At 56.5% G+C, this 57,671-nt stretch carries 45 protein-coding genes and 2 tRNA genes (1 of these 47 only partly in view); 18 read left to right on the plus strand and 29 right to left on the minus strand.

What is annotated here, in order from left to right; genetic code table 11:
• Positions 1 to 111: 111 nt before the first annotated feature.
• The 15 genes from rpoC to tig form a co-directional block, all read right to left on the minus strand.
• The gene (rpoC, locus tag B3075_RS10025) at positions 112 to 4,308 is read right to left on the minus strand and encodes a DNA-directed RNA polymerase subunit beta' (protein ID WP_290492090.1); all 4,197 of its coding nucleotides are present in this window, start codon (positions 4,306 to 4,308) and stop codon (positions 112 to 114) included.
• 72 nt (positions 4,309 to 4,380) lie between these two features.
• On the minus strand, positions 4,381 to 8,319 hold the full coding sequence (gene rpoB, locus B3075_RS10030; protein ID WP_012420082.1) for a DNA-directed RNA polymerase subunit beta: 3,939 nt from the start codon (positions 8,317 to 8,319) through the stop codon (positions 4,381 to 4,383).
• Positions 8,320 to 8,520: 201 nt separating this feature from the next.
• Complete coding sequence (rplL, locus tag B3075_RS10035) at positions 8,521 to 8,895, minus strand: 50S ribosomal protein L7/L12 (protein WP_012420083.1); 375 nt, start codon at positions 8,893 to 8,895, stop codon at positions 8,521 to 8,523.
• Positions 8,896 to 9,053: 158 nt separating this feature from the next.
• A complete protein-coding gene (gene rplJ / locus B3075_RS10040) occupies positions 9,054 to 9,557 on the minus strand; it encodes a 50S ribosomal protein L10 (protein ID WP_012420084.1) in 504 nt (167 codons plus the stop codon).
• 21 nt (positions 9,558 to 9,578) lie between these two features.
• Positions 9,579 to 10,280 carry a 50S ribosomal protein L1 gene (rplA, locus tag B3075_RS10045; protein ID WP_094137313.1) on the minus strand — a complete coding sequence of 234 codons (702 nt, stop codon included), beginning with the start codon at positions 10,278 to 10,280 and terminating at the stop codon, positions 9,579 to 9,581.
• Between the two features lie 51 nt (positions 10,281 to 10,331).
• The gene (gene rplK, locus B3075_RS10050; RefSeq protein ID WP_022197881.1) at positions 10,332 to 10,760 is read right to left on the minus strand and encodes a 50S ribosomal protein L11; all 429 of its coding nucleotides are present in this window, start codon (positions 10,758 to 10,760) and stop codon (positions 10,332 to 10,334) included.
• A 65-nt stretch (positions 10,761 to 10,825) separates the two neighbouring features.
• Positions 10,826 to 11,395, minus strand: coding sequence for a transcription termination/antitermination protein NusG (nusG, locus tag B3075_RS10055; RefSeq protein ID WP_012420087.1), 570 nt, complete (start codon positions 11,393 to 11,395; stop codon positions 10,826 to 10,828).
• Positions 11,396 to 11,424: 29 nt separating this feature from the next.
• On the minus strand, positions 11,425 to 11,652 hold the full coding sequence (locus B3075_RS10060; RefSeq protein WP_012420088.1) for a preprotein translocase subunit SecE: 228 nt from the start codon (positions 11,650 to 11,652) through the stop codon (positions 11,425 to 11,427).
• A gap of 33 nt (positions 11,653 to 11,685) precedes the next feature.
• Positions 11,686 to 11,761, minus strand: a tRNA-Trp gene (locus tag B3075_RS10065).
• Between the two features lie 93 nt (positions 11,762 to 11,854).
• A complete protein-coding gene (tuf, locus tag B3075_RS10070; RefSeq protein WP_012420089.1) occupies positions 11,855 to 13,039 on the minus strand; it encodes an elongation factor Tu in 1,185 nt (394 codons plus the stop codon).
• 44 nt (positions 13,040 to 13,083) lie between these two features.
• Positions 13,084 to 13,158: transfer RNA gene (locus tag B3075_RS10075), tRNA-Thr, on the minus strand.
• Positions 13,159 to 13,364: 206 nt separating this feature from the next.
• The gene (tsaD, locus tag B3075_RS10080; protein WP_290488807.1) at positions 13,365 to 14,447 is read right to left on the minus strand and encodes a tRNA (adenosine(37)-N6)-threonylcarbamoyltransferase complex transferase subunit TsaD; all 1,083 of its coding nucleotides are present in this window, start codon (positions 14,445 to 14,447) and stop codon (positions 13,365 to 13,367) included.
• A gap of 18 nt (positions 14,448 to 14,465) precedes the next feature.
• Positions 14,466 to 15,836: an ATP-dependent Clp protease ATP-binding subunit ClpX gene (gene clpX, locus B3075_RS10085; protein ID WP_290488809.1), complete on the minus strand. Its 1,371-nt coding sequence runs from the start codon at positions 15,834 to 15,836 to the stop codon at positions 14,466 to 14,468.
• 36 nt (positions 15,837 to 15,872) lie between these two features.
• Positions 15,873 to 16,529, minus strand: coding sequence for an ATP-dependent Clp protease proteolytic subunit (locus B3075_RS10090; protein WP_290488811.1), 657 nt, complete (start codon positions 16,527 to 16,529; stop codon positions 15,873 to 15,875).
• Between the two features lie 122 nt (positions 16,530 to 16,651).
• Complete coding sequence (tig, locus tag B3075_RS10095; protein WP_290488812.1) at positions 16,652 to 17,962, minus strand: trigger factor; 1,311 nt, start codon at positions 17,960 to 17,962, stop codon at positions 16,652 to 16,654.
• 385 nt (positions 17,963 to 18,347) lie between these two features.
• On the opposite strand from tig, the gene bamA reads away from it, so the two are divergent.
• The 5 genes from bamA to B3075_RS10120 all read left to right on the plus strand — a co-directional run bounded on the left by bamA (position 18,348) and on the right by B3075_RS10120 (position 23,779).
• Positions 18,348 to 20,714: an outer membrane protein assembly factor BamA gene (gene bamA / locus B3075_RS10100; protein ID WP_290488813.1), complete on the plus strand. Its 2,367-nt coding sequence runs from the start codon at positions 18,348 to 18,350 to the stop codon at positions 20,712 to 20,714.
• A 33-nt stretch (positions 20,715 to 20,747) separates the two neighbouring features.
• On the plus strand, positions 20,748 to 21,488 hold the full coding sequence (locus B3075_RS10105) for a hypothetical protein (protein WP_094137319.1): 741 nt from the start codon (positions 20,748 to 20,750) through the stop codon (positions 21,486 to 21,488).
• A gap of 38 nt (positions 21,489 to 21,526) precedes the next feature.
• Entirely contained in the window at positions 21,527 to 22,462 is a 936-nt protein-coding gene (gene metF / locus B3075_RS10110) for a methylenetetrahydrofolate reductase [NAD(P)H] (protein ID WP_290488815.1), read from the plus strand.
• A 52-nt stretch (positions 22,463 to 22,514) separates the two neighbouring features.
• Positions 22,515 to 23,252 carry a tetratricopeptide repeat protein gene (locus tag B3075_RS10115; protein ID WP_290488817.1) on the plus strand — a complete coding sequence of 246 codons (738 nt, stop codon included), beginning with the start codon at positions 22,515 to 22,517 and terminating at the stop codon, positions 23,250 to 23,252.
• A 254-nt stretch (positions 23,253 to 23,506) separates the two neighbouring features.
• Positions 23,507 to 23,779: a hypothetical protein gene (locus B3075_RS10120; RefSeq protein ID WP_094137322.1), complete on the plus strand. Its 273-nt coding sequence runs from the start codon at positions 23,507 to 23,509 to the stop codon at positions 23,777 to 23,779.
• Positions 23,780 to 23,873: 94 nt separating this feature from the next.
• Here B3075_RS10120 and B3075_RS10125 read toward each other — a convergent pair whose 3' ends face one another.
• The 8 genes from B3075_RS10125 to B3075_RS10160 all read right to left on the minus strand — a co-directional run bounded on the left by B3075_RS10125 (position 23,874) and on the right by B3075_RS10160 (position 34,561).
• The gene (locus B3075_RS10125) at positions 23,874 to 24,500 is read right to left on the minus strand and encodes a TetR/AcrR family transcriptional regulator (RefSeq protein WP_290488819.1); all 627 of its coding nucleotides are present in this window, start codon (positions 24,498 to 24,500) and stop codon (positions 23,874 to 23,876) included.
• 132 nt (positions 24,501 to 24,632) lie between these two features.
• Positions 24,633 to 27,791, minus strand: a complete 3,159-nt coding sequence (locus B3075_RS10130; RefSeq protein ID WP_290488821.1) for an efflux RND transporter permease subunit — start codon at positions 27,789 to 27,791, stop codon at positions 24,633 to 24,635.
• Positions 27,792 to 27,880: 89 nt separating this feature from the next.
• Entirely contained in the window at positions 27,881 to 29,296 is a 1,416-nt protein-coding gene (locus B3075_RS10135) for an efflux RND transporter periplasmic adaptor subunit (RefSeq protein WP_290488823.1), read from the minus strand.
• Positions 29,297 to 29,328: 32 nt separating this feature from the next.
• Entirely contained in the window at positions 29,329 to 30,609 is a 1,281-nt protein-coding gene (locus B3075_RS10140) for a TolC family protein (RefSeq protein WP_290488825.1), read from the minus strand.
• Positions 30,610 to 30,754: 145 nt separating this feature from the next.
• Positions 30,755 to 31,183 carry a hypothetical protein gene (locus B3075_RS10145; RefSeq protein WP_290488827.1) on the minus strand — a complete coding sequence of 143 codons (429 nt, stop codon included), beginning with the start codon at positions 31,181 to 31,183 and terminating at the stop codon, positions 30,755 to 30,757.
• An 82-nt stretch (positions 31,184 to 31,265) separates the two neighbouring features.
• Entirely contained in the window at positions 31,266 to 32,291 is a 1,026-nt protein-coding gene (locus B3075_RS10150) for an ankyrin repeat domain-containing protein (RefSeq protein ID WP_290488829.1), read from the minus strand.
• A 12-nt stretch (positions 32,292 to 32,303) separates the two neighbouring features.
• Positions 32,304 to 33,785, minus strand: coding sequence for an MFS transporter (locus B3075_RS10155; RefSeq protein ID WP_290488831.1), 1,482 nt, complete (start codon positions 33,783 to 33,785; stop codon positions 32,304 to 32,306).
• A 131-nt stretch (positions 33,786 to 33,916) separates the two neighbouring features.
• A complete protein-coding gene (locus tag B3075_RS10160; RefSeq protein ID WP_290488832.1) occupies positions 33,917 to 34,561 on the minus strand; it encodes a hypothetical protein in 645 nt (214 codons plus the stop codon).
• A 325-nt stretch (positions 34,562 to 34,886) separates the two neighbouring features.
• Between B3075_RS10160 and B3075_RS10165 the strand changes: the two genes are divergently transcribed.
• Complete coding sequence (locus tag B3075_RS10165; protein WP_290488834.1) at positions 34,887 to 35,474, plus strand: hypothetical protein; 588 nt, start codon at positions 34,887 to 34,889, stop codon at positions 35,472 to 35,474.
• 111 nt (positions 35,475 to 35,585) lie between these two features.
• Here B3075_RS10165 and B3075_RS10170 read toward each other — a convergent pair whose 3' ends face one another.
• Positions 35,586 to 36,503, minus strand: coding sequence for an ArsR/SmtB family transcription factor (locus B3075_RS10170; RefSeq protein ID WP_290488836.1), 918 nt, complete (start codon positions 36,501 to 36,503; stop codon positions 35,586 to 35,588).
• A 37-nt stretch (positions 36,504 to 36,540) separates the two neighbouring features.
• On the opposite strand from B3075_RS10170, the gene metK reads away from it, so the two are divergent.
• From metK to B3075_RS10195, 5 genes are all read left to right on the plus strand, one after another.
• Positions 36,541 to 37,725: a methionine adenosyltransferase gene (gene metK / locus B3075_RS10175; RefSeq protein ID WP_290488838.1), complete on the plus strand. Its 1,185-nt coding sequence runs from the start codon at positions 36,541 to 36,543 to the stop codon at positions 37,723 to 37,725.
• 22 nt (positions 37,726 to 37,747) lie between these two features.
• A complete protein-coding gene (gene ahcY, locus B3075_RS10180) occupies positions 37,748 to 39,163 on the plus strand; it encodes an adenosylhomocysteinase (protein WP_094137334.1) in 1,416 nt (471 codons plus the stop codon).
• Between the two features lie 863 nt (positions 39,164 to 40,026).
• A complete protein-coding gene (locus B3075_RS10185; protein WP_290488840.1) occupies positions 40,027 to 41,010 on the plus strand; it encodes a hypothetical protein in 984 nt (327 codons plus the stop codon).
• A 29-nt stretch (positions 41,011 to 41,039) separates the two neighbouring features.
• A complete protein-coding gene (locus B3075_RS10190; RefSeq protein WP_290488842.1) occupies positions 41,040 to 42,305 on the plus strand; it encodes a protoporphyrinogen/coproporphyrinogen oxidase in 1,266 nt (421 codons plus the stop codon).
• A gap of 286 nt (positions 42,306 to 42,591) precedes the next feature.
• Positions 42,592 to 43,482, plus strand: a complete 891-nt coding sequence (locus B3075_RS10195; RefSeq protein ID WP_290488844.1) for a hypothetical protein — start codon at positions 42,592 to 42,594, stop codon at positions 43,480 to 43,482.
• A 131-nt stretch (positions 43,483 to 43,613) separates the two neighbouring features.
• Here the strand turns inward: B3075_RS10195 and B3075_RS10200 are convergent, their stop codons facing one another.
• Entirely contained in the window at positions 43,614 to 45,272 is a 1,659-nt protein-coding gene (locus B3075_RS10200; protein WP_290488846.1) for a sulfatase family protein, read from the minus strand.
• A gap of 87 nt (positions 45,273 to 45,359) precedes the next feature.
• Between B3075_RS10200 and B3075_RS10205 the strand changes: the two genes are divergently transcribed.
• A complete protein-coding gene (locus B3075_RS10205) occupies positions 45,360 to 47,258 on the plus strand; it encodes a RecQ family ATP-dependent DNA helicase (RefSeq protein WP_290488848.1) in 1,899 nt (632 codons plus the stop codon).
• Here the strand turns inward: B3075_RS10205 and B3075_RS10210 are convergent.
• Genes B3075_RS10210 through nadB form a run of 4 tightly spaced genes read right to left on the minus strand, consistent with a single transcriptional unit; the run spans position 47,255 to position 52,299 of the window.
• A complete protein-coding gene (locus B3075_RS10210) occupies positions 47,255 to 48,451 on the minus strand; it encodes a glycosyltransferase (protein WP_290488850.1) in 1,197 nt (398 codons plus the stop codon). The two genes, B3075_RS10205 and B3075_RS10210, sit on opposite strands and share 4 nt — an antisense overlap.
• Positions 48,448 to 49,656, minus strand: a complete 1,209-nt coding sequence (locus B3075_RS10215) for a glycosyltransferase family 4 protein (RefSeq protein ID WP_290488852.1) — start codon at positions 49,654 to 49,656, stop codon at positions 48,448 to 48,450. The genes B3075_RS10210 and B3075_RS10215 overlap by 4 nt, the downstream gene beginning before the upstream one ends.
• 19 nt (positions 49,657 to 49,675) lie before the next feature.
• Entirely contained in the window at positions 49,676 to 50,701 is a 1,026-nt protein-coding gene (locus tag B3075_RS10220) for a hypothetical protein (RefSeq protein ID WP_290488854.1), read from the minus strand.
• Entirely contained in the window at positions 50,695 to 52,299 is a 1,605-nt protein-coding gene (gene nadB / locus B3075_RS10225) for an L-aspartate oxidase (protein ID WP_094137343.1), read from the minus strand. Before nadB ends, B3075_RS10220 begins: the two co-directional genes overlap by 7 nt.
• Positions 52,300 to 52,405: 106 nt before the next feature.
• Here nadB and rlmB point away from each other — a divergent pair, with 106 nt between their 5' ends.
• The 6 genes from rlmB to B3075_RS10255 form a co-directional block, all read left to right on the plus strand.
• Positions 52,406 to 52,987 carry a 23S rRNA (guanosine(2251)-2'-O)-methyltransferase RlmB gene (rlmB, locus tag B3075_RS10230; RefSeq protein ID WP_094137344.1) on the plus strand — a complete coding sequence of 194 codons (582 nt, stop codon included), beginning with the start codon at positions 52,406 to 52,408 and terminating at the stop codon, positions 52,985 to 52,987.
• A 33-nt stretch (positions 52,988 to 53,020) separates the two neighbouring features.
• Positions 53,021 to 53,842, plus strand: coding sequence for a metallophosphoesterase (locus tag B3075_RS10235; protein WP_290488857.1), 822 nt, complete (start codon positions 53,021 to 53,023; stop codon positions 53,840 to 53,842).
• Between the two features lie 92 nt (positions 53,843 to 53,934).
• Positions 53,935 to 54,153 carry a hypothetical protein gene (locus B3075_RS10240; RefSeq protein ID WP_290492091.1) on the plus strand — a complete coding sequence of 73 codons (219 nt, stop codon included), beginning with the start codon at positions 53,935 to 53,937 and terminating at the stop codon, positions 54,151 to 54,153.
• 122 nt (positions 54,154 to 54,275) lie between these two features.
• Positions 54,276 to 54,683: a metal-dependent transcriptional regulator gene (locus B3075_RS10245; protein ID WP_290488858.1), complete on the plus strand. Its 408-nt coding sequence runs from the start codon at positions 54,276 to 54,278 to the stop codon at positions 54,681 to 54,683.
• A 1,040-nt stretch (positions 54,684 to 55,723) separates the two neighbouring features.
• The gene (locus B3075_RS10250; RefSeq protein ID WP_290488860.1) at positions 55,724 to 56,899 is read left to right on the plus strand and encodes a carbohydrate porin; all 1,176 of its coding nucleotides are present in this window, start codon (positions 55,724 to 55,726) and stop codon (positions 56,897 to 56,899) included.
• Positions 56,900 to 57,360: 461 nt separating this feature from the next.
• Positions 57,361 to 57,671, plus strand: partial view of a hypothetical protein gene (locus B3075_RS10255; RefSeq protein WP_094137351.1) — the 5' portion only. 97 nt of this gene lie beyond the right edge of the window; the window shows 311 of its 408 coding nt (coding positions 1-311); its start codon is at positions 57,361 to 57,363; the stop codon falls past the right edge of the window.

The following is a 57,671-nucleotide window of genomic DNA, read 5'->3' on the forward strand; positions in this document are numbered from 1 at the left end:
CGAATTTCCAATCCGCTTTTCCTCTTTCCATGAAATAACGCGGAGAGACCATAAAAAAGGCCGCCCCCCAGAAACGGGAAGCGGCCTTTGAATGTGGATGGAGTGAAGGGCTTAGCGTTCGTTGTCGAAGTTGATGGTGTCGTTCAACATGTCTTCGGCAAGTTCCGCCGCTTCCTCTTCGTCGCTGGCCAGCGCGATTTCTTCCGCGCCCTCTGCGGGTTCCACTTCAATCTTGCTGTAACGGGAGAATCCGGTGCCGGCGGGAATGAGGTGACCCATGATGACGTTTTCCTTGAAGCCTTCCAGCGTGTCAGTCTTGCCGAGGGTGGATGCTTCCGTCAGAACGCGCGTAGTATCCTGGAAGGATGCTGCGGAGATGAAGGATTCCGTTTCCAGAGAGGCCTTCGTGATGCCAAGCAGGACGGGCTTGGCTGCGGCCGGCTGGCCGCCCTGGGCTACGGTTTGTTCATTAATGCGATCAAACGTAGTCTTGTCCACTTGGTCTCCCCACAGGAATTCGGTATTGCCGGGTTCCGTGATGACTACCTTGCGAAGCATCTGGCGAACGATGATTTCCACATGCTTGTCGTTGATTTCCACACCCTGGAGGCGGTACACTTCCTGAACTTCGTTGACGAGGTGTTCCTGGAGGCGTTCCTTGCCGCAGACATCCAGAATTTCTTCCGGAGAGACGGGGCCTTCCGTAAGCTGGTCGCCCAGATGCACATGGTCGTCTTCGTGAACGATAACGTGCTTGTTCATCGGCACCAAATGGTCCACCAGTTCGCCCGTGGGCGTTTCAATGGTAATGACCTTCTTGCCGCGGGAGGTATTCTTGCTGCTGAGGCGCACAATGCCCTCCACGCGTGCAATGGTGCAGGCGTCCTTGGGCTTGCGGGCTTCGAACAATTCCGCCACGCGGGGCAGACCGCCGGTAATGTCCTTCGTCTTGGCTACCTTGCGGGGCGTCTTGGCCACCATCGTGCCGGCGGAAATGGTTTCCCCGTCCTTCACGGTGAGGTTGGCGCCTGCGGGAATGGCGTGATGGGCCAGAACTTCGCGGGTCTTGGCGTCGCGGATGACTACCTGCGGGTGAAGTTCCTGCTTGTGTTCCATGACGACAAGGGAGGAGGCTCCGGTTTCCCGGTCCGTTTCCTTGGAAACGGTGATGCCCACGATCATATCCTTGAATTCGACGATGCCGCCCTTTTCTGCGATTACGGGCACGTTATACGGGTCCCAGGTGGCGAGAGTGTCATCCTTCTTGATGGCGCCGCCGTTGGGCACATACAGGATGGTACCGATGACGGGCTGGTAGGATTCCAATTCTCGGCCCTGTTCATTTTCAATGCGAACGGAGCAGTTTTTATTCAGAACGACAAAGTTGCCGTCTGCGTTTTCCACCGTGCGGAGATCTTCCGTGTAGATGACGCGGCCGTCGTTCTTTGCTTTCACAATGGGCTGCTTGAACGCCGTGGTGGCCGTTCCGCCCACGTGGAACGTACGCATGGTGAGCTGCGTGCCGGGTTCGCCGATGGACTGAGCGGCAATAATGCCGACCGCTTCCCCGATCTTCACTTCCTGTCCGGTGGCCAGGTTCAGGCCGTAGCACTTGGCGCAGCAGCCTTTCTTGAGTTCGCAGGTGAGCACGGAACGGATTTTCAGCCGTTCAATGCCGATTTTTTCCAGTTGTTCCGCCTGCTTTTCGTTAATGAGGTCGTTGACGTCCACGATAACCTCGCCGCTGACGGGGTCAACGATGCGTTCGCAGGAAGTACGGCCGTAAATACGGGAGGAGAGGGACGCCACTTCTTCATCGCCGTCGTAGATGGCGTGAACAGTGATGCCGTTGCTGGTGCCGCAGTCTTCCGCGTGGACGATGACGTCTTGGGCCACGTCCACGAGTTTGCGGGTCATGTAGCCGGAGTCCGCCGTCTTCAGGGCGGTATCCGCCAGACCCTTGCGGGCGCCGTGGGTGGAGATGAAGTATTCCAGCACGGAAAGACCTTCACGGAAGTTGGCTGTGATGGGGCGTTCGATAATTTCGCCGCTGGGTTTCGCCATCAAACCGCGCATACCGGAGAGCTGCTTGATCTGCGCCTTGTTGCCTCGGGCACCGGAGTCCACCATCATGAAGAGCGGGCTGGCCATCTTGGAACCTTCGTTGTGTTCCAGTTTGCGGTACAGAGCCGCCTGGATGACATCCGTAGTCTGAGTCCAGATGTCCACCACCTTCTGATAGCGTTCTCCATCCGTGATGATGCCGTTCTTATACTGGCGGGTCACCTTGTCCAGTTCTGCATAGGCTTTTTCAATTTCCGTCTTTTTCTGGGAGGGAACCACCATGTCCACGATGCCGATGGAGCAGCCGGAACGGGTTGCTTCCTTGAAGCCCAGGTTTTTCAGGGCGTCCAGGGTCTGCACGGTACGTTCCTTGCCGACGGTCTGGTAGCAGCGCCAGATAATGTCGCCCATCTGTTTCTTGCCTACGTTACGGTTAATGTAACCGAGTTCCCGGGGCCAGATTTCATTGAAACGCACGCGTCCGGCAGTAGTGACGATAACCTTCTTGGTGACATCCCCGTACACTACTTCGGAAGGCTTCTTGCCGTAGTCCGGGTTGTGCAGGCGGATCCAGTCATGGTAGCCGATCTTGCGGGCGGCAATGGCGTATTCCACCTCGTCAATGGATTCGAAGAGGGGAAGATGGTGATGATTATCCTGGTTGTTCTGCACTTCCGCAGCACGGGTGTGCGTCAGGAAGTACGCGCCCAGAATGATGTCCTGCGTGGGGGTGGCAATGGGTTTGCCGGAAGCAGGGGAGAAAATATTGTTGGGCGCCAGCATGAGCTGACGGGCTTCCATCTGCGCTTCCACGGACAGAGGCACGTGCACAGCCATCTGGTCGCCGTCGAAGTCCGCGTTGTACGCATTACAGACGAGCGGGTGCAGACGGATGGCGGAGCCTTCAATCAAAACCGGTTCAAAAGCCTGGATGGAGAGTCGGTGCAGGGTGGGGGCTCGGTTGAGCATGACCGGGTGCCCCTTGGTCACTTCTTCCAGAATGTCCCACACTTCCGGCGTCTTGCGATCAATGAGCTTCTTGGCGGAGCGCACGGTGTGCACGTAGCCCAGCTCTTTCAGGCGGTGGATAATGAAGGGCTCAAACAGAATAAGCGCCATCTTCTTGGGAAGACCGCACTGGTTGAGTTTCAGTTCCGGGCCGATGACGATAACGGAGCGGCCGGAGTAGTCCACGCGCTTGCCGAGCAGGTTCTGGCGGAAACGGCCTCCCTTGCCCTTCAGCATGTCGGAGAGGGATTTGAGGGGGCGGTTGCCGGCGCCGGTGACGGCGCGGCCGTGGCGTCCGTTGTCAAACAGGGCGTCCACGGCTTCCTGAAGCATGCGCTTTTCATTACGGATGATGACTTCCGGGGTTTTGAGGCTCAGGAGGGTTTTCAGGCGGTTGTTGCGGTTGATGACGCGGCGGTACAGGTCATTCAGGTCAGACGTGGCGAAACGGCCGCCTTCCAGGGGAACCAGCGGGCGCAGATCCGGAGGAATGACGGGAAGAACATTCAAAATCATCCATTCCGGGCGCGTGTTGGACTGAAGGAACCCCTGGGCCAGTTTCAGGCGCTTGGCAATCTTGCGCTTGTTCTGCTTGGAGTTGGTATTGTCCAGCTGTTCCTGAAGATCCGCGACGAGGGTAGGCAGATCGATGGCCGCCAGCATTTTCTGGATGGCTTCTGCGCCCATGCCGGCTTCAAAGCTGTCATAGCCGTATTCGTCTTCCGCGTTGCGGAATTCCTCTTCCGTCAGGATGGCACCCTTTTCCAGAGGGGTGCTGCCGGGATCTACCACGATGTAGTCTTCATAGTAAATCACGCGTTCCAAATGGCGGGCAGTCATGTCCAGCATAAGGCCGATGCGGCTGGGCATGCATTTGTAAAACCAGATGTGGGAGACCGGAACGGCCAGTTCAATGTGGCCCATTCGTTCGCGGCGCACGCGTGCGTTGGTTACTTCCACGCCGCAGCGGTCGCAGGTGATGCCCTTATGCTTGATGCGCTTGTACTTGCCGCAGGCGCATTCCATGTCTCGGGTGGGCCCGAAGATACGTTCGCAGAACAGGCCGCCTTTTTCTGGCTTGAACGTGCGGTAGTTGATGGTTTCCGGGTTGACGACTTCACCGAATGACCAGCTGCGGATGGTATCCGGATCCGCCACGGTGATGGCAACCTGGTCAAAGGTCCGGGGCTTGTCGCTCAGGCCGTGCATTTCCCTGATGGTGGGGGTGTCAGACATATATTGAAAGTTTAAAGAAGGTTTGGTGTCCGCCCCCGCGTTTTGCGGCGCGGGGGCGGAATGCGGTGGATATTAGAATTTGAGGTCGGAGAAGTCGACGTCCGCCAGGCCGGCCATGTCGTCGCTGTCAAAGCCTTCCGTCATGCCGTCCACAGGAGTGAGATCCGTGCCGCCGAGTTGCAGGGAGGGTTGTTCATCCTTGCTGCCGGGGCGTACGTTCAGCCCCAGGGACTGCATTTCCTTCATCAGAACGTTGAAGGATTCCGGAGTTCCGGCTTCCAGGGTATTATCCCCCTTCACGATGGATTCGTAAATGCGGGTACGGCCCTGAACGTCGTCGGATTTGACGGTGAGAAGCTCCTGGAGGGTATAGGCGGCGCCATAGGCTTCCAGCGCCCACACTTCCATTTCCCCGAAACGCTGGCCGCCGTATTGGGCCTTGCCGCCCAGGGGCTGCTGCGTGACCAGGCTGTACGGACCCACGGCACGGGCGTGAATCTTGTCCGCCACCAGGTGGTTCAACTTGAGCATGTAGGTCTGGCCTACCACCACCGGGTTGTGGAAAGGTTCGCCGGTCAGGCCGTCATAAAGGGTGCTCTTCCCGCCTACGGTTCCGTCCTTGCCGTCGCCGATCCAGGTGAAACCGTCCACCTTCTTGGCTTCGGACATGTAATTCCAGATGGTTTCTTCACTGATGCCGTCGAACACCGGAGTGGCCACTTTGAAGCCGAGGGCTCTGGCAGCGATGCCGAGGTGAGCTTCAAGCACCTGTCCCACATTCATTCGGGAAGGCACGCCCAAGGGGTTCAGCACGATGTCCACCGGAGTGCCGTCCGCGAGGAAGGGCATATCCTGTTCCGGAACGATTTTGGCGACAACGCCCTTGTTGCCGTGGCGGCCGGCCATCTTGTCACCCACGCCGAGCTTGCGCTTGGCGGCGATGTATACTTTGACTTCTTTCAGTCCGCCGGGTTCGGATTCGTCTCCGGATTCCATCTGATCCAGTCGGTGTTCCCGTTCGTCATCCAGTTCCGTGAAGCGGCCTTCAAAGGAGGTGATGATTTCCAGAATCTTGTTGCGGATCGGGCTGGGCTCGATTTCGATGTGGTCGTGAACCAGAGCCAGCTTGCGCAGCAGGGTCTTGGTGATTTTCCGGTTGGCCGGGATGATGATTTCACCGGTCTGTTCGTTGACGACGTCCAACGGGATTTTTTCGCCCAGAAGAATGTCGGAGAGCTTCTTGGTCAACTGATCAATAAGCTGTTCTTTCTTCTTCTTGTGTTCGTCGTTGATTTTCTTGAACTGTTTTTTCTTCTCCGCGCTGTCCACGACGAGGTCGCCGCGGTGGTGGCCGGAGCCTGTGGAAGAAATGCGCACGTCCATCACAATGCCGGTGCAGCCGGAGGGAACGCGGAGGGATGTATCTTTCACTTCCGCGGCCTTTTCACCGAAGATGGCGCGAAGGAGACGTTCTTCCGGGGCCAGTTCCGTTTCCGATTTAGGAGTGATTTTGCCGACGAGAATGTCGCCGGGTTTCACTTCCGCGCCGATGCGGATGACGCCGTCATGGTCCAGGTTTTTCAGGGCTTCATCACCGGCGTTCGGGATATCACGGGTGATTTCTTCCGGGCCCAGCTTGGTATCACGGGCCTGCACTTCAAACTCGGAGATGTGGATGGAGGTGAAGGTGTCTTCCTTCACGGTTTTTTCGGAGATGACAATAGCGTCTTCGAAGTTGTAGCCGTTCCACGGCATGTAGGCCACCAGAACGTTGCGGCCGAGGGCCAGTTCGCCCTGGTCCGTGTTCGGACCGTCCGCCAGCACGTCGCCGGTTTTGATTTTGTCGCCGCGGCGCACGATCGGACGCTGGTTGATGCAGGTGCCGGCATTGGAACGCATGAACTTGCGCAGGGGATAGACGTAAACGCCATTGTCGCGGTCCGTGCGCACACTGTCGGGATCGGACAGGAACACTTCCGGGCGCACGGGCAGTTCTCCGTCTTTCGTAGTGATGATGACTTCAGCCGTGGCGGAGGCCACGATGCCGTCCGCTTCCGCCAGAACGACGGAACGGGAGTCCCTGGCGCACTTGCCTTCAATGCCGGTTCCCACGTACGGGGATTCCGCCACCATCAGAGGCACGCCCTGGCGCTGCATGTTGGAGCCCATCAGGGCGCGGTTGGCGTCGTCATGTTCCAGGAAGGGGATAAGACCTGCGGCGATGGAGACGAGCTGCTTGGGAGATACGTCCATGTAATGCACGTCCGCCGGATCCACTTCGATGAATTCGCCCTTTTCGCGGGCGGTTACGCGGGAGGTCGTGAAGTTGCCCTGTTCGTCCAGCGGGTTGTTGGCCTGGGCGATGAGATAGCCTTCTTCCTGATCGGCGGTGACGTATTCAATGGTATTGGTGACCCGGCCGTTTTCCACCTTGCGGTAAGGCGTTTCAATGAACCCGAATTCATTGATGCGGGCGTAGGTGCACATGGAGTTGATCAGGCCGATGTTGGGGCCTTCCGGCGTTTCAATGGGGCAAATGCGCCCGTAGTGGGAAGGATGCACGTCCCGGACTTCGAACCCGGCACGGTCACGGTTCAGACCGCCGGGCCCCAGGGCGGAAAGGCGGCGCTTGTGCGTCAATTCCGCAAGGGGGTTGATCTGGTCCATGAATTGGGAGAGCTGGGAACGGCCGAAGAAATCGCGCACGACGGCGCTGAGGGCCTTCGGATTGATGAGTTTGCTGGGCGTGACGCCTTCAATGTTCTGGTCAATGAGGGTCATGCGTTCCTTGACCAGGCGTTCGGTGCGGGCGAGACCTACGCGGCACTGGTTGGCCATAAGTTCGCCTACGGCGCGTACGCGGCGGCTGCCCAGGTGGTCGATGTCGTCCACCATGCCTTCACCCTTCTTGAGACGCAGGAGGTATTTGAGGGCGGCCAGGAAATCTTCCGCCGTCATCAGGCGCTGGTCCAGGCTGGTGTCCAGACCGAGTTTCTGGTTGATTTTATAGCGTCCCACGCGGGTGAGGTCATATTTCTTGGGATCGTCAAAAAGCCTCTTGAGCAGGGTGCGCGCCTGAGCCGCCGTAGCGGGGTCTCCGGGCCGCAGCCGTTTGTAGATTTCCTTGAGGGCGGATTCTTCGTCGTGAGCGGGATCCTTTTTCAGGGTTTTGATCAGCACGTCGTCCTCGCTCTGGTCAATGACGTCGATTTTCTTGATGCCGAACTGGAGGAGCTGGCGAACCACACCCATGTTGAGCTGTTCGAAAGCCTTGGCAAGAACCAGATCCTTATCCTTGATCGTGTCTACAGCCACGAGGTTGTGCAGATCTTCTTCCGTCATGTCTTCGCTCAGGGGAAGCGTGCGGATGTTGTAGAACTGGCTGACGATGTCACGGTCCGTTTTGAAACCCAGGTAACGCATAAACGTCGTCGCAAGGAACTTGCGGCGGCGGCGGCGGCGGTCAAGGTAAACGTAGAGCAGGTCATTGGTGTCAAACTGAACCTCCAGCCAGGAGCCCCGGTCCGGGATGATGCGGAAGGAGTGAAGCAGTTTCCCGTTCAGGTGCTGGGCGCTTTCAAAGCAAATGCCCGGGGAACGGTGAAGCTGGGACACGATGACGCGTTCGGCGCCGTTGATGACAAAGGTGCCGCGGTTGGTCATCATGGGGAGTTCCCCCATATAAACCGTTTCTTCCTTGGACTCGTTGTCGGATTTGAGCTTGAAGGTGACCTGAAGGGCGGCGCTGTAGGTTTCCCCCGCGCGGATGGCCTCGTAATCGCTCATCTTCGGCTGTTCAATGTCGTAGGAGACGAAGTCGAGCTCAATGTTTTCGTCATAGCTCTTGATAGGAAAGATTTCCTTCAGAACGCCTTGTAACCCGATGTTTTTCCTGGCCGCGGCCGGCGTGTCCTGTTGTAGAAAATCGAAGTATGATTGAAGTTGGATCTCAATAAGGTTCGGAGGTTCGATGACTTCCTTGATATTCCCGAAGTAGAGTCGCTTTGACATGGGCTGCTGTGGCGGAGATGTTATGGTTTGCATCCTGAAGAACCCGGATGCTGGGCTGGGCGGTCCTTTCCCTGAAGGGCGGAACCGACTGGAAGCGTTTTACGGGATAAAAAGCCTCTAGTCGATCACGCGGGATGTGAAGACGAGGAAGCGCAACAGGAGAAAAACGGCTTTTCTCCTGTTGCGCGGGAAGTAAAAAGCTTACTTGACGTCCACCTTGGCGCCGGCTTCTTCCAGCTTGGCCTTGGCAGCGTTGGCTTCGTCCTTGGAGACGGCTTCCAGGATGACGGCGGGAGTGCCTTCAACCAGTTTCTTGGCGTCCACCAGGCCGAGACCGGCCTTCACTTCGCGGACGGCCTTAATGACGGCGATCTTGTTGGCGCCGGCTTCCGTCAGGACGACGTTGAATTCGGTCTTTTCTTCTTCAGCTTCGGCAGGAGCGGCGGCAGCGCCGGCGGCGGCTACGGGAGCAGCGGCGGAAACGCCCCACTTTTCTTCCAGGAGCTTGACGAGGTCGGCAGCTTCCAAGATGGTAAGGGTGCCGAGTTCTTCAGCGATTTTGTTAATATCAGCCATTGTATTATTTTCTAGTTTGGTTTCGAGTCGCGCCAAGAGCCAACTTGGCATTTCAGTTCTCCGGCCGGAGTTCCGACAAGGAACCTGTAGGAGAGTCGGGTCCGGTTTTCACACATTTGGCTAGAGTGCAACCGGACCGTCCGGTCAAGGGGTTGGTATTAGGCGGCGGGTTCTTCGCTGCCGCCGTTTTCTTTGTCCACATATGCCTGAATAACTCGGGCAAGAGCGGAACCGGCCGCGTTGATGGTGCCAAGGAGTTTGGCAAGCAGCTGGTCGCGGGGAGGCAGTTCGCCGATGGCGCGGATTTCGTCCGCGGAAAGAATGGCTCCGTCCAGGATCGCCACCTTGTATTCGGCTTTTTTGGAAGCCTTGGCGAAGGTGTTGATGGCCTTGGCGGCGCCTGCTACGTCGGATGCGCCGGTCACGAAAGCGGTCTGGCCGACGAGATGTTCCCCGATGTCGGGAAGGCCGGCATCCGTCAGAGCCGTGCGCATGAAGTTGTTCTTGGCTACGTGGCACTGGGCGCCGCAGGCGGCCAGGGCGGAACGCAGGTTGGTGAACTCAGGCACGGTGATCGAGGTGTAGTCCACGACGATCAGGAACGGGGAGGCGTTGACGCGAGCGGTCAGGTCGTCAATGATGATACGCTTGTCAGGATTCATGGTGTGCTAAATCGGTTCGGGTTACAGTTTGGCGATGGAAGCGGTGTCAACCGGCAGACCGGGGCACATGGCGCATGAAACGGTGACGGATTCAATGTAGGCGCCCTTGGCGGAAGCCGGGCGGGCCTTGACGACGGAATCAATCAGGGCAGCGATGTTTTCGGCGATGCTTTCGTTGGAGAAAGACAGCTTGCCTACAGCGGCGGAGATATTGGCGTTCTTGTCAACCTTGTAGTCAACGCGGCCGGCCTTCACTTCCTTCACAGCTTTGGCCGTATCATCCGTGACGGTACCGGTTTTCGGGTTGGGCATCAGGCCGCGCGGACCCAGCACACGGGCAACCTTGCGTACCTCCGTCATGGCGTCGGGGGTGGCAATGGCCGTATCAAAGTCAACGAATCCTTCCTGGACTTTTTTGATGAGGTCTTCAAACCCCACGAATTCGGCTCCGGCTTCCTGAGCGGCCTTGGCGGCATCGCCCTGGGCAAAGACGAGGACGCGAACGTTTTTACCCGTGCCGTTAGGCAGGGAAACGCTGCCGCGAACCATCTGGTCGGATTTGCGGGGGTCCACAGTCAGGTGGAAAGAGACGGTGACAGTCGGGTCGAATTTCGGCGCCGGGAAGGATTTCATGGTTTCCACGGCTTCCGTGATGCTGTAGTTCTTGTTAGGAGTAACAAGCTTGGCTGCTTCTTGATATCGCTTGCTGCGTTTGGTAGACATGTGTGTATTTGGCAGTGCGTTCGGATTGGTTTAATCCTCCTGCGGTGAGTGTTACATACCTTCAACTTCAATGCCCATCTGACGAGCCTGGCCAGCAAGAATGCGGGCGGCGCGTTCGGGGTCTTTCGTGTTGAGGTCAGGGAGTTTGGTGTTGACGACTTCCATCAGCTTGGCCTTGGAAAGAGTGGCGACTTTCTTTTTATTCGGTTCGCCGGAGCCGGAGGCGATGCCTGCGGCTTTCTTGAGAAGCACGCTGCCCGGGGGCTGCTTGGTGATGAAAGAAAATGATTTGTCCTTGTAAACCGTGATGACGGTCGGCAGGAGATCGCCGGCCTGCTTTTGCGTGGCGGCGTTGAACTCCTTGCAGAATGCCATGATGTTTACACCGGCCTGACCAAGTGCCGGACCCACGGGCGGGGAGGGGTTAGCGGCTCCGGCATTGATCTGGAGCTTGATGATTTTGGTTATTTCTTTTGCCATGGTTTTGCTTTGTTAGCGGAGAAAATAAACGGGAAGAGAACTGATGAGAGGGGGGAGAAAAAGACTCAGGCTTTTTCCACCTGCCAGTATTCCAGATCCACAGGCGTGGCGCGGCCAAAAATAGAAACGCTGACGCGCAATTTGCCTTTTTCCGGGTCGATTTCTTCGATGGTGCCTTCCTGGCTCTGGAACGGTCCTTCGCATACGCGCACAGGGTCGCCGACGGCGAATTCCACCTTGGGACGGGCGGCGACGGCTTCCGCATCCAGCAGGGGCAGAAGATCTTCCACCTCGCGCTTGCGCATGGGGAGGGGGGCGTTGCGGGAACCGGCGATGCTGATGACGCCGTCAATTTGCTGGATGAAGTACCAAAGATCCTTGTTCAGGGTGCCGTCCGCTTCCAGCAAGTACATGTTGGCATAAACGTACCCGGGAAAGAGTTTGCTGTGGCGTTCTGTTTTTTTGCCGTTCCGCACTTCGGAAATGAGTTCCGTGGGGACTTCCACCCGGTAAATGAAGTCGGAAAGTTCGGCGTCCTTCGCCTTGCGGATAATGCGGTCACGAACACTGTTTTCCTGCCCGGAGAGGACATGAAGGACATACCATTGTTCGTGGGGCTCTGGGGTACTGGGCATGATCGGAGAAAAAGTGGGGGAGAGTAAAACTAGATTGCCAACTGGATGAGGTAGTTGACCACGCTGTGAAGGAAGATGTCGAACGATGCAACAAACGCGCCAAGGAAGACCATGGCAATCAGTACGACGAGAGTGGAACCCCAGAGTTCGCGGAATTTTTTGAAACCTTTCACCTTGGGGTCGCTTTCCCAGGGCCAGGTCGTCTTCTTAAGTTCGCCTTTAACTTCGGCGATGAATTGAGAAATCTTGCGAAACATGCTTCAAGGTGGGGTGGTGTATTTGGAAAGAAGTGGCAGGTCAGGAGGGACTCGAACCCCCAACTTTTGGTTTTGGAGACCAACGCTCTACCAATTGAACTACTGACCTGTTGAAGTCTCTTCTTTCGTGGGAAATGAGGGGGCCTGCGGGGAGGCCCCCTCATTAAACCTGATGTAGATTCCTCTACAGTTCCTGAGGAACTTAGTCAAGGATTTCGCTGATACGACCAGCACCCACGGTGCGGCCGCCTTCGCGGATAGCGAATCGCATGGCCTTTTCCATAGCGATCGGAGTGATGAGCTGGACTTCCAGGTTGACGTTGTCGCCGGGCATCACCATTTCCACGCCTTCGGGAAGGGTGCAGCAACCGGTCACGTCCGTCGTGCGGAAGTAGAACTGCGGGCGGTAGTTGTTGAAGAACGGAGTGTGACGGCCGCCTTCTTCCTTGGTCAGGACGTAAACTTCAGCCTTGAAGTTCTTGTGGGGCTTCACGGTGCCGGGCTTGATGATTACCTGGCCGCGTTCGATGTCTTCCTTCTTCAAACCGCGGAGAAGCAGGCCAACGTTGTCACCGGCCTGACCTTCGTCAAGCAGCTTGCGGAACATTTCGATGTCCGTAACGGCGGTCTTCTGGGTGTCCTTGATGCCGATGATTTCCACTTCTTCCATCTTCTTGATGACGCCGCGTTCGATACGGCCGGTAGCCACGGTGCCGCGGCCGGAGATGGAGAATACGTCTTCCACAGGCATGAGGAAGGGCTGGTCCACGGGGCGTTCGGGCTGGGGGATGTAGGAGTCAACGGCAGCCATAAGTTCCATGATGGAGTCTTCGGCGGCGGCGTCGCCTTCCAGAGCCTTAACGGCGGAACCCTTGATGATGGGGGTGTCGTCGCCCGGGAATTCGTATTCGTTGAGAAGTTCGCGGATTTCCATTTCCACGAGTTCGAGCAGGTCGGGATCGTCAACCAGGTCGCACTTGTTCATGTAAACGACAATGGCGGGAACGCCCACCTGGCGGGCAAGAAGGATGTGTTCACGGGTCTGCGGCATCGGGCCGTCGGAGGCGGCAACCACGAGGATAGCACCGTCCATCTGAGCGGCGCCGGTGATCATGTTTTTCACATAGTCGGCGTGTCCGGGGCAGTCAACGTGGGCATAGTGACGGTTTTCCGTTTCATATTCAACGTGAGCCGTGGAGATGGTAATGCCGCGTTCGCGTTCTTCGGGGGCGGCATCAATCTGGTCATAGCCGCGTGCTTCGGCGAAACCCTTCTTAGCGAGCACTGAAGTAATGGCGGCGGTAAGGGAGGTTTTGCCGTGGTCAACGTGACCGATGGTGCCCACGTTCACGTGGGGCTTGTTGCGCTGGAATTGCTCTTTAGCCATAATATTATGTTTAGGTTTGGGCTGCTATGGGTCTAGCTTGAAGATGGAGCTTCTGGCGGGAATTGAACCCGCGACCTCATCCTTACCAAGGATGCGCTCTACCCCTGAGCTACAGAAGCATAGACTTCTTCCGCTTTTCGCTGCTCCTAGAGAAGTCGTAAATCCGCCCAAACCTGCGGTTCTAGCGGATAAATAGCATCCTCCCGTGTTGCCTGACGAAAAGCGGACGCTATGTTACGTTTTTAGATGCGGGATGTCAATGAAAACATGAACATTTTTTCAGTTTAATGCTGCGAATGCAGGGCGCCCATGTATAATGTATTTATCAGGAATGCGTTGAATATTTGGATCTGTTTAGATCTTCCGTCAATTTAAGATTGGGGTCAACGTCTTCATCCAGAGAGTGGAACAATCCCCTGCGGGCTTTGAGACAGGTGACATAAGCGATCATGGCGGCATTATCCGTCGTCAAGTCGAAGTCCGGGAGGACCAGTTCCACTTTTTCGCGGTCGCAGGCGGTTTTCAGGCGGGAACGCAGCTCCCTGTTGCAGGAGACGCCCCCGGAGACGGCAAGGGTGCGGTGACCGGAGGCGCGCAGAGCTTTCAGAGCCTTGTGAATCAGGACGTCCGTCACGGCCCGCTGGAAGGAAGCGCAGAGGTCGTGCAGAGTTTGCCGGGGCAGGTCGTGAGGATCGCCGGTTTTCGTAATTTTGGGCAATGTGTAGAGAACGGCCGTTTTCAGGCCTGAGAAAGATACGTTGACTGTATGTTCTTTCATCAGGGCCCGGGGGAAAGAAAAGGCTTCCGGATCGCCTTCCGCCGCCAGGCGGTCGATTTCCGGCCCTCCGGGATAGGGAAGGCCGAGCATTTTGCCTACCTTGTCAAAGGCTTCCCCTGCTGCGTCGTCTAAAGAACGGCCCAGCAGACGGTAGTTCCCTACGCCGCGCACGTCCACAAAGAGGGTGTGGCCGCCGGAAACGACCATGCCCAGATGGGGAACGGGACCGCCGGGGCGTTTGAGGAAGGGGGAGAGCAGATGGCCTTCCAGATGATTGACGGAGACGAAGGGCTTGCCTGCCGCCAGAGCAAGAGCCTTGGCCGTGCTGTTGCCTACCAGGAGCGCAGCTACCAGGCCGGGGCCACCCGTGGCGCCGAAAACGTCAATGTCCGCAGGAGCTGTTCCGGCTTCGCGGCACGCGGTACGGATGATTCCGGGAAGGTCCGCTGAATGGTTGCGGGAAGCCAGTTCCGGGACTACGCCGCCGTGCTGGCGGTGAATGGCAATTTGGGAGGAGATGACGGAAGAGAGTATTTCCGGCGCTTTTTCCTCTCCGGCAGAGCGCAGGATGGCGACCGCCGTTTCATCACAGGAGGATTCTATTCCCAGAACGGTAAGGGATTCCGGCATGAAGGAAGAGCAGGGGGGTTAGGAGGCCTGGTGGATTTGAGCCGGTTTGCTGCCGGTAACCGTTTCCCGGGTGATGGTGACGGAATCCGCATTTTTCATGCTGGGCACCTTGTACATGACGTCCAGCATAAGAGTTTCAAAGATGGAACGCAGAGCGCGGGCACCCGTGCCGCGTTCCATGGCTTCGGCAGCCATGGCTTTCAGGGCGTCCGGCTGCACGTCCAGTTTGGCGCCGTACATGGCGAGCAGTTTGGAATATTGCTTGACCAGGGCGTTTTTGGGTTCCGTAAGCAGGCGGACGAGCTGGCTTTCATCCAGTTTGGAGAGCGGGCAGAAGATGGGCAGACGGCCTACGAATTCCGGAATCATGCCGAAGGAGAAGAGATCTTCCGGCATGGCCTGCGCCAGTATTTCCTCTTCCGAGTATTCCTTGCGGTCGCGTTGTTCCGTGATGGCTCCGAATCCCATTTGGGTGGCGCCGAGACGTTTGCGGATGATGTCTTCCAGACCGACGAAAGCGCCGCCGACAATGAAGAGGATTTTTTCCGTGTTGACGCGGATGTATTCCTGTTGCGGGTGCTTGCGGCCTCCGGTGGGCGGAACGTTGCAAACAGTGCCTTCAATGATTTTCAGCAAAGCCTGCTGCACGCCTTCCCCGGAGACGTCTCTCGTAACGGAGACATTCTGGGTTTTACGGCCGATTTTGTCGATTTCATCCACATAGATGATGCCCTGTTCCGCTTTCGCTACGTCAAAGTTGGCAGCCTGGAGCAGGCGCAGGATGATGTTTTCCACATCTTCCCCCACGTAACCGGCTTCCGTCAGCGTGGTGGCGTCCACAATGCAGAACGGGACGTTGAGCATTTTCGCCAGCGTTTTCGCCAGCAGGGTTTTCCCGGAGCCGGTGGGGCCGGCCAGCAGGATGTTGGATTTTTCAATCTCCACATCGTCCAGGGATTTGTCTTCCAGCATGACGGCACTTTGGCGCAGGCGCATGTAGTGGTTGTACACGGCTACGGAAAGCACTTTCTTGGCATAGTCCTGCCCGATGACATACTGGTTGAGCGTGGCGCACATTTCTTCCGGCGTAGGCAGCGGGCCTTCGTAGGCGGCCGGTCCGGCCGCCGTTTCCCTGAGCATGTCTGCAGCTGCCTCCTTGCGGGCTTCCGCCTGGCACATGGCATAGGCGGAGGGCTCCATATTCAGGATGCCGCGGATGAAGCGGGCTGCCATAGGAAGGCCTGTGTCCTTCACAATCATGTTGACGCAAATTTCAACGCAATTGTTGCAGATGTAAAAGTCTTCCGCAATCTGAATGAGCTTGTCCACCTTGTTCCCGGGCTTGCCGCAGCAGGAACAGGCAGGAAGATGATGAGTGGAACCGGACATGGTTGTTCAGGTAGAGAGAAATGGCGGAGGGAGGGATCAGGCCTTGGCTTTTTTCTTGTCGTCCTGGTCGTTGGAATGGTGCGTCAGAACTTTATCCACCAGGCCGTAGGCCACGGCTTCCTCAGCAGTCATGTAGTTGTCGCGGTCGGCATCCTTTTCAATCTGTTTTTCGGTTTTGCCGGTGTGTTTGGCCAGAATGCCGTTGAGACGTTTTTTGAGGTTGAACATGAAGCCGATGGTGCGTTCCACATCTGAAGCGGTGCCCTGGGCGCCGCCGGAAACCTGGTGAATCATTACGTGGGAGTTCGGCAGGCAGAAGCGTTTGCCGGGAGCTCCCGCGGCCAGAAGCACGGAGCCCATGGAGGCTGCTATGCCCAGGCAATACGTGTTTACGTCGCAAGAGACGAATTGCATCGTGTCGTAAATCGCGAGACCCGCCGTGACGGACCCTCCGGGGGAGTTGATGTAAACGTGGATGTCCTTTTTCGGATCAGCCATCTGAAGGAACAGGAGCTGGGCAATGACGGAATTCGCCACATCGTCGTCAATAGCGGAGCCGATGAAGATAACGCGGTCTTTCAGGAGGCGGGAGTAAATGTCAAAAGCGCGTTCGCCGCGGCCGTCCTGCTCCACCACCATGGGCACATAGTAGGAGTTTGCGGGACTTGATTTGGAAGATTGGTCTTGAAACATGTTGATGGAAGATAGGATATTGTTTTTTCAATGTACGTTACCCGTCTGCAGGACGCAAAACGGGGGAGTCGGGCATGTGCGCGCCAACTCCCCCTGATAAGGTGTTTTGTGCAGAGGAGGGGTTACTGCTCGTCTACCGTTACTTTGGCCTCTTTTGTCAGGAAGTCCAGAACCTTGGCTGTCAGCAGGCTCATTCTGATGCCATGCACGCGGCCTTCGCGCTGAAGTTCGCGGATGTAGGATTTGAGATTCTTTTTCTGCTGGCGGGCCTGGCGGGCCACTTCGTTGTAAAGCTCCATTTCCGTGACGGCAATTTTTTCCACCTGGGCCACTTCCTGAAGCATGAAGAAGACCTTGAGGTTGCGCTTGGCCTCCTGTCTGGCTTCTTCCCGGGCTTCCTCAACAAATTTATCCATGTCCGCCGGGGCGTTTCCGCTGTACATGGCCTGCTGCATTTTCTGCTGGAGGATGCCGTACACTTCGCGTTCTACGACGGCTTCCGGAAGATTGAAGTCAAGCATGTCCGCCAGCTTTTCCGTGATCTGATCGGCTTTGGCTTCATCAATTTGCATGGCTTTGCGCTGGGCCAGGTTTTCCTTCAGGGCGGTTTTCAATTCTTCCAGGTTTTTGCCGGGAAGCACTTTTTCCGCAAAGGCGTCATCCATGACCGGAAGCTGTTTTTCACGTACTTCTTTCACCGTGGCATGGAAGACGAGTTCCTTGCCGCGCAGTTCCGTAATTGGGAAGGTATCCGGAATGGTGACGGTGATATCCTTGCTGTCACCGGCATTCAGGCCTTCCAGGGCAGAGGCGAAGCCGGGCAGGAATTGATCGTCTTCCACCTTCATCCACTGGCCGTCACGGCCTTCCAGGAAGCCTACGGGTTTGCCTACGGCTTCCGCTACGGGCTTGCCGTCCAACGTGGTTTTGAAGTCGATGATCGCTACGTCGTCTTTTTTGGCGGCGCGGTGCACGGGGGTGAATTCCGCGATTTGTTCAGCCAGGGAGTTCAGCGCTTCCTCTACGTCTGCTTCCGTTACTTCGGAAGAGGGGACCTTGACTTCGATGCCTTTGTATTCCGGCAATTCAAATTCGGGAACCACGGTCATCGTGCTGGTAGCGGCGTAGTTGCCCTGGTCGTCCAGGGAATGTTCCGGCTTTCCAAAGTTGAGCACTTTCAATTTGGGGTTTTCTTCCAGAGCGGCGGAGCAGGCCGTTTCAAAAAGGGTATCCAGCAGTTCTTCTTCAATTTCTTTCTTGAAGCGCTTTTCAATGATGGACTTGGGGGTTTTGCCGGGGCGGAAGCCGGGAAGCTTGGCTTTGGCGGCGTAGGAATCCACAATGGAGGCGCGGCGCGCAGACGTGGTTTCTGCGGGGATGGAAGCTTTCAGCGTGGCTGTGCAGTCCGGTTGAATATCAACGTTGATTTCCATAAATAATACGGTCAGTGTTAATAGAAAATGGTTCTGTTTCGGCTCCGGGATGGCGGCAGCGGTCAAAACACGAGCGGCAATGACTTTAATGAGAGCGTATCTGGAGTGCAAGCTATTGCACGGGAATGACACAATTGCCCCCTTAAGCGCGCACGCGCATGCGGCGTAAAGAGCATGGACCTCCGCAAATGCGAAGGCTGCTTCGTCCTTAAGCGCGCACGCGCATGCGGCGTAAAGAGGCGCGCTACAACTGTGTTCTACGCGGAATCACGTCTTGACTATGCAAGAGGAAAAGTCCTTTATATCCCAAGCATTAAGTTCAGCTCTCATGATTCGTCCCGTTTTTTTGTGTGTTTCCTTTCCCTTGATAGCATGTTCGGCTGTTTTGGCCCAGGATGAAACTTCCCTTAACAGAGGCGGCTATGGTTCCGTGATGACTCCGGAACAGGTAATGCGGGAACTGGGGCCGGGCACGGGGCTTCTTCCCGGCGACCAGGCGTATGAGGGGCGGCCTGTGAAAAGCGTTTCCGTGCGGTACAGAAGCACCGGCAAGACCGTGTCCGAAGACCGTCTGAAAAATTTGCTGGCTACGCAGCCGGGCACCAGTTATTCCCCGGAAGTGGTTAACAAGGACTTGGAACGGCTGTTGGAAAGCGGTCTGGTAGGCGGCAATACAACGGTGGCCGTGGAGCCTTCCGGCGACGGCGTGTCGGTGGTGTTTGAAATGGCTGCCCAGAATCTGCTGGGCGGCGTGGGGTTCCGCGGCAATACCGCGTTTGACAACAGGGACCTCTCCGAGGAATGCGGGCTGAAGGGGGGGGAAGCTCTCAGCGATAAGGCCCTGAGCAGCGCTATTGCCAAGCTGCGCACTTACTATCAGGAAGCCCGGTATCCGGATGTACGCGTTTCCTATTTTTACCAGAAAACGGAACGGCCCGGCTTTGTGGATGTGGTCTTCGATATCAACGAAGGGAAAAAGGCCAATATTATCAAGATTGACTTTGTGGGCAATGAACACATCAGCGCCAAGGATCTTCGACAGGTGATGAAAACCAAGGAGAAGGGCTGGCTGACCTGGATTACCAAGTCCGGACGCATTGACCGTGAGCAGGTAGAGGACGATCTGGCGGAATTGGTGACTTATTACCGCAATAAAGGTTACTTGCGCGTCAAGCTGGACAAGGTGGAATATTTCGACGCCGGCAAGGGCAATGAGCAAAAGCTGATCATGAAAATTACCCTTACCGAGGGGCGCCGCTACAAGGTTAACCAGGTTGCCTTCGGTCCCACCAAGGTGTTTACGGCCCAGGAACTGATTCCCGGCCTGAGCATGTATAACGGAGATACCTATTCCGCCCAGAAAGTGGCCGACGACGTGACGATGATCCGCCGTTATTACGGTTCCCGGGGGTATGCGGACGCCTCCGTGCGTCCGGACATTCAGGAAGTGGGCGTTGATCCCAAAACAGGGTACGGTCAGATCAACATCGTGTACCATGTGACGGAAGGCAATCCCTACCGCGTAGGCAACATCCGCCTGACCGGGAATAACCGCACAAAGGATTACGTTATCCGCCAGGAACTTCCCCTCCAGTCCAATGACCCCATGAACGCCGTGGATCTGGATACCGCCCAGAAGCGTCTCCAGAACCTGAACTATTTTGACATGGTGGACGTGGCCCAGGTGGGGTCCACGCGGCCCGGCTACCGTGATATCAATATCGAGGTGGCGGAAAAACGTACGGGGTCCCTGAATATCGGCGTGGCATTTTCCTCTATTGAAAGCGTTTATCTGTTCGCTGGCATCACCCAGTCCAACTTTGACATGTATGACTGGTCCTCTTTCGTGGGCGGCGGCCAGCGTTTCGCGATTAACGCCCGCGTCGGTTTTGAAACGCAGGATGCCAGCATCTCCTGGGTGGATCCGTGGTTCCTGCACCGCAAGCTGGCCTTCGGGACGGAAATTTTTTACAGCAATTCCTCATATTTTTCCGATTATTACGACCAGCAGAACTATGGCTTTGCCATTTCCCTCCGCAAACCGATCGGGGAGTTGGATTACGTGAAGCTGGAATACCGTCTGGAACAGTACCGTATTGACGCCGAGGGGAACGCCCCTATCTTCTTCTGGCAACAGGACGGAGATTACCTGCGCAGCCATGTGGAGCTTTCCTACACCATTGATACCCGAGACGCGCAGATTTTCCCCCGCAAGGGAGGCAAATTTGAAGTACTGGCCGGTTATTCCGGCCTGGGCGGCGATGTGCATACATACAACTTCGGCGTGAATGGCTCCTATTACTGGAATTTGCGCGGAGACACCATTTTCAGCATCAATGCCGGTGCGGCTACCGTGGATTCCTATGGCAGCCACGATGTACCCATTTTTGAGCGCCTCTACCTCGGCGGGCCGTACAACATGCGTGGTTTCCGTTTCCGGGACGTGGCGCCGTACGATCCCGCCCTGAGCGGTGATGAAACGATGGGCGGCCGTTCCTCCTTCTTCTGCCAGTTTGAATATTCCATTCCCGTGATTGAAGAAGTGCGCGTCGCGGTGTTTTATGACATCGGCTTTGTCAACGGGGACTCCTTTGACTTCAGCACGTCCAAAATAGTTTCCGACTACGGGATCGGCCTGCGCTTGAACCTGCCCATCGGCCCGCTGGCAGTGGACTATGCCATTCCGATTCAGAAGAACAACGCCATTGACCGCGGGGGCCAATTCCAGTTCTATCTTAATTATTCCTATTAACGATATTTAATAATTTCTCTACCGTTTGACGACATGAGCAATTTCCGCATTCTTATCCTGGCGTTTCTGGTGGTGGTGCTGGCTGTTCTAGGAATGATTTATGTGAATATTTCTTCAAGGATGGATGTGATTCAGCAACAGCAGCAGATGGCCTCCGCTCCGGCGCCGGCCAATCCCTCCCCTTATCTTCCGATGCCCACGCAGGCTCCTGCCTCCGCCGTTCAGCCGGTGGTGGTGGCGGACCCCGTGGTGAGTGAGGAGCTGGCTCATGTCTCGGCGGAGCTGGAACGGATGAAGAAGGAGAATGAAGAACTGAAGAAGCGCCATGCCCTGGCGGAGGAAGAACGCGATTTGTTGGAACGCCAGAGCATGGAGAAGGGAGATCCCCGGCTGCAATGGCTTAATGAAATCAAGGATGCGGAGCAGGTGGGCCGTGTGACGGAATACTACCGTGACGCTAACCTGGTTCTGTTCCAGTCCATCGGCCAGCCCGACCTGAAAGTGGGGCAGGAACTGGGCATCCGCAGGCGCGGAAGCATTTTCGTCTCCCTGATTATCGACGGGGTTGACCCGGACGGGAAGGTGTTCCAGTCCTACGTGAAGCGTAATACGCTTTTTGATCATAATGACAAGGAACCCATCAAGCCGGGGGATGAAGTCATTGTTCCGCCTGCAAGCTGGCAGGAAAACATGACGGAAGAAAACAAGTCCGCGTCCCCTTCCCCCGTTCCCGTGGAAGCTCCCAAACCGGTGATGATTCCCATGGAGCCGTGATGCGGCCCCATATCCAGTCAAGCCAAGCATAAAGAGAAGTGCACCTGAGAGAAAGATTGCAATCGGGAGCCGGTCCCAGCCTGTCCTTTGAATTTTTCCCGCCCAAAAACGAGCAGGCTGCGTCGGCCTTGTACCAGACCATTCGTGAACTGGAGCCTTACCGCCCCAGCTTCGTCAGCGTGACGTACGGCGCAGGAGGCTCCACCCGCGAGCTTACCCGCGAGGTGGTGCTGCGCATCCAGCATGAATCCCGTATTCCTACGGTACCCCACCTCACCTGCGTAGGCCATAGCCGGGAGGAGGTATGGAATATTCTGGATCAATACGCCCGGGCAGGAGTGCGGGCCGTTCTTGCACTCCGGGGAGACCCTCCCCGGGGAGCGGAGGATTACAACCGTGATGCGGATGCTTTCCGCCATGCGGCGGATCTGGTGGCTTTCATCCGTGGGTATAATGAATCCGGCCGCCATCCGGATCCGGAGGGATTCGCCATAGGCGTGGCCGGTTTCCCGGAAGGTCATCCGGCTACTCCTAACCGCTTGCGCGAGATGGATTTCCTGAAAGCCAAAGTGGATGCCGGCGCGGATTATATCTGTACCCAGCTGTTTTTTGACAATCATTCTTTTCTGGATTACCGGGAACGCTGTCTGCTGGCCGGCATCAAGGTGCCCATCCTGGCGGGAATCATGCCTGTGACCAGCCTGTCCGGCATGAACCGCATGGCAGAGCTTTCCGGAGGCACCTGTTTCCCGGCCAGACTGCTCAAGGCGCTGAAGCGTGCGGGTTCCAATCCGGACGCTATTCAGGAGGTAGGCATTCAGTATGCCTCCAGCCAGTGCGCCGAGCTGCTGGATTCCGACGTGGACGGCATTCATTTTTATACGCTTAACCAGAGCCGGGCTACGCGGGAAATCTACAGGAATCTGGGCCTGAAGGATTCCCTCCAGCTTCTGGAACATGGCGAAGATAAGTAAAAAGCTGATTGATTTGGCTGGGACAACACGGTAGAAACCTCTTCAACATATTATGGATATCAAGGATATTAAACGGGCCATGGACAATATGCCGATGGGCGACGGAAGCGCGTTTGCGGAGATTTCCGTCGGTCCGTCCAGGCACGAACAGTTTTTGGATGAACATTACGGCAAGGTTGCGCTGGTTGTATTGCTATGCGTCCTTGGAGCCGCCGGATGGATTATTTATAATGGCGTACAGGACTCCATGGAAAGAAAGGCTGGCGCCGCTCTGGTGGCCGCTATGCCGGAATCCCCGGCAACCGGGGAAATTTCCTTGAACGAACAGGGGCTTCAGCAGGTGGTAGCTGATTTTGACAGTTCCCGCGCCGCCGTCACCGCCTCTTATCTTCAGGCCGTTGCCCTGTGGAACGCTGGCAAGGAGGATGAAGGCGTGGCCAAAATGAAAGCTTTTATTGATTCCGCTCCCACGGAGGAATGGAAAGCCCAGGCGTCCGTTACCCTGGCATGCCGCCTGATGAACCGGGGGAAAGCGAATGAGGCGGAAGGGCTGTTCCGTTCCGTGGTGGATGCTGGAGATCCCACTTTCTCCGGTTTTGCCACCATGTGCCTGGGGGACATTGCCCGGGCTAAGAAAGACAATGCCGCCGCAGGCGCTTTTTACCGTGAACTGGCGGAAAAATTCCCGTCCAGTGCATTTGCCCTGCAAAGCGGAGGCTACCTGTTGCGCAAGAGCCTGTTTGATATTCAGAGCCCCGTTCGTATTGAGCCTGTGGTAGAACAGAAATAAGCCTACGGACGTTTCCGAAGTTTTCTGGAAGATGAACGTTTTTCTCATCCGCATGTCTGTTTTTTTGCAGTGCATGCGGATTTCCGTATTCAGGAACGCCGGAACAGAGGGTAATGAAAAGTCCGCTGTGCGCTTAACTGTTGTGGTTCCGGAAATTCCGTTCCGGACCGTGACATATTTAAACAAATGATAAGGGGATTCCACGCTTACCGGATGTAACCGGGTCACCGGTATTAACCAGTATTTTTCATTCCATGAACAAGCATATCAAATCATTCTGGCTTCTTCCACTGGCGGGAATGGCGCTTTCTTTCATGCCGTCCTGCACGACGGACAGCTATGGGAACAGCTCCGTAACGCCCGGCGGAGCCGCCGCTATCGGTGTGGGGGCGCTGGCTGCCGGCGCCGCCATTGGAGCGGCTGTCCAGCATGACCGCGACAAGGACAGGTACCGCAATGACTGGCGCCGCCATAATCCCCCGCCTCCGCCTCCCCGTCCGCATCATCGCCCCCACTGGCGGAGATAAGAAGGGGGTATGCGTGTAAAGGCTGCGGTATTTCTGTCCGGCAGGGAGAGTCTGGGGAGTGATGCGGTTTTCCGATCTTCCCTTGCACGAATTCTCAAACCAGCCGGACGCCACGGAGCGCCCAGGTCATGCGTTGCCTGGCGCTTTCCGGGTCATTGAGGAGAGACCCCAGCAAATCGAGAATGGGCCGTGCCGCTTTCGGGTCGTGCACTTGGAGTTGTCCGGAAAGAATAAAGGGGGCTCCTCCGCAGCAGGCAAGGTAAACGAGGATGTTCATGGGGTCTCCCATGAGTACGGATCCCTCCTGCTGGGCTTCCCGTATGGTTTCCAGCAGCACGAGGGGATGGCGCGTATGGATTCCTGAAATGAAACGGATGGCTGCCCGTTCCCCAGCCAGGGCATCCAGCACCAGCTGGGCGATGAACTGGCCGTGACGCAACAGGAATTCCATGACGTCACCCAAGATGGCTTCCAATTTTTCAAAGGCCGGAAGATGAATGTTGGCGTGGGTTCTGATTCCGGTGAACAGAGGTTCGTACCAGCGTTCCAGAAGCTCGGTCAGAAAAGCTTCCCGGTTGCCGAAGTGATAGACAAAGCTTCCTGTATTGGTGCCGGCCCGCAGGGACAGACCGCGCACGGTGAGGGCGCGCAGCCCGGATTCCGCGACGATCATGGCGCCCGTATTGAGCAGGTGCTCTCTGGTGGATTTCCGTTTGGGCATGAAGGTGAAGCTTGAACCTCCATGTGTGCTCCTTATTGGCCTGCAAGGCAAGGATTCGTTATGTCTGTTGTTGTAAAAAGCGGAACCGGGGCTTATCCCCTCCCCGGTTCCGCCGCCGGAGTCCTGAATGAATCAGGAGGTGGCTTTCAATTCCTTCCGCCGGGAGGCAATCCAGCGGGAAAAGAGTTTGGCTGTGGCCGGAATGATGAGCAGGTTCAGAATGGTGGCCGTCACCAGTCCGCCGAACTGGACGACGGCCAGAGGGCCGAGCAGTTCGCCTCCGGGCTGGTCAATGGCCCAGATCAGCGGGAGCAGCCCCAGCACGGTAGTCAGGGAAGTCATGATGATGGGGACCACGCGTTCCAGAGAACCTTCCCGTATGGCTTCCGCGGGTTCCATTCCCTGATGTTCCAGGGCCCGGTACCTGTTGAGCAGAATCAGGCCGCTGCGGATGGCGAAGCCGATGACGGTCACGAATCCCACAATGGAAGCCACGGAAAGAATGGGCGGGATATAGGCTTCCCCGAACAGGGAGGCCAGTGTGCCGGGAGAGGCCAGGAAAACGGCTACGATGCCGCCCACCAGGCACAGCGGTATGTTCACCAGGGTCAGCATGGCGCGCCGGACGCTTCCCAGTGCGGAGGATAGAAGCAGAACGATGAGCACCATGACGATGGCGCCCAGGGCGTAAAGCCGTTGTGAGGCGGATTCCCGCGCTTTGATAGTGCCGTCATAGTCCACGGTACAGCCCATGGCATTCATGACCGGGTCCAATTGTTCCCGACAGGCCTTCGCGAGGTCTCCCAGGTTGGAATTGGGGGAGGGATTACAGGAAATCATGGCTTTCCGCATGGTGTTGTCCCTCAGGATGAGGTTGGAAACTTCCTCCCGGTACACCTGCGCCACGTCGTCCAGGCGCACGGTTTTTTTGTTAGGGGAAATAAGTTCCAGGTTTTTGACGTCTTCCATGGACGTTTTAAGTCTGGGATCAATGCGCAGCACAATGTTCCAATGGTCCTGGTTTTTGATGACTTCTCCCAGTTTTTGTCCGTTCATGGCCGTGGAAACCTGTTCCGCAGCATTCGCCATGGTCAGGCCGTAGGAAGCCAGGGCTTCCTGATTGTACTGCACGCGGATAGTATCCACCATAATTTCCCGGTTGGCGCGCGCATCCGCCACTTCCGGCATGTTCTCCAGAATTTCCTTGGCTTTCCGGGCGGCCAGGCGGAGCTGGGGCAGCTCCGTTCCGTAAATGTTGATGGCGATTTCCGAGTTGGAGCCGGATAAAGCGGAACTGATGCGATGGGCCAGCGGATACCCGATCATGGAGCTGGTGCCGGGAATGCCGTCAATGCATTTCTTGATGGCGGCGCGCAATTCTTTCTGGTCTTTCTTGAGATCCACGCGCACGAGCAGTTCGGAGGCGCTGACGGGTTCCGCATGTTCGTCATTTTCCGCGCGTCCCGTGCGCTGGGTGACGCTGAGAACCCCCGAAATCTGTTCAATGTCTTTCATGACTTTCCGGGAGATACGTTCCGTTTCATCCAGGGAAGTGCCCGGCACCGTGCTGACGAATACTGTGTAGCAATCCTCGTTGAACGGCGGCAGGAAACTGGTGCCGAATGTGGACCCCAGCCACAGGGCCAGCAGCGTAATGGCTGCCATGATGGCGCAGACCGTTTTGGAAAAGCGCAGGCAGAATTCCAGAATGGGGGTATAAATGCGCTTAATGAGGCGGGAGCTGAAGGAGTCCCCGCTTTCCAGCGTAGCGGCGTTTTTGCTTTTCCTGAACCATATGTAACAAAGTACCGGAGTGATGGTGACAGCTACAATAAGGGAAGAAAGCAGGGCTAGCATGTAGGAGATTCCCAGCGGCCGGAAAAACTGGCCTTCCAGACCGGACAGGAAGAGCACCGGAGTGAATACCAGCAGGATGATGACGGAAGAGAAGGAAATGGAGCCTACGATTTCGCTCTTGGCGTTCATCAGCACTTCATACTTGCTCTTGCGCTTATCTTTCGGCAGGGCGGCGTTCCGGTTCAGGTGCCTCCAGGCTATTTCCACGAAAATAATGGCGTTGTCCACCACGTCTCCCACGGCTACGGCCAGGCCGCCCAGGGTCATGATGTTGATGGCCAGCCCGAAAACGGGGAACATCATCATTCCGAACAGGATGGACAGGGGCATGGAGATCAGCGTGATGATGGCCGTGCGCAGGTTCAGCAGCGTCAGGAAGATAACGATCATGACCACCGCTCCGGCAATGAGGAGGGTTTCCGTGCCGTTATCCAGGGACATTTCTATGAAATCCGCCTGCCGATAGGCGGTGGTGTGCAGTTTCATTCCCTTGGGAAGCTGGCTTTGGCTGAATTCCCTGACGGCTGCGTCCACGGCCTGCGTCAGGGCCAGCGTATTGGCTCCCGGCACCTTCTGCACGGAAAGCACCACAGCGTCTTCCCCCATAAATCCGGCGTCTCCCCGCCGCGGCGCACCGTCTATCTTGACTTCCGCCACATCCTGAAGCCGGAGTATTCCGGAGGCATGATCCGGAACCAGGGCGCGGTTGAGCTGTTCAATATTGGCGGTGCGGGTATCCTGCTGAATGGGGAGTTCCTGCCCGGCCACATCCTCCAGATACCCTGCGGGGACGGAGGACTGGGATTCCTGAACAGCCGTTTTCAGGCTGGAAAGGTCCACCCCTGCCAGTTTGAGTTTATTGGGGTCGTAAATCACCTGGTATTCCGGCAGACGTCCGCCCAGCACCGTGACCTGGCCCACCCCGGGAATGGCCAGCAGGCGCGTGCGTAGCTTGTATTCCGCCAGTTGTCGCATGTCCAGCTTGGAGGTGTCCTTGTCTCCCGTCAGGGCGATGAGCATGATTTCCCCAGTTATGGAGACGATGGGTGCCAGTTCCGGGGATGTTCCTTCCGGCAGGGATTCCCGGACTGCTCCAAGGCGTTCCGTTACAATCTGCCGGGCCTGGTAGATATCTTTGTCCCAGTCGAAATCCACCCATACGAAGGAAAGGCCGCTGCCGGAGGAGGAGCGGACGCCCTTGACCCCGGCGGTCCCGTTCATGGCGGATTCAATGGGAATGGTGATGTACTGTTCCACTTCTTCCGCAGTAAGTCCGGGGGCTTCCGTCTGGATGGTGACACGCGGAACCTTCAGTTCCGGGAATACGTCCACGGGAATGTTTTTCACCACGAAGATGCTGATGATTGCCAGCGCAATCGTCAGCAGAATAACGGTGATCCTGTTATTCAGGCAGAATGAAATTAGAAAGTTCATGGATTCTTGTCGTTAAATACCGGAGATTCAAGGGACTGTTCCAAGGCGTTAGTGGTATTTGTTCCTTAATCTTTCGTTTTGTACATCGTTTAGTGTTCTCCTTCATGGAACTGGCCGTCCGCGTGGAAGTGTCCGGCAGCTTTTTTGCTTCCGGCCTCTCCGGTGGGCAGGATGTATTTCAATTCATACCCTCCCTTGGTGACGATGGTCTGTCCCGGCATCAGCCCCCTGACGGGCGTTTTCCCCTGCCGGGAGGGCTGCGTTTCCACTTTTTTCATGACAAATGTGTCGTTCCCGGCCTTGATGAAAACCACGTCGTTCACCCCTACCTTGACGACGGCGCTGTTGGGGACGGGAATAAAGCCCTCCGCGGCGGCGTCATCGGAATACAAATCCAGCCGGGCCAGTTGGCCGGCATGCGCCCCTTCCGGCAGGCGGCCCGGAGTGAAATACAGGGCCCGGGACTGGGTGGCGGGATCTACCTGTTCGGCTACTCTCAGGGTTCCGTCCAGCAGTTCCGTATTTTTGCCGCTGGTCAGGGCCAGCCGGGCTTTTGCGTAATGGACGGGATCCGCCCCATAAATGGTCGTGGAAAATTCCAGATCCCCTTTATTGGTCATGACGAGGGCGGGCGCGCCCTGTTCTCCCCAGGCTCCCTGGGTCATGTTCACGGACTGGACGGAACCATCCGCCGCTGCGTATATGTAAAGCAGGTTATTTTTCAATACGCCGGATTCCATTACCAGTTTTAATTTATTGTTGCTGGCGGTCAGGGCGGCCCGGAGGCTGTGGATTTCCGCCTCTTTGAATTGGATGGAAGTATTCAGTTCGCTGTTGCGGGTGCCGATTTTTTCCAACTGGGCCCGGCGTTCCCTGAGGGTGTTGAGTTCCGCAGCGGCGCGGTCCAGCGCAGCCTGCGCCTGGGCGGCGTTCCCTTCCATTTCCACAATATCCGGGGAAGCCAGCGTGTACAGCAGTTCCCCTTTGCGCACCTGTTGCGCGGACTTGACGTTGAATGTTACGCGCCCTGCGGCGGGAAGGGCGTATGTGGTCACCGCATGGGGAGGGATGACCATCTGCCCGTGAAGGGTTTTTGCCGCTCCTTGGGAGGCTTCCGCCACTTTCTCAAAGCGCATGTCCAGGGAATGGCGCGCTTTTTCATCCACATGCACGGGAATCATGTCTCCCAGTTGGCCGGAATTTTTCCCCTCGTGCTCGTGTTCATGGCTGCCTGTGCAGACCTCTCCTTCCGCGTGCTGGTGGCCTTCCTGTTCATGGTCGCCTGTGCAGACGGTTCCGTCCGCATGCCTGTGTTCTTCATGGGCATGGCCTTGAGTACAGGTTTCGCCTGCCTTGTGCTGATGGTCGTCATGGCAGTGTTCCGCCGTGCAGGCGGAGCCGTCCCCGTGTTTGTGTTCCGCAGGGGCAGCTTGTTCTCCGCGTGCGGAATGGAGGCAGAAAACAGGAGCCAGGCCCAACATGATGGAAAAATAAAGATGTTTCATGTTCATTAAAGATGGTGGAGGATTGATGTGGATTAAAGGTTGGCGTGGGTGAGGTAACGGAGCTGGGCCTGAATGGCCATCAGCTTGTCCAGATTATCCAGAAAAGCCAGGCGGCTTTCGTAAAGCTGGTGGCGGTTTTCCGCCAGTTCCAGCAGGGAGGCTTCCCCAATGCCGTGCAGCTTTTCCATAGTCCGGACGGAGGCGGCGAAGGCCTCCATGCGCTGAAGTTCCGTGCGGCAGTGGCGGAGCGCCATCTGCTGGCTGGCGTCAAGCTGGCGGGCGTTGAATAATTCCGTTTTCCAAAGCTGGATGGTTTCCTGCCTGGACAAGTCCCGCGTGCCGCGGGCTTCCGCGATAGCCTTGCGGTTGCGGTTCCAAAGAGGAAGATTGAACCCTATTTCTCCGCCCACTTCCTTTTCTCCGTCATCGCGGGTGAAAGTGGGGCCGAGTTCCAGTTCCGGATACTGCCGGCGGATTTCCGTTTTGAATAATGTTTCCGTGGTAGCGTAGGCTGCCAGCTGGGCCTTGATTTTTGGAGAGGCGGTCAAGGCTGAAGGGCCGGGAGCCGGCACGGCGGCGGGCAGATGAAATCCCTGTTTGGTCAGGACCCTGAGTTTGCGTACCGCAGAAGGATGCAGCCCCATCAGTTTGACGAGTTCCATCTTTTGCTCCAATTCCGTTTCCGTTACGGTCTGGAGTTCCCGGATGGCGTCATTCATGCGCTGGGAAGCTACCTGCCGGGAGGAAAAATCCACTTCCCCCGCGCCGATAAGCTGTTCAATCATGCCGTTTTCCTGCCGGATGGCATCCAGCCGCTCCCGGATGACCGCCTTGCGGCGCCGGGTAACGGCCAATTTGCTCCATGCCTGGTCCAGGGAACTGAGAAAATCCAGTTCCGCCTGGCGGAGAGTCCAGAAATCAGCCTCTTTGTATTGTTCCGCCACTTTTTTTTCCAGGGCGGGGAGGCCGGTCACGGGAATGGTGAAGCCCAGGCTGCCGGACATGTTGAGCGTATTTTCCTGGAGGACTTGTTCAATACCCCAGGAAAAGGAGGGATCGTTCCACCAGCCCGATTGCCTGGCCACTTCATTGCCGGAGGCCAGTTTCAGCCGGGCTTTGTTCAGATCCGGATTCATGACCAGGCCGATCCGGCGGGCCTGGTTCTGGGTGATGGAGGTAGGGGAATCTACGCGGGAGGCCTCTTTCCAGGAGGCTTCCTCCGCGTTCAGGTCAATAGGCGCGCTGTGGTAGACGCTGCATGAGCTGAGCAGGGCTGTCAGGCTGAGCCCGGCGAAGAATGGTGTGGATTTCATGATGAAAAAGATAATAAAAGCAGTTCGATTCGATCAGGTTGGGACAATGCGGCGAATAACTCCGCGGAAACAAATAAAGCGGACGCCATATTAAAGGCAGCGTACCGCAGGAAACGCCTTCCAGGGACGTTTCTGAAAGAAGCCGTTAAATCAGCAGGGGAAGTTGAAAGCCTTCATGCGCCGGCCCGGTGTTCCTGAACGGGTCAGGGGGAGCCGGCGTTGCGGAATCCGATGTTTGGCTTATGAGAAGAAGAGAGCGGGCCAGATGATGAAAATCCGGCAATGTCTGCCAGATGACGTAAGGCTGGGGCAGAGGCGCATGAGGCACAGGCACCATCAGGTCACTAATCTCCAGCTGCCTGTGTTCGCAGAGATGCCCGGCCATAGGGGCGGAAGAACTGGGGTGGGATGTATCGTCCCCATGGCCTTCGCAGGGGGCGGCATCCTGATGACAGGAACAGGAAAAAATGAAGATTTCTTCATGGCACGGGCACACGGAAACCATCCCCGTTCCGCCTATGACGACGAGCAGAAGGGTAAACAGCATGATGCCGGTGCGCAATGCTCTGACCATGGTATGCCGCAAATCCTAGAAAGGAGGCGTGAGGGGGTCAAGAGCAAAAGTGGCGGATGTCTGAACCCTGAAGGGAAGACCGTTATTTTCCCGCCGCTTTGCGGAGCAGATCCACAGTGTGTTCAAAGGCTACGCCGCGGACATCAATAATCCGGGAGTTTCCCGCGATGGTCCCGATGATTTCCTCCCGGAATTTTCCGGACTGTTCTTCCGTGAGCAGGTTTTTGGAGCTCAGGGAGCGCGTGATGATCTGGAGAATATACCCTGTTTCCACGAATGACTGGCGTCCCACGGCTTTTTTCATGGCCTCCATGAATTCCGGCGCATGGGCGGGCGACAGACCGGCCACGGCTTTTTCATAAGCGCGGATGAAGGAATCCACCGGGGCTTTGGAAACTTCCGTCTTGGTGAGGTCAAAGCTGGATTGATAAGCGAGAGCCCCTTCTTCCGCCAGTTGAAGGGCATTTTTGCCGAATTTGTTGACGGCGGTCATGTCCGCCCCTTTTTCCAGCAGCAGGGCCGCCACCTGGAAATTGCCGCGCATAGCCGCCAGCATGAGAGGCGTGAATCCGTTGCCTTCCCGGTTATTGATGTCTGCTTTCCTTTCAATCAGCATGTCGGACAGGCGGTCCAGCCCGCTCCAGGAAGCCCAGTGCAGCGCGGTCCATCCGTCCTTGTCTTTCCGGTCGATTTCCACGCGGGGGTCTTCCAAAAGCCGTTCCAGGTAGGGAGCCCGCGTGGCTTCCAGCTTCAGCGTGGTTTCAATGTTGTTGTAGTTGGCGTAGCATATCCACATGACAGGGGTTCTGCCATGGGGATCCGTCATGTTGACAAAAGCCTTTCCTTCCGCCGCAGCCAGTTTTTCCCCTTCTTTCAGGGTCTGTGCGAATTCTTTCATTCCCTTGACCCGGGCTTCCTGCTCCTCCTGTTCCGAGGAGGCGTTGACTTCCTTGGCCTCCGCTTTTTTCATTACGGTAATCAGGTCCAGGGCCGGGTTGGGGTCTCCGGAAAAGGATTTGGAGACCAACAGGCTGAGACCTCCGAGGATGGAGCTGAACGCTACCAGGATGAGGGAATCCACAATGATGTTGCGCGTGTGCTGGTTCATAGTCTCGTAAGGTCAGGAGTTGGCTTCCGTAAGTTCTTCCGCCGTCAGGGCGGGGTCCGTTTCCGTTTCAATAGCGCTGATGGACGGCGGCTCCGCATCTTCCTCGGGATGGTCTGAGGTGATGGTCTTTCGGGTCATGATGATGGCGATGGGGCTGATTACGGCCATGGCCAGGTAAATGGTCCACATGAATTCCGGGGAGTCCCAAAAGCCGATGTGCCCGGTATCCATCTTGGCGCAGATGCCGTCATAGCAGAGGTAGGCGACGAGCAGGCCGCCGATGATGCCGTTGATGGGCTTGGCGATGAACATGGGAAGCGCCGCCAGAGACATGTAGGAGGCTACCTTGTCTTTCGGCGCCACCCGCGCCACGTATTCGGAGAAGCGGGGAGAGAAGAGAAGTTCCCCGAATGCGAACACCAGGATCTGCGCCACAATGGCTACCAGATACGCCTGGGAGCGCGTTTCGATGCCGGGCACCAGGTAGTACCATTCAATGGGAATGGCCATGAAAACGAGGGAGAAGGCAGAGATGGACATGCCCACGATCATGAGGCCCACGGTGGAGAAACGGCCCAGCACCGGAATGAGCAGAATGAGGCCGGAAACGATGATGGCCGGGTTGACGGCATTGATGGAGCCTATGGCAAAGTCGTCATATAGCGTGCGCACATAATATTTGGGCATCACCAGGAACTGCAGCGTGAAGACGATGCGCACGCCCATGGTCAGCACAAGGAAAAGGATGAGTTTGCGGAAGGCGGATTCCCTCCACACTTCCATGAAGAGCTGGAGGGGCCTGCGGAGGGGGGCGTTGAGGTTCGCTTCCCGTTCGCTGGGTTCCGCATAGTTGTTTTCATTGATGAAGCGCGTCGTGATGCATCCCAGCAGCACCATCAGCGTCCCGAAGTTGATGATCCAGTATCCCCCGTCCACGGCGCCGAAATGCTTGCGGAAAAATTCAATCAGGAACACGTTCGCGATGACGGCGGAAATGTTCATCAGCAGGTAATAAATGTTGAAGCCCGTGGCGCGCGCTTTCAGCGGGGAGAAGCGCCGGATGGAGGTCTGGATGACGGGGGACATGAACGCCGTGCCGAAGGACATAATCAGGATGCCCGCCATGACGGCTACCCTCCCGGAGTCCACGGTGGGGCTGAGATCCGGGCCGAAGCCCATGATCAGGCGCCCGGCGATGAGGATGATGAAACCGATCAGGTAGGTACGCCGTATGCCGATGATGTCGCAGATGGAACCCACCGCGAAGACGAAGGCGGAGATGAAAAGGGTGTACAGGCCTACCCAGAGGGCGGCGTCCGCATCGTTGAAGCTGCAATAGTCCGTCAGGTAGAGGACGAATACCGTAATCATGGAAAAGTAGGCCAGTCCGTCAAAGAATTGAACGACGTTGGTAAGCCAGAAATCCTTGGATACGGTCTTTAGGATTTTGAATTCCGAAAAGTACTTGAGGATGGGGTTTGCGGACTCATTCATGGAGAAGTGGAAGCGGTAGAGAAAAAGTTGACGACGGTGAAAGAGTGGGTTACACGCACCCCCGTTTCAAGATTTTTTTCTCCCGAAGGCCGGTTTAACCGGAAAAATGCGTTTCATCGCCGGGGAAACCGCTATCTGGGCAGAATGCGCCGGAAGCCTGCCACATTACACCATGACAGCGCTTTCAGGCATTGCTCCACAGCTATGGCGTCCGAAGGCAGAACGGGCCACAGTCCGGCTTCTTTCAGCCCTGATTTGGCTGTTTCCGCCGCTTTCCATTCGCGGAATTGGGAGGGAAAAGCGGAGAAAGTGAAAAAGGCCCAGCAGGCCAGCCCGATGGCCAGCGCAATGTGGAATTTCAACAGTCCGGCCGCCAGCATTCCCAGCAGAATAAGAGCCGTGAAAAAAGGAATCATCGTGGCGCGCGCAGAGGCGGTTTTGCGGGCTTTGGCGGCCGCCGGGTCTTCCCGGACCAGGCTGCTCATGGCCCAGGTATGGGCTACGCAGGCCAGTCTGCCTGCGGTCACCTTGTCTTCCCACGCCGGAGGAAGGCTGATGAGTCCGTTTTCATCCACTCCGGGGAACCGGGCTTCCTCCAGTTTCCGCTGGCGTTTTTCCGCGCCGTCCAGGCGGTGAATCAATCCCGCCGGGCCGGGGAAGCCGGGCAGTTCCCGGGATTCGTAGGTGCGCAGGGGAATGATGCCTTTGGTGAAACGCAGCGCGGCAATGACGCCGAGCACGACCACGGAAAGGAAAATCACTACTGCGAATAGCATAGACGGCTTTTTCTCATATGCCCGTGTATCCGTCAATCTCTCCGGCTGGCATGAAGCCGCCCTTTCCGGACAGCCGCCGGGGGTGGATGCGCCCGCTGTTTTTTCCGCTTTTTCCTGCCTGAAACGCTTTGAAAACGGAAGAGCGGCGCTAATGTCGGAATGATCTGTGATTCAGGACGTTTCCATGTGCGGACGCACATTCCGGCATGGATTTTCTTCATGCCGGAAGCTCTGGATTTGTATTGCTTTTCCGGAGTCTTTCTTGTAATTGCTGACCGCAATGGTCCGTATCCGGGAATGCTTGAAGAAGTGGCTGCCGTTTGTCATGATGGCGGCTGCCCTGGGTGCGGCCCCCGCCCAGGATGTGGCGTGTCCCGATGCCGCGGATCTGGATTTGGACCTGGTTAAACTGAAAAGTGGCCCCAGGGGAAAACAGAGGGAGGCCATGCGGAAAGTCCTTCTGCTGGTGCATCTGAAGCAGAAGGAAACGTGGCTGGCGGAATCCACGGGAGAGGGGGCCGTGCATCTGGCGGCGGAAATTTCCTTCCGCCGGTATTTAGCCTCAGTGGATATGAGCGGATGCCCGGAGGAATTCAGGCGTGCTTTCCTCCGGTATGCAAAGCTTCTGAATTCCTTTGAAGAGAAAGATTTGAAAAGCGTCACGGATTTTCCTGCGGTTCCTTTGCAGGCTGCCGGAAGAGAGCTGTTCCGGGTGCTGCTTACTTACCGTCTGGAACCGGAGCATCTGCTGGAGGAAATGAAAGAGCTGGTGGATGAGGAAATTGAGGGAAAGGAGGAACTGTCCGCCGAACAGATGATGGATATTGTCCGGGGAGTGCGGGAGGCCCTGCAATCCGGCAGCCGCCCCTTTCCTGAGGAAAGGCTGCCGGAGGACAGAGATTCCGGAATGTAGCGGCTTTTCATGGACGGCGGCATGCCGGTGCCGTAAAAAATCTTGCGCAGGGCGTGCCGGGGAGGGCGCCCCGGCTATTCCGGGTGGAAAATGGATTGAGACGGCTGCTCGTCACGGTTTCCAGGCGGCGGCCATCAGAGTCTGGAAATGGGGCGGGTCCGGCTCCCTGTCCACAATATCCGTGTGGATATTCCGGAATCCCGCTTCCTTCAGCATGCTTTCCAGGGCGGCGGGCGTGAAGCCCAGCCAGCGGTCCGCATAAAGTTCACGGGCCTCTTCCTGGCCATGCTGGAGCAGATCCAGCACCACCAGGCAACCGCCGGATTTCAGAATGTTCCACGCGGCTTCCAGCGCCCTGGACGGCTTCTGCGCATGATGCAGGGCCTGGCTGAGCAGAGCCAGATCCACCGTGCCGGGGTTAATGGGCGGCGCTTCGATGTCGCCCAGGCGGTATTCCAGATTGTCCAGCCCGTGTTTGCGCGCCAGCTCCTGCCCCAGCTCCACCATGCTGGGGGAGTTGTCCACGGCGATCACCTGTTTGGCGCTGGGGGAGATAAGCTGGGAAACGAAGCCTTCCCCGGCCCCCAGATCCGCCACTACGTCATAGTTCAGAATGCGGAGCAGGGCTCCGGCCAGCGCTTTCCAGGAACGGCCGGGTGCGTAGTTTTTGCCCAGACGGCACACTACTTCGTCAAAATAGGCCTGGGTGCGGTTTTTGCGCTTGTCCAGGATGACCTGAAGGGCTTTTTTGTCCGTTTCCGCCTCCGGCAGTTCCTCGCAGGCTTTCAGAGCTACGTTGTGCAGGTCGCCTGCCAGGGAAAGAGTGTAAAAGACGTTTTTCCCAGAGCGGGCGTCCTCCACCACTCCTTCCTGCCGGAGCTGGGCCAGCTGGCTGGAAATGCTGCTCTGTCCCATGCCCAGAATTTTCTGAAGCTCCGCGACGCTCAGGGATTCTTCATTCAGCACGTTGATGATGCGCAGGCGGGTGGGATCTGCCAGGAGTTTGAGCGTTTTTAGGGTTGACTTCATAGCGGAATAATATATCAACATATCGAGATTTATCGATATGAGCAGAAACACCCCTCACATCTTTACGTCGGAATCCGTTGGAGAAGGCCATCCGGACAAGGTGGCCGACTACATTTCCGACTCTATTTTAGACGCCTGCCTGGCTCAAGACAAAACTAGCCGCGTTGCCTGTGAAACGCTGGTGAAAAGCAATATGGTCATCATTGCCGGAGAGCTGACGACCAAAGCGGTGATTGATCCGGAGAAAATCGCTCGCCAGGCCATTCGGGAGATTGGGTACTGCAACAGTCAGGACGACGATGTTTTCCATGCGGATACCGTCTTTTTCACGAACCTGCTCACGGAACAGTCTCCGGATATTGCGCAGGGGGTGGACGCCCGGGAGGCGGAGGGCAAGGGCCATGCGGAGCAGGGCGCCGGAGACCAGGGCATTATGTTCGGATTCGCAACGAATGAGACTCCGGAGCTGCTTCCGGCCCCCATCGTATTTGCGCACAAGCTGCTCATTGAGCTGGCCAGGCGGCGCAAATGCGGGCATGTGGACTGGCTGCGCCCGGACTGCAAGTCCCAGGTGGCTGTGGCCTATGGCGAAGACGGGCGTCCCAAGCATATTGAAAACGTAGTTATTTCCACCCAGCACACGGAAGACGTGGACCGTGGCACGATTTACTCATATTGCGTCAAACTCATTAAAAATGTGCTTCCTGCGGAACTGCTGGATGAGAGGACGGAATACTTCATCAATCCCACCGGGAAATTCGTGGTGGGAGGCCCCCACGGGGATTCCGGCCTGACGGGACGCAAAATTATTGTGGACACGTACGGCGGCATGGGGCGCCACGGCGGCGGAGCCTTTTCCGGGAAAGACCCGTCCAAGGTGGACCGTTCCGCCGCGTATATGTGCCGCTGGGTCGCCAAGCACATTGTGGCTGCCGGGCTGGCGGACAAATGTGAATTGCAGGTGGCCTACGCCATCGGCTACCCCACTCCGGTTTCCATCCGGGTGGATACGTTCGGCACGGGAAAAGTGGAGGAAAAATCCATTGAAGATGCGCTGGAAAGCATCTTTTCCTTCAAGCCTGCGGATATGGTGGAACAGTTGAACCTGCTTCAGCCTATTTACCGGAAGACGACGCACTACGGGCATTTCACCAATCCGGAGTTGCCCTGGGAACAGCTGGACGAAACGCGCCTGGCCTTCCTGAAACAACTTCTTCATTAATCCTACGACAACGCTTACAGACATGTTTTCAGAAACGGAACAATACAAAGTGCGCGATATCGGCCTGGCGGATTTCGGCCGCAGGGAACTGGATATTGCGGAGCATGAGATGCCCGGCCTGATGGCCGTGCGCGAAAAGTACGCCTCCGCCAGGCCCCTGGAGGGCGTACGCATCATGGGCTCCCTGCACATGACGGTGCAGACGGCCGTGCTGATTGAAACGCTGACGGCTCTGGGCGCTTCCGTCCGCTGGGCGAGCTGCAACATTTTCTCCACCCAGGACCACGCCGCCGCCGCCATCGCCAAATCCGGCACGCCCGTGTTCGCCTGGAAGGGGGAGACGCTGCGGGAATACTGGGACTGCACGTGGAAGGCCATGAACTTTCCTGACGGGCTGGGGCCGCAGCTGATTGTGGATGACGGCGGAGACGCCACCCTGCTTATTCACCGCGGGTATGAAATGGAGGAAGGCTCCGACTGGGTGGATACCCCGTCGGAATCGGAGGAAGAGGAAGTCATCAAGGCCCTGTTGAAAAAGATTGCCGCGGCAACTCCGGGCATTTTCCATCGCTGGCTTCCCGAACTGAAGGGCGTTTCCGAGGAAACGACCACCGGCGTGCACCGCCTGTACCAGATGCAGGCCGCCGGCCGTCTGCTGATTCCGGCCATCAACGTGAACGATTCCGTAACCAAGTCCAAATTTGACAACCTGTACGGCTGCCGCGAGTCCCTGGTGGACGGCATCAAGCGCGCCACGGACGTTATGGTTGCCGGCAAGGTGGCCGTCGTCTGCGGCTACGGGGACGTGGGCAAGGGCTGCGCCCAGTCCCTGCGCGGCATGGGGGCCCAGGTGGTCGTGACGGAAATAGACCCCATCTGCGCCCTTCAGGCCGCCATGGAAGGCTACCGCGTGCTGACGGTGGAAGATACGCTGGGCTGGGCGGATATTTACGTGACCACCACGGGAAACTGCAACATCATCCGCATCGAACACATGGAAAAGATGAAGGACCAGGCCATTGTCTGCAACATCGGCCACTTCGACAATGAAATCCAGGTGCACAAGCTCCAGACGTATCCCGGCATCAGTCATCTTAACATCAAGCCCCAGGTGGACCGCTACACGTTCCCGTCCGGCAACAGCCTGTATCTTCTGGCGGAAGGCCGCCTGGTCAACCTGGGCTGCGCTACGGGCCATCCCAGCTTCGTGATGTCCAACAGCTTCGCCAACCAGGTGCTGGCCCAGCTGGAGCTGTGGAATACCCGTAAAGACCGTTCCGTGGGCGTGGAAGTGCTGCCCAAGGTGCTGGATGAGGAAGTGGCGCGGCTACACCTCGCCAAAATCGGGTGCAAGCTGACTGTCCTGCGTCCGGAGCAGGCGGACTACATCGGCGTTCCGGTGGAAGGGCCTTATAAACCGGACTTTTACAGGTATTAACTTTGTAAGGGTTTTCTTTTCCTGGCCGTTCCGCGCGGTCCTTCCCGGCGGAACGGCTTTTTTATTTTCCCTGTAACGGGTGGAGTAGGAGGGCAGCCCGTTTATTTTCCTTCCTGCTTTTATGCAGGTCCCCTGTGGGTAGTGAAAAAAGGAAGGCTTTTTATCCTGTCTTTAAAGTTTAAATACCTTTCCGGCAGGCAACACGGAAGCAGTATTGGAATGTTGGCCAGACAAAGCCTCGGCCTGCTTGAAGGATTTCCCAAAACCGCTTGAATTTGGTAAGGGGGGCGGTTATCGAATGAAGCATAGGAGAAGAGCAGGAGCCTTTTCTTCTCCGCCAGAATCAGCCTCATCAGGCGGGCGGCTTTCTGGTATGTTATTTCCGCAGGCTTATGTCTGCCGTATATCTCTTCCTTGATAAAGAGGTTTCTGATTGTAACAGAAAAGAATATTAAAAAATGACGAATTCCAAATTCGGAGTCAAGGTTAAATTTTGAAAGAAAGGAGCTTCTGAAAATAAGTTTCCCCAATGACCGGGACCTTTCGTCTTCATGATTCCGTCCGGGGCTCCCCATCAATTCCCATTCCGGCAAAAATATCCATATCCGCCGGAAAGCCTGTATTTCAAAGAAAGTAGTTGATTATCAGCTTTATTCCCTTTCTGCGGAGACTTCCTCCCGTCATGCAGCTATAATCGCACGCAATCTTTTTTCAACCTCAGGGAATTTGGAATCCCTCAATCGAATTTGGAATTCGTGTAGTATTTCCCCACTATTTACACGGTGCATGCACCCGGAGAGCAAATCCTGTTTTTCAATGATTTATGTTGGAGGATACGGTTTGTTCCTCTACATCAAACGACCATGGATACTTCTTCCCGGAAAACGTCTCTTGTTGTGTTGTTCAACCATCGGTATGACCGTAACATTCCGGTCATCAGAGAGCTTTATTCAAGACGCTTTTCCGGGTTGCTTCAATTAATGCCCTATTACAAGGGGGATGCCCCTGACGTATGTTCCGTTTACGGGAATTCTTTCCAGTTTTATAATTATATTTTACAGTCCAGGGAAAGAATCAGGCAGCTGGATGGCGATTATCTTCTCATCATCGGAGACGATCTTCTTTTAAATCCCGGGTTTGACGAATTTTCCACGCCGTCCCTGCTGGGAATTCATGGGGAGGATACGTGTTACCTTGACGGTTTTGTGGACGTTTCTCTGCCGGTGTGTTACCGGGGAACGGCGGAAGCTCACCGTTTTTCCATAACTCCCCCCGGTATTGATGCGGAAAGCGTCAACAGGAACGTTCCTTCCTATGAGGAGGCCAGGCGGATTTTAAAATCCAGGAACCTCATGCGGCATGATGAATTGTCGCGCGTACGCATGTTTCTGCCCAAATGGAGTTCCGGCGGGATTCATGCGAATTGGAAAGTGTTGAAGGGCAGGGTATGGCATTTGCTGAATTACTGGAAGCACCGGATGAAAAAATACCGGTATTCCTATCCTGTCGTTTTCGGATATTCGGACATTGTCTGCATTCCGAAAGGGAGATTGGACGATTTCTGCCGTATTCTCGAAGTGTTCTCCGCATGGAACATGTTTGTGGAGCTGGCCATTCCCACGGCGTTGCAGCTTCTTCCCGGAACAAAACTGGCTACGCTGGAGGACACGCAATACAAGTCGGGAAACGTCTGGTTCCCCCAGGATCCGGAACACTTTGAAGCCATGAATGCCGTCATCGGAGGGCTCGTGTCTTCTTCCGGAGGGGACCTTGACAAATTGCTTGCCTCCTTTCCGGAGGAATACCTGTACCTCCATCCCGTGAAATTGTCCCGCTTCGCCAGGTAGGGGCGTCAATAAATTGGCCTTTTTATCCCATGATGAAATATGCTGTGATCGGAGCCGGGGTTTCCGGATTGTCGATGGCCGGAATGTTGCTGAAGAGAGGTCATGAGGTGGTTGTTTATGAAAGGGACTCCCGGCCCGGCGGCCTGATTAAATGCACGGAGGTGCAAGGTAATCTGTATCATCGGGTGGGCGGGCATGTGTTCAATTCCCGGCGGCAGGAGGTGCTGGACTGGTTTTGGTCCCGGTTTGACAGGGAGCGCGATTTTGTTTCCGCCCGGCGCCGGGCGGTTATTTCCCTGGAGGGCGGGGCTGTGGTGGATTATCCCATTGAAAACCACCTCGACCAGTTTCCCGAGGCCGTCCGTTCCTCTATCGTCCATGAGTTGCTGGAACTTTACAGGAATCCTCCCGCGGAACCCCGCTCCATGGGAGAGTTTTTTCTGAACCGTTTCGGGAAAACCCTGAACAGCCTTTATTTCACGCCATACAATAACAAGGTGTGGAGGCAGGATATCAGCCAAATTGCCATGGATTGGCTGGAAAACAAGCTTCCCATGCCGGGTGTGGCGGAAATCCTGCTGAACAATATTGGGCACATCGATGAAAGCGTCATGGTGCACAGTTCTTTCTTTTATGCGAAAAACGGCGGGTCCCAGTTTCTGGCGGATACGCTGGCTCGCGGCCTTAAGGTCAGATACCGGGAGGAAGCCGTAAATATCCTCCCGAAGGACGGGAAATGGCTCATACAGGGAGAGTTGTTTGACAGAGTTGTCTTTACGGGGAATGTCAGGCTGCTTGGGGATTGTTTCCCCTGCGTGGACGAATTGCGCCCGTTTTTCCCCCGGATTTCAGAATTGCGCTCTCACGGAACCACTTCCGTGCTTTGCCGGATCTCCCCTAATGACTACAGCTGGATTTACATGCCCTCTCCGTCCCACCGTTCCCACCGGATCATTTGCACGGGGAATTTTTCCAGAAATAATAATAACGGGGACATCACCACCGCGACTATTGAATTTTCCGAGCAAATGGCAGCAGGGGAAATCAGGCGCCAGCTGGAGCTTATTCCCTTTTCCCCTGTGTATCTGGCTCATCACTGGGAAGAATACACCTATCCCGTTCAGGATGCCTCCAGCCGGACCCTCATCAGGGAACTAAAGGAGCGCCTGGAACCGAAAGGCATTTATTTATTAGGCCGTTTTGCGGAGTGGGAATACTACAACATGGATGCGGCCATTGGCGCGGCTCTTGATTTGGATAAAAGGCTGGCTGCGAAGCAGATGCCGCGGGGATGAGTCAATTTCCGGGTATGGCAGAGTATTTGAACGGGGGATTGTTAATCCGCTGTCAATGGAAAACTTTAACAGAGAATAATTTCCGTACATAGAACACGGGTTGAAACAGGATTTTTTTTATCGCAAAAATTCCATTCAGTCCTATAAACCATTTATAATTATTTTTTTATAGTTACACCCAAATTTTTTAGGAACAGACGGATTAACAACTCGTTATAGATGAAAGCGCAGAAGATGTGCCCCTGTTTTTTACCAGGGGCATGCATTTCCACCGGAATTTGGGAGTATGGCTATCCGTTATTGTTCTTTCGCGACCCGCGGCTACCGTTTGCGGCAATGGATGCAGATGATGAGCCTGAGGCTGGCGGATTCCTCTGTGGAGTTGTCCTGTTGGAATCTTAATCGCCTGGAGAGGGAAGGAATCAGGGAGGCTGTTCCCTGGTTCGACCCGAATTTGCAGGGCGCCGGGTTTTGGGTATGGAAGCCTTTCATCATTCTCAAAGAGCTGGAACATTTGGAGGAAGGGGATTACCTGCTTTATACGGATGCGGGGCGTCCGCCGGGGAGGCTTTTCCATCATTCCTTGCAGCCGTTTGTCCAATGGCTTCGGGAGAAGGGGCAGGATATAATGCCGGGCGTGAACATTTCCTATTATACGGGAGACCTTACGCGGTGGTGCAAGCAGAGCGTTTTTGATGAATTGAAGCTGGATATCAGGTGTTTTGAAAAAGCGCCCCTGATTCAGGGATCATTCCTTTTCTTAAAAAAGTCGGAACAAAGCCTCCGAATTCTCCATGAATGGATGGATTTATGCCGTCAGTTCAAGCTGGTGTCTTCCGCCGCTCCGGAAGAAAAGAGCCGTTGCCGCTCCAATTTTGTGGCTCACACGCACGATCAGACGTTGCTGTCCCTCGTGGCGGCGCAACATCATCTGGACTGCCTGTATTCCGGGAAGGGCGTCATTCATCTGGAAGGCCGCCGGGCGTTTGAGCGGCATCCCGGTTTTGACGACAAGGACCCGGACCGGTTTTTGGAAGAACTTGGCGCAAAGAAAGAGGAGCATCCCTTAATGCCCGTGCTTGGCTGCATGCAGCAGGCGTTTTTCCTGTATGAAAAAGCCATGAGTAAATTGATGAAGCTGGTTGGCTTGAGACCCCTCCGCGGGTTTTACCGTTGAGGGACGGTTGTGGGCGGAAGGGGCGTCTGCCAGCTTCAGCCTTCGTGACGGACCGCGCCGGCCTGCCGTGGGGAAAAATAAAAAAGCGCCGGAAAAACCGGCGCTTGGAAAAGCAGTTTCCTGGGGAGCTGTTACCAGGAAGCGTCGAATTTGGGGATAGGCGTTCCCTTGCCTCCGGGGCTGTTTTCCGGGACTTTATAGGCTTTGCGAAGTTCGTTGTAACGCTTCTTGAGCTGCTCCACCGTAGTTTTGTAGGAAGGATCGTCAATGACGTTTTTCATTTGCATGGGATCCTTTTTCATGTCAAAGAGCATCCATTCTCCGCTGGTCCAGATGTAGGAAAGCGTGTAGCGGTCCGTCCGGATGCCGTCGTGGCGCGGGGCGTTGTGTTCGCCGGGATTTTCGTAAAAACAGTAGTAAATGGCATCCCTCCAGTTGTCGGGAGTCTTGCCCGTGAAAGCGGTGGGAAGCAGGGATACGCCCTGGAAGGTATTCATGTTTTCCGGGGTGTCCGCCCCTGCCGCGGAAACGATGGTGGGAGCGTAGTCGATGTTTTGCACCATGGCGTTGTTGCGGATGCCCGCGGGAATTTTGCCGGGCCATCTCATGATGAGGGGCATGCGGAGGGATTCTTCAAAAATCCAGCGCTTGTCGTACATGCCGTGTTCTCCCATGTAGAACCCCTGGTCTCCGCAGTAGATAACCAGCGTGTCTTTCGCGAGCCCCTCTTTGTCCAGATATTCCATAAGGCGGCCGATGCTGTCGTCCACGGACAGAAGGCACCCCAGATAATCCTCCATGTAGGCATGCCATTTCCATTCCGCAAACGCTTTCGGGTCCTTCAGTTTCCCGGATTTCATGCCGTCCACCAGGGACTTGGTGCGCTTGGCGTAATAGTCCGTCCAGGTTTTCTTTTCTTCCGGCGTCATGCGGTTCAGTTCGCCCAGATCCCAGCCGTAGCCGGGGGAAACGATGCTTTTGCGCATCTCTTCCGGAACCTGGTCCTTAAGCACTTTGAGGTCGGAATAAATCGCCATGTGATTGGCGACGGTCTGCTGGTTTTTCTTCAGGAATTCCGGACGGTTGGCGTAGTCGTCATGGAAGTTGGCGGGCGGCGTCATGCCGGAGGTGTCCACCTTGCCCAGGTGGCGCAGAGCAGGGCACCAGGCGCGGTGGGGAGCCTTGTGGCCCACAACGAGCAGGAAGGGCTTGTTCTTGTCCCGGTTTTCCAGCCACTGGATGGATTTGTCCGTGACCACGTCCGTGGCATAGCCGGGAAATCGCTTCGTCTGGCGTTTGCCGTCCGGCTTGAGGCTGATAAAGTCCGGATTGTAGTAGCTGCCCTGGCCGGGGAAGATTTCCCACGTGTCGAACCCGGTGGGATTTGATTCCAGGTGCCATTTGCCGAAAAGGCCCGTCTGGTATCCGGCTTTCTGCAGCATTTTCGGGTAGGTGGGCTGGGAGCCGTCCAGCGGTTTCTGGCCGTTGAAGACAAAGCCGTTCATGTGGGAATGCCTGCCGGTCAGGATACAGGCGCGGGAGGGGCCGCACAGGGAGTTGGCGCAGTAGCTGCGGTCAAAAACCATGCCCTGGCGTCCCAGTTTGTTGAAGTTGGGCAGGGCGACGGGGGAATCGTCTTTGCCGGTGCCCAGCGTCTGGTAGGCGTGGTCGTCCGTAATGATAAAGAGGATGTTCGGTTTCTTATTTTCCGCGGCCCTGGTTTGGGCTGACAGGGGAACTGCCGCCAGCAGGGCAAGAGTTCCGGCGACGATGGTTTTCAAGGGTCTCATATTGCCTGGAGGATATAGGATGGCGCCGCCGTGTCAATGTCATAGGATTCCTTTTGCCGGTATTCTGCGTTATGGTATTCTTGCCCCATGCTTTCCTCTACTCTGGAAGACACGCTGCGTTTGTTCGGCAAGGAGCGGTTCCGTCCCATGCAGAGGGAGCTGGTGGAGTGTGCGCTGGAGGGCCGTTCCTGCATCGGTATTTTGCCTACGGGTTCCGGCAAGAGCCTTTGCTATCAGATTCCGGCGGTGCTTGGAAACGGGCTGACGGTTGTGGTTTCTCCGCTGATTGCCCTGATGCGCGACCAGGTGGCGGGGCTGGAAAGACTGGGGGTGGCCGCCGCCAGGTATGATTCGACCCTAGCGGAGGAAGATAAGGCCGCCCTGATGGACAGATTGACGTCCGGAAGCGTCCGCCTTCTGTTTGCCGCGCCGGAATCTCTGGAATCCCCGTGGATTCGGCAGGCCATGGAGTTTGTCCCTCCCGGCTTGTTCGTGGTGGATGAGGCTCATTGCCTTTCGGAATGGGGGCACAGTTTCCGTCCGGATTATCTGGGGCTGCCCGGTTTTTTCAAAAAGCACGGATTCCGCTGCGTTATGGCGTTGACGGCCACGGCTACGGAGCGGGTGTGCCGCGATCTGGCCGGCCTGTTTGGCGTGCGCGATGAATGTATTTTCCGGGCTGCTCCGTACCGTGCGAATATTTTCCGTCAGGTGGAAACGTTGAGGGAGCAGGATAAGACCGCGCGGCTGGTTGAATTGTTGAAAGAGGAAGGCCGCCGTCCCGCCGTGGTGTACACGCGGACCCGCAAAGATGCGGAAAACCTTTCCTACGAATTGGGGAAAGCCGGTTTTTCCGTCAAGTCCTACCATGCGGGCATGCCTCCGGAAACGCGGGGGCTGGTTCAGGACGAGTTTCTGGCAGGCGCGGCGGACGTGCTGGTGGCGACGATTGCTTTCGGCATGGGGATTGACAAGCCGGACGTGCGTTCCGTAGTGCATTACCATCCCCCCGCCAGTCTGGAGGCGTATGTTCAGGAATCCGGCCGTGCGGGCCGCGACGGTCTTCCTTCCTTCAGCCTGGTGATGTTGTCCGCCCGCGACAGCGTGGCTGTAGTCAACCGACTGCATGCGGCGGAACCGGACCGGCACGGCATGAAAGGGCTGGTATCCCTGTTGTCCCGCAGGGGGGAGCACATTATTTCCCTGTATGAGGCTTCCTCCGTTTATGATTTGCCGGATGTGGCGGTGGACCGGATGCTGTTTGACCTGAAGCGTTCCGGTTCCGTACGGGAGCAGGGGACGGGGCACAAGTACTACAAGGTGCGCCCTCTGTTCCGGATGGAAGAAATCCTGTGCGGCCGCAGCAGGGAGGAATGCGCCCGGCTGCAATGGATGGATATGCGCCGGCAGGGGGAGGTGGAAGATCTGGCCGTGGAATGGGGAATTTCATGGGAAGAAGCCGCCGCCTGGCTTGGAGACCTGGCTCTTTCCGGGGAATGGAAAGTGGAGATGCGCCAGGCAGCCCTTCATCTGTATTCGGAAGGTTTTGACGCGGAAGAGGCTACGGAGGAATTTGCGCAGTATTTTTCCAGATCCCGGCTAAACGGGCTGGAACGCTGGAAAACCTGCGTTTCCACGCTGACGTCTTCCGCCTGCCTGAATAGAAGCCTGGATGCCTATTTCGGTTTCCGGGACGCATCCGGACCTTGCGGGCATTGTCCTGCGTGCTGCGGGATGGAGCCCGCGGCCATGGAAGAAGAGGAACCCTCCCCGTTACCGGAAGAGCTGCGTTCCGCCGTCATGGAGCTGGCGGGGCAGAGAAAGCCCGCGCTGGCCCGCCCTTCCCAGTTGGCGCGCTTTTTGCTGGGGCTGGCTTCCCCCGCGGCCATGCGCGCCCGGTTGTGGAGCCATCCGCTCTACGGGGCGTTGGCGGACAGGAAATGGGAAGACGTGTGGATTGAGGCGCATGCCTTGTTGGGGAGTTAGAGGGCGGCTTTTCCGCTTTGGGCGGCTTCACAGGCGGCAATAATGCGTTTGCAGGAATTTTCCGCATGCAGCAGGGAACCCCAGTAGCGGGATATTTCCTCAGGGTTGCGTTTTCCTGAGTCCCAGGCGCGTATTTCTTCCAGCAGCGCTTGGGAGAGGCATTCCGGAGAATCCTGCGGGCTGAGCGTGCCTGAATCATGGGAAACGTACCATTGCAGGCAGTTCAGCTGGGGGGTGAGGCGGGGCCCTACGACAGAGGCTCCGGCGCACAACGCTTCTGCGGAGGCAAGGTGCGTTCCCTCGGACAGGGAGGTGCAAAGACTGATTTTGGCCAGGGATTGTTTCTTTTGCAGCTCAATGTTTGGGATATAGCCGGCCAGATGAATGCGGGAGCGAAGGCCTTGCGGAAGGTTGCCGTGCCATTCCCGGAGAAAAGGCGGGAGATTGCCGTAAATTTCCGCTTCCCATTCCGGGGCGTGGACAAGAGCCTGTTCCAGCGTGGACATCAGCAGTCCGGGGCGTTTATAGAGAAGATCGTCCCAGCGGCCTACGGCCATGATGATGTTGCGCTTCTCTCCGGCAAAGCGGCAGGTGGAAGAAATGGGGTTGGGAACCAGGGCCAGTTTCCGGACGATGGATTTTCCATAGAGCCATTCCCTGTCTGCGACGGATTGGAGGGCGGACGGAATGGGGAAAGCGACCACGTCTCCTGAATCCAAATGTTTTCTGCGTCCCCTGCTGGCGAGGTTCCATGTATGCTGTTTCAGGAGGCGCAGCAGGAAAAAAGCGGAACCTTTGATTTTCCCGTGGATGAAAACGTCTTTAATGTACATGTTTTTCGCAATGGGAAGCCAGTATTGCCACGGAAAGAACAGTCCGGAGGAGTCCATGTAGATTACCAGAAAAATTCCCGCGTCATGGATGGCTCTGGCGATGGGAAGGTATTTGCCCATTCCCCACGCGTACAGGACCAAGCCGTCAATACCCAGAGACTTCCACCAGGCGGGGTTTTCCAGGTTGGCGTATTCCGTGCGGATGAGGTCGGGATCATCTCCTTCCCGGGCAGGTGTGGGCATGATGGCCCTGCTCTCCACTCCGATTTTCTGGAAGGCCTTGCAGAAAGCGCCTGAATCACGGGAAAAGAAGGTATGGTCTCCTTTGAAGGAAACCGGCGTGCATGTGTACCATCTCATGATATTGCGGGGGTGGAAGGTGAATGGAAAACGTGAAGCTCGTCAAGAAGGGCTTCCATGGACCGGAGCCATGCGGCGGGGGAGTATGTGGAGGACAAAAGTTGTTGCCCATGCGCGCCCATGGACGGCCAGCGTTCTTCTTCCTTCAGGGCGGTGCGCAGCGTCTCCGCCAGGGATTCCACGGAAGGTTTCTGCGCAATCCAGCCGTTTCTGCCGTGGGTGATGAGTTCCGGCAGGCCTCCGTTCGGGGTAACGATGACGGGCGTGCCGTGGAGCCATGATTCCAGGACAACCATACCGAAGGTTTCCTCCCAGAGGGAGGGCGCTATGGAAAGGCCGCAGGCGGCGCGGACGGCTCCTTGTTCCTCATGGGGAATGAATCCGGTCAGGCGGATGGATTCAAGATGGCGGGAAGAGATATAACGCTCCAGTTCCCCGCGCAGGGGGCCGTCTCCCATCAGGTAGAGCATGCGGCCGGGAGGGGACAGGAGTTCCCATGCCTGAACCAGTTGCAGGACTCCTTTTTCCTGCGTCAGGCGTCCGGCGTAAAGGACGTCCCGGCGGGGCGCTCCGGGGGCGGGGGAAGGATGTTGCCGGATGAAATGCGGGATAACCCTGATTTTATTCTCCGGTATTCCGGTCTGGATGAGAAGCTCCCGCTGGCGTTGGCTGATGGCAATGTAGGAGGAAAAGCGGTTCCAGGTTCCCATGCGGCGCGTTTGATGCAGGACGGCGGCTGCCAGAGAGGAGTACGCGGCGTTTTTTCTCCAACAGACGCGCATGATGCCGGGGAGATAGTTGCCGCCCTGACAGGAAAAGCAGGGCGCTCCGTTCCGGTAAAAAACCCCGTTGAGGCAGCCGGAGCGGTAATTGTGCATATAATGGATGACGGGAGCGGGCTGATTCAGGGCCAGTTCATAGACGCAGGGAGACATGGCCGGGAACGTATTGTGGATGATCCATGCGTCATAGTGGTTTTCCCGCAGGCATTCGCGCAGTTTTTTCTCCACATCCCTGTTGTGGAGCATATAACTCATTTTCGTCAGGGTGCCGTGGGGGCTCCGGCGCAGTTCCTCCGTTGAGTAAACAAAGGGAGTGACGTTCGCTATGGCGCCCAGCGCCTCCGTAATGGCATGGAAGCAGATTTCTTCCCCCCCAACCTCGCTGTAACGGCTGAAAATATGTAGAATGCGTGGACGTTGCATGGCTGCGGCGAAACAGGGGTTATCCCTGGAGTTCCCTTCTGAGTTTTGCGGGATCCTTCAATAGCTCCCTTTGGATGGCTTCCTGCTGCCGGCGCAGGCGGTCTTCCCGTGACTGGAGGGATTTTTTCCCGGCTCCCAGCCCGGAATTGACAAAGGGATTGTTATCCCCGTATTTGGACCACGGGCCGCGCGGAATACGGTAAAATTCCACAAAGCGCCAGTGGACAAGGGCTGTTCCCCCGGTAATGCCCAGATAGTCGCGTACGGCAGGGGAGATGTCAATGCCCGCCCCTTTGTTCTGGGTGTTGACGGGGGGCTTGTTGCCAAAGACGTAGGGCCAGTCTTCCGTGGTAAAGGGGCCGCAGTCTTCCCATTGGGCAAAACAGGAACGCTTGTTGTAAACGATTTGCACCCATCTGCCCTTGCAGACGGATTGCCCTTTTCCCGTGTATTCACGGCGGAACCACGGGATGACCCGCGACGCCTCCGCCTTATGTTCCCCCTTGGAAACGTCATTATAAGGAAGCGCCACGTAAAAGGGATTTTGCCGGGGGATGAATGTTTTCGGCCGGAAGTCCATCGTGCGGCAAACGGGATCCGGGTTGTCGAAGCCGCCGAAGTTTTCCCGCCATGCGGAATCCCACGAACTTTTGTGGTTGGCTACAGGATTGCGCTCCGTGGGTTCTTCCCCCACCCAGAAGACCGTGGCGGTAATGTTGAGCCGCCAGGGATAGGTGCCGGGGCTTTGCCTGGACGTCCTGGGAAGGATGCGGGGTGCCGGCCGCTTTCCTCCCTCTGCTGCCGCGGGCGACTTGACGATGACCCGGGGCAGGGGGTCCCGTTGCGTTGGGGTGATGATGGCGGGCCCTTTGGGCCGTCCGGGGCTATCCGCCAGGGCGCGTGTGGCGCTCCGCCCTGTCTGGATGTCCGCCCTGGCGGTCCCTGCAGGGACCAGAACCAGCAGTGCGAGCAGGCATGCGGACGGGAGGTGGCTCCCGGAGGACCCCTTCCGTAATGCCTGTTGACGCTGCCGGTAGTTTACCATCGGTGCAGTTGGGTGACGAAGCGGTGGTCCAGCTTGCCGGGATAATCCGTATTGAAATGGAGGCCGCGGCTTTCATTGCGGCGCATGGCGCAGTCCACGATCAGGGAGGCCACCGCCACCAGATTGCGCAATTCCAGGATGTCCGGCGTAATGCGGTATCCCCAGTAGAAGTCCTTTACCTCCCGGTGCAGCATCCGGAGCCGCGTGGCTGCGCGGTCCAGCCTTTTATTGGTCCGCACAATGGAGACGTAATCCCACATCAGGCGGCGGATTTCATCCCAGTTATGATAGATGACGGAAAGTTCGTCAGGAAGGGCCGTATCTCCATGGTGCCAGGCGGGGATGTCGTAAGAAGTGGGGGAATCCTTTCTCAGGGGATGCAGGGAAAGCATGGAATTCAGCGCCCTTTTGGCGACCACCACGCATTCCAGCAGGGAATTGGAAGCCAGCCGGTTGGCGCCGTGAAGGCCGGTGCAGCCGGTTTCCCCTGCGGCGTAAAGGCCGTCCAGGCTGGTCTGGCCGTTGACGTCCGTCAGCACGCCGCCGCACTGGAAATGCGCTGCGGGAACAACGGGGATAGGTTCCCTGGCGGGATCGACGCCGTAGCGGTTGCATGTCTCGTAAATCAGGGGAAAACGTTCCCGGACGAACCCTTCCGGCTTGTGGGAGATATCCAGATAAACGCACATGCTGCCCGTCCTCTTCATTTCCGAGTCTACGGCGCGGGCGGTGATGTCGCGCGGGGCCAGGGATTTGCGGGGGTCGTACTTGTGCATGAATTCCTTCCCGTCCGCGCCTATCAGCACGCCGCCTTCCCCGCGCACGGCTTCGGAGATGAGGAAGGAGCGCGCTTCCGCGCCTTCCGCCCGGGTGTTGAAGAAACAGGTGGGGTGGAACTGCACGAATTCCATGTTGGCGATGGTGGCTCCCGCCCGCCAGGCCATGGCTACGCCGTCCCCCGTAGCGGAATCATTATTGGTGGTGTACAGGTAGACGCGCCCGCAGCCGCCGGTGGCGAGCAGCACGCGGTCCGACCGGAAGATTTCCACTTCTCCGGAGACGCGGTCCAGCACATAGGCCCCCAGCACGCGGTCTTCCGTGACGAGGCCCAGCTTGGTGGTCGTAATCAGGTCAATGGCGAAATGGTCTTCCAGAAGTTCGATGTTGGGGTGAAGCTTGGCCGCCTCCAGAAGTTTGGAGGTAATTTCCAGTCCGGTGGCGTCTTTGGCGTGGAGGATGCGCCTCTTGGTGTGGCCGCCCTCTCTGGCCAGTTCGTAATCCTCTCCCTGATTGCCGGAGTCGAAATTCACCCCCCATTCCAGCAGTTCCCGGATGGCGTCCGGACCTTCCTCCACGATAGTGCGCACGGCCTGTTCGTTGCAGAGGCCCGCTCCGGCGTCCAGCGTATCCGCGACATGGTCTTCAAAGGAATCGTTGCGGTCCCATACGGCGGCGATGCCGCCCTGCGCCTTGGCGGAACTGCAATCCAGAAATTTGCCTTTTGTAATGACTGCAACTTTGCCGTGTTCCGCCGCTCTCAAGGCGAAACTCAATCCGGCAACACCTGCCCCAATGACTAAAAAGTCGCTCGTCTTCATCTTGAATGGTACGGCATTATACCATGATGCGGGCCGCCAAGTCACGCCCAATGATGGGGCGGCGGGGCATATTTGTCTGGAAAAGAAGCGTAAAACACGCTAATTGATGGGCATGAGACCCCAAGGGAACGAACAGGAAGCGCGCCGGAACAAGCATGTGCGCAGCGCGCCGTCCAAAATTGCCGTGAAGGCGCTGGGAGAGGAGGCGCTGGACGGGATTCTGGACAAATCCCCCAACCCTCTGCTGCTGATTCTGGACTGCGTGCAGGACCCCCATAACCTGGGAGCCATCCTGCGGACGGCGGACGGCGCGGGAGTGGATGCCGTCATCGCCCCACGGGACAAATCCGTGGGCATTACGGAGACGGTGCTGCGCGTTTCCGTAGGCGCTGCGGAGAAGGTGCCTTTTATTCAGGTGACCAATCTGGCGCGTACCATGAAGCAGCTCCAGAGCCGCGGCATCTGGATATTCGGCACATCGGACAAGGGAGACCGCGGCCTGTATGAAACGGACTTCACGGGGCCGGCCGCTCTGGTGATGGGAGCGGAAGGGGAAGGAATGAGGAGGCTGACGGAAGAGAACTGCGATTTCCTGCTGAGGATTCCCATGAAGGGAAGCATTCCGTGCCTGAACGTATCTGTGGCTACGGGCGTATGCCTGTATGAAATGGTGCGGCAGCGTTCCTGATTCCATGACTGTTTTTCTTCCTCCCTCGTCTTTATGATTCAGGAACTTGCTCTTGCTCCGGGGGACCGCGCCAGATTTATCTCAGACATTCATTTCGGCCATGCCAAGGCGCTGGTGCGGGAGCCGGAAGAGCTGGAGTTTCTTCTGGAGGGGTGTTCCCATCTGGTGGTGTGCGGCGACCTCAGTGAAACCCGTGAAGGCCCCTGCCGGGAGGAAGGTTTGGAAAAACGGGCCCGTTTCCTGCGGATGTGCCGGGCTGCCGGGGTACAGCCCGTTCTGCTGGCCGGCAACCATGATCCGGACGAGAAAGCCGGACTGCTGAAATTGCAGGGCGGGCGCATCTGCGCTTTGCACGGCCATGCGCTGTTCAGGGAGGTGGCCCCGTGGGGATGGGAATATTTGAAAAACAAGCAGATTTCCCGCGAACTGATTGCCGCGTTCCCGGAGGCGGATGCGGATTTGCTGCGGCGGCTGGAGCTGGCGCGTGCCATGAGCGTGCTGGTGCCGCCTGTTTACACGCGTCCCGGAGCACATCAAAATAAGCTGGTGCGTTTTTTGGCTCATTCTGCCTGGCCGCCGGAACGGCCCGCGCGGATTCTTCTGGCATGGCTGACGATGATGCGGCGCATGAGGAAATTTGCGGACTGTTTTTTCCCGGAAGCGGAAGTCGTCATTTTCGGCCATCTTCACCGCCGGGCGGTGAGCGGGAAAAAGGGGAGGCGGCTGAACGTCAACCTGGGCGCCTGTTTCCGCCATGCCAAGTGCTGGGCGGCGGACGTGACGCCGGAGGGGGGCGTCTCCATACGCAGTTATACGCCCGGGGGATATGACGGTCCGGCGGCAATCCTCCGCTGATTGATGTCTTCCCCGGAGAAAAAGGTGAGGGGAACGCGTCCGTGTTTAGGCGATAATGTGTTAGAGCACCGAATGACTAGTCCATACAGTTTGTGGACGCGTTCCCCATAGAATTTGACCGCGCCTGTTTCCCCTTGCGGCTGGCGGGACAGTTTTTCCCGGAGCTTTTCAGGGCGCAGCCCCGACAGCAGCAGGGGCGCGGGGAGGAAAAAAATCTGGAGAAGAAGGACTCCGTTCTGGCGGATGCGCCGCCGGAGCGCTTTCTTTCACTGTTTCTTTCCGAATCGGGGCTGATCATGAATCAAAGTTAGTGCGCACTAACTATTCTTGCAAGAAAAAAGTTTGGTTGATCTAATATTTTCCAGGAAGAGATTGACTTGGACAGATCCTTGGCTATTGTTTTTTTGTTAGTCAAACCTAATAAGAGTCAACCATGATGCACAAAAAATTCCCCACTCCGGAGTTGAGCAACAGTCTGGAGGATTATATTGAGGCTGTCCGCAACATTGAGTTGGAAAAGGGGTGCGCCACCGTAGGGGAGATTGCGGAAGCCCTGAATGTGAAAAAGCCTTCCGCTTCACTGGCCATGAAGCAGTTGAAGGAACGCGGCCTGGTGGAATACACGCAGTATTCTCCCATTGCCCTGACCGGGGAAGGCCGTTATTACGCCGACCGGGTCATTTCCTGCCATACCATGGTGAAGGAGTTCCTTATGACAGTGCTGAAGATGGAGGAAAAACGCGCCGATGAAGTGGCCTGCTGCATTGAACATATCATGACGCTGGAGGAAATCTCCCGTTTCCGGATTCTGACGGAACGTTGCAGAGAGAGAGGGGTATAGAATACATGGGGCAGCCCGCTTCCCCGGCCGGCTGCTCCGCGCCGTAAACAGGAACCGTAATCCGGAATGCTTTAGCCATTCTAAGCGGAGGCGGCGGAAACACCTTGAAAAACAGAAGAGAGGAAACTTTCCCTGCTATGCGGAGAAACAAGGGCCGGGCCGTTTTTCCGGACTTCTCGCGTTCTTCCGGTTCGTGGCTGCGGAGCGTTTCCGGCCTGAGTTTGTCCGGCGTGCGGAGAATGGCCTGGGGCTGGTTTCTTCCCGGATGTTTGCCAGTTTCTCTGTGGCCTCCCGCTGGATGTTCATGGCTTTCAACATGCTCTGAACGGCCCGTTTCCGGGCAGCGGGACTTTTCACTGCTTTCGCATTAATGGCGGCGATTATTACTCCGACACCCCCTCATAGGTCCTTGTCGTTCATGTAACTCATGGTCATTATGTTGATTGGGTTCATCCGGCCTTGACGGCATGCAGCCGCTTTTCTTCCGGCAGGATGGGATTATATCCAATCCAGTCTGCATTTTCTATGCGTTTTCTCGACGTTTATGTTGAGTTAAATTAGTGGGAACTAATTTTTTTTGATGGGTGTAAGAATATTTTTAGTATATTGATAATAAGTAAAATATAATAAATCGTTGTGGTGATGGCCGGAGCCGGTCAAGGGAATCGGGAAGAAAAAGTGTTGACCGAATAGTTAGTTCAATCTAACTTTGCCGTGTTGCATGAACTTGGCTCATACAGGACTTCGCCGTTTCTTCCGCCGGATCTGCCGGTACAGGAAACTGGCCGGGCTGCTCATCCGGCGTCCCAGATACCGTCTGCTTTGCGGAGACTGTGAGTTCTGTATGGGGGCATGCGGCAGAGCTGTGAAAGAGCAATCCCGGCAGAACGGAAGCGGAGCACTTTCCCTGTAAAGAAAAGCGCCCCCTCTCCGCCGCCTTGGATCAATAATACAATCATTATTCCACAAATATCCAACAATAAGACTAACCGTTTTCTATGAAGAAGCATAACATAATGGCAATGGCGTTGACGAGCCTCATGGCTCTTCCTGTAATCGCTCAAGACAGCACCCCTGCTATTGGTGATATTTTACAGGGTATCAACATGTTTACCCCGGAAGAAGACGATCCTGCCTACAAAGTGAAGGCCAATGATAAGTACGGCGCCCAATGGGCTGTGGATATGGCCTACGGACTTTGGAATACGGAAAAGGTTTCCAATGTTAAGCGCCATACCAACCTGGCTCTTCTTCATGCCCAGCTCAATCAGCGTCTTATTGAAGACAAGGCCAACGGGGGAACCTGGTTGCGTGTGGAATTTTCCGGCTCATGGGGGCTGGATCGCGAATCCGCCCAGAGCGATACATTTTTCACTGAAGCCTATGCCACGGCTTCCGGCTTGCACGCTGACGCGATGGGACCTCATGAAGGGATATTTCCTGAAGTGGCCCTGATGCAATACTTTGCGGGGAAGCGTGCCTGCCTCATCGCAGGTATGGTGAACCTGACCAACTACTTTGATGCTGTCAGCATCGCCAATGATTCTTTCTCTTCTTTCACCAATGACGGGTTTGTGAACTCCACTATTCTTCCTTTGGCGGACAGCAATGTTGGCGGTATTCTGCAAGTTGAACTCAACCGCAATAATTACATGATGGTTGCCGTTTCCCGCACGGGATGCGATTCCGGATACAACCCCTTTAATTCCGATCATGGCGATGGTTATGCCGTGGTTGGCGAATACGGCCATATTTTTGCCGACGGCGCTGCGACTCTCCGCGTCAATCCGTTCTATGCCAGTACGGATGTGGACATGGATGACGGGACCGGGGAACGCCGCCGCCAAAATGCCGGACTTGTCGCGAGCATTGAATATACCCCCTGCGAGCCTTTGACCATTTACTCGCGAGCCGGGTTTGCCGCCAAACAATACTTGAGCAATTCCGCTGAATTCTCCGTGGGAGCCAACGTTAAGCTCTTCCCTTCCCGTGAAGATGACTTCCTGGGCATTTCCTACGGTGTGTTCAAAGGGCAGACTCCCTGTGACGGAGAGCGCGCTGAGCATAACCGCGAACAAGTGTTGGAAGTCATGTACAGCTTCCAGGTGAATGATTACTTCAAGGTTGTTCCGCATTTCCAGTACATTGCGAATCCGGCTTACAGCGCTTCCAGCGAGAATATTCTCTGGGGCGTTCAGGCTGTCTTTTCTTTCTGACCAGCTGATTTTGGACGCGGCCGCCTTTTCTCCTGGATTGGGCATGGCCGGAATTTGATGAAAACGCAGTCATATTAAATCTTCCTTATCTGTCTCCATGCAGTGAGCGGAATCCTGCGTGGAAAAGATATAGAAGGGGTCTGCATGACCTGGCGGCAGCGCCGCATTCTCAATCAGGTAGAGGATGCGGCGCTGCTTATTTGATTACGGAGCGTTTGTCCTCCCTTGATTGACGTCTGCCGGCTGATCTGACCGGCAATCCATGCCGGCTCTTGGAATGGCCCTCAGTCTTCCGGGGCTGTCATAAAATACCGTCAGATGAAGATAAGGCTCCCTGCCGCCGTTCCCGGAAAAGCAGGTTTTTTGCCACGCCAGAAGATGGATGGAAACCGTAACGTTTCCGAGGCTCGAAGCGTTTAAAACCATATTGACTTGAACGGAAATTATCTTAAACTGACAGAATGAGTAAGGTTCAATGGGAAATTTCAAATGATGAAGTGACCGACCGTGATACTGCTCTGCGCCGCTTGCAGGAAGGAACGACCGGCCACGTAGTGTGCGCCCGCGACGGTGCATGCCTCCAGTCGTACAAGGAAGCGGACGGCGTGTACCATTGCGAAATCGTATTCAAGGAGGATTCCTGCTGCCCGCCGGTATTCGCCGCCCCGGAAGGGGTGACGGGAAAGGAACTGGAAATGCTTTACGACCGTTTTGCCAATGGAGACGATTTTTCCTTTGTGGAAAAGGAATGGGAACCTCTGATGGCCGTGGA

The sequence above is a fragment of the Akkermansia sp. UBA7090 genome (assembly GCF_002493465.1).
Lineage (GTDB): Bacteria > Verrucomicrobiota > Verrucomicrobiia > Verrucomicrobiales > Akkermansiaceae > Akkermansia > Akkermansia muciniphila_A.

What these genes read in the sequence shown, in the direction of transcription:
- rplL (WP_012420083.1), bottom strand. Translation starts at nt 8,895, where the DNA reads ATGGCTGATATTAACAAAATCGCTGAAGAACTCGGCACCCTTACCATC.
- B3075_RS10220 (WP_290488854.1), bottom strand. Translation starts at nt 50,701, where the DNA reads ATGGTAAACTACCGGCAGCGTCAACAGGCATTACGGAAGGGGTCCTCC.
- B3075_RS10165 (WP_290488834.1), top strand. Translation starts at nt 34,887, where the DNA reads ATGATGGCGGCTGCCCTGGGTGCGGCCCCCGCCCAGGATGTGGCGTGT.
- B3075_RS10140 (WP_290488825.1), bottom strand. Translation starts at nt 30,609, where the DNA reads ATGAAATCCACACCATTCTTCGCCGGGCTCAGCCTGACAGCCCTGCTC.
- B3075_RS10135 (WP_290488823.1), bottom strand. Translation starts at nt 29,296, where the DNA reads ATGAAACATCTTTATTTTTCCATCATGTTGGGCCTGGCTCCTGTTTTC.
- rplK (WP_022197881.1), bottom strand. Translation starts at nt 10,760, where the DNA reads ATGGCAAAAGAAATAACCAAAATCATCAAGCTCCAGATCAATGCCGGA.
- B3075_RS10060 (WP_012420088.1), bottom strand. Translation starts at nt 11,652, where the DNA reads ATGTTTCGCAAGATTTCTCAATTCATCGCCGAAGTTAAAGGCGAACTT.
- B3075_RS10250 (WP_290488860.1), top strand. Translation starts at nt 55,724, where the DNA reads ATGGCTCTTCCTGTAATCGCTCAAGACAGCACCCCTGCTATTGGTGAT.
- tuf (WP_012420089.1), bottom strand. Translation starts at nt 13,039, where the DNA reads ATGGCTAAAGAGCAATTCCAGCGCAACAAGCCCCACGTGAACGTGGGC.
- B3075_RS10185 (WP_290488840.1), top strand. Translation starts at nt 40,027, where the DNA reads ATGGATACTTCTTCCCGGAAAACGTCTCTTGTTGTGTTGTTCAACCAT.
- B3075_RS10120 (WP_094137322.1), top strand. Translation starts at nt 23,507, where the DNA reads ATGAACAAGCATATCAAATCATTCTGGCTTCTTCCACTGGCGGGAATG.
- B3075_RS10090 (WP_290488811.1), bottom strand. Translation starts at nt 16,529, where the DNA reads ATGTTTCAAGACCAATCTTCCAAATCAAGTCCCGCAAACTCCTACTAT.
- B3075_RS10190 (WP_290488842.1), top strand. Translation starts at nt 41,040, where the DNA reads ATGATGAAATATGCTGTGATCGGAGCCGGGGTTTCCGGATTGTCGATG.
- B3075_RS10105 (WP_094137319.1), top strand. Translation starts at nt 20,748, where the DNA reads ATGAGCAATTTCCGCATTCTTATCCTGGCGTTTCTGGTGGTGGTGCTG.
- rplJ (WP_012420084.1), bottom strand. Translation starts at nt 9,557, where the DNA reads ATGAATCCTGACAAGCGTATCATCATTGACGACCTGACCGCTCGCGTC.
- B3075_RS10200 (WP_290488846.1), bottom strand. Translation starts at nt 45,272, where the DNA reads ATGAGACCCTTGAAAACCATCGTCGCCGGAACTCTTGCCCTGCTGGCG.
- B3075_RS10145 (WP_290488827.1), bottom strand. Translation starts at nt 31,183, where the DNA reads ATGGTCAGAGCATTGCGCACCGGCATCATGCTGTTTACCCTTCTGCTC.
- B3075_RS10130 (WP_290488821.1), bottom strand. Translation starts at nt 27,791, where the DNA reads ATGAACTTTCTAATTTCATTCTGCCTGAATAACAGGATCACCGTTATT.
- rpoB (WP_012420082.1), bottom strand. Translation starts at nt 8,319, where the DNA reads ATGTCAAAGCGACTCTACTTCGGGAATATCAAGGAAGTCATCGAACCT.
- B3075_RS10215 (WP_290488852.1), bottom strand. Translation starts at nt 49,656, where the DNA reads ATGCAACGTCCACGCATTCTACATATTTTCAGCCGTTACAGCGAGGTT.
- B3075_RS10245 (WP_290488858.1), top strand. Translation starts at nt 54,276, where the DNA reads ATGATGCACAAAAAATTCCCCACTCCGGAGTTGAGCAACAGTCTGGAG.
- B3075_RS10125 (WP_290488819.1), bottom strand. Translation starts at nt 24,500, where the DNA reads ATGCCCAAACGGAAATCCACCAGAGAGCACCTGCTCAATACGGGCGCC.
- B3075_RS10155 (WP_290488831.1), bottom strand. Translation starts at nt 33,785, where the DNA reads ATGAATGAGTCCGCAAACCCCATCCTCAAGTACTTTTCGGAATTCAAA.
- tig (WP_290488812.1), bottom strand. Translation starts at nt 17,962, where the DNA reads ATGGAAATCAACGTTGATATTCAACCGGACTGCACAGCCACGCTGAAA.
- nadB (WP_094137343.1), bottom strand. Translation starts at nt 52,299, where the DNA reads ATGAAGACGAGCGACTTTTTAGTCATTGGGGCAGGTGTTGCCGGATTG.
- B3075_RS10170 (WP_290488836.1), bottom strand. Translation starts at nt 36,503, where the DNA reads ATGAAGTCAACCCTAAAAACGCTCAAACTCCTGGCAGATCCCACCCGC.
- B3075_RS10160 (WP_290488832.1), bottom strand. Translation starts at nt 34,561, where the DNA reads ATGCTATTCGCAGTAGTGATTTTCCTTTCCGTGGTCGTGCTCGGCGTC.
- metK (WP_290488838.1), top strand. Translation starts at nt 36,541, where the DNA reads ATGAGCAGAAACACCCCTCACATCTTTACGTCGGAATCCGTTGGAGAA.
- B3075_RS10205 (WP_290488848.1), top strand. Translation starts at nt 45,360, where the DNA reads ATGCTTTCCTCTACTCTGGAAGACACGCTGCGTTTGTTCGGCAAGGAG.
- rplA (WP_094137313.1), bottom strand. Translation starts at nt 10,280, where the DNA reads ATGTCTACCAAACGCAGCAAGCGATATCAAGAAGCAGCCAAGCTTGTT.
- ahcY (WP_094137334.1), top strand. Translation starts at nt 37,748, where the DNA reads ATGTTTTCAGAAACGGAACAATACAAAGTGCGCGATATCGGCCTGGCG.
- tsaD (WP_290488807.1), bottom strand. Translation starts at nt 14,447, where the DNA reads ATGCCGGAATCCCTTACCGTTCTGGGAATAGAATCCTCCTGTGATGAA.
- B3075_RS10210 (WP_290488850.1), bottom strand. Translation starts at nt 48,451, where the DNA reads ATGAGATGGTACACATGCACGCCGGTTTCCTTCAAAGGAGACCATACC.
- B3075_RS10150 (WP_290488829.1), bottom strand. Translation starts at nt 32,291, where the DNA reads ATGAACCAGCACACGCGCAACATCATTGTGGATTCCCTCATCCTGGTA.
- rlmB (WP_094137344.1), top strand. Translation starts at nt 52,406, where the DNA reads ATGGGCATGAGACCCCAAGGGAACGAACAGGAAGCGCGCCGGAACAAG.
- B3075_RS10195 (WP_290488844.1), top strand. Translation starts at nt 42,592, where the DNA reads ATGGCTATCCGTTATTGTTCTTTCGCGACCCGCGGCTACCGTTTGCGG.
- rpoC (WP_290492090.1), bottom strand. Translation starts at nt 4,308, where the DNA reads ATGTCTGACACCCCCACCATCAGGGAAATGCACGGCCTGAGCGACAAG.
- B3075_RS10235 (WP_290488857.1), top strand. Translation starts at nt 53,021, where the DNA reads ATGATTCAGGAACTTGCTCTTGCTCCGGGGGACCGCGCCAGATTTATC.
- nusG (WP_012420087.1), bottom strand. Translation starts at nt 11,395, where the DNA reads ATGCCCAGTACCCCAGAGCCCCACGAACAATGGTATGTCCTTCATGTC.
- clpX (WP_290488809.1), bottom strand. Translation starts at nt 15,836, where the DNA reads ATGTCCGGTTCCACTCATCATCTTCCTGCCTGTTCCTGCTGCGGCAAG.
- B3075_RS10115 (WP_290488817.1), top strand. Translation starts at nt 22,515, where the DNA reads ATGGATATCAAGGATATTAAACGGGCCATGGACAATATGCCGATGGGC.